This window comes from Pseudomonas sp. NPDC087690 (assembly GCF_044743175.1).
Lineage (GTDB): Bacteria > Pseudomonadota > Gammaproteobacteria > Pseudomonadales > Pseudomonadaceae > Aquipseudomonas.
This window is the reverse complement of record NZ_JBIUVX010000031.1, coordinates 1-55,856: the sequence shown is the minus strand read 5'-3', so window position 1 is coordinate 55,856 and position 55,856 is coordinate 1. Positions and strand designations below refer to the sequence as shown.

Annotated in this window: 59 protein-coding genes (1 of these 59 running past the window's edge); 20 read left to right on the top strand and 39 right to left on the bottom strand. The window is 58.0% G+C overall.

Annotation, left to right across the window (positions count from 1 at the left end; translation table 11 throughout):
- From ACIPIZ_RS22595 to ACIPIZ_RS22535, 13 genes are all read right to left on the bottom strand, one after another.
- Positions 1-978, bottom strand: the 5' portion of a protein-coding gene (locus tag ACIPIZ_RS22595; RefSeq protein WP_401167547.1) for a major capsid protein. It extends 18 nt beyond the left edge of the window; only the first 978 of its 996 coding nucleotides appear in the window; its start codon is at positions 976-978; its stop codon lies off the left edge, out of view.
- 62 nt (positions 979-1,040) lie between these two features.
- A complete protein-coding gene (locus ACIPIZ_RS22590; RefSeq protein WP_401167544.1) occupies positions 1,041-1,385 on the bottom strand; it encodes a head decoration protein in 345 nt (114 codons plus the stop codon).
- A complete protein-coding gene (locus tag ACIPIZ_RS22585) occupies positions 1,382-2,524 on the bottom strand; it encodes a head maturation protease, ClpP-related (RefSeq protein ID WP_401167542.1) in 1,143 nt (380 codons plus the stop codon). The genes ACIPIZ_RS22590 and ACIPIZ_RS22585 overlap by 4 nt, the downstream gene beginning before the upstream one ends.
- A complete protein-coding gene (locus ACIPIZ_RS22580) occupies positions 2,521-4,005 on the bottom strand; it encodes a phage portal protein (RefSeq protein ID WP_401167540.1) in 1,485 nt (494 codons plus the stop codon). Before ACIPIZ_RS22580 ends, ACIPIZ_RS22585 begins: the two co-directional genes overlap by 4 nt.
- The gene (locus tag ACIPIZ_RS22575) at positions 4,005-4,211 is read right to left on the bottom strand and encodes a phage head-tail joining protein (protein ID WP_401167538.1); all 207 of its coding nucleotides are present in this window, start codon (positions 4,209-4,211) and stop codon (positions 4,005-4,007) included. The genes ACIPIZ_RS22580 and ACIPIZ_RS22575 overlap by 1 nt, the downstream gene beginning before the upstream one ends.
- Position 4,212: 1 nt before the next feature.
- A complete protein-coding gene (locus ACIPIZ_RS22570) occupies positions 4,213-6,240 on the bottom strand; it encodes a phage terminase large subunit family protein (protein WP_401167536.1) in 2,028 nt (675 codons plus the stop codon).
- A 4-nt stretch (positions 6,241-6,244) separates the two neighbouring features.
- Entirely contained in the window at positions 6,245-6,847 is a 603-nt protein-coding gene (locus ACIPIZ_RS22565; RefSeq protein ID WP_401167535.1) for a terminase small subunit, read from the bottom strand.
- Between the two features lie 146 nt (positions 6,848-6,993).
- A complete protein-coding gene (locus ACIPIZ_RS22560) occupies positions 6,994-7,338 on the bottom strand; it encodes a phage holin family protein (RefSeq protein ID WP_130909723.1) in 345 nt (114 codons plus the stop codon).
- 528 nt (positions 7,339-7,866) lie between these two features.
- Positions 7,867-8,226, bottom strand: coding sequence for a hypothetical protein (locus ACIPIZ_RS22555; protein WP_401167532.1), 360 nt, complete (start codon positions 8,224-8,226; stop codon positions 7,867-7,869).
- Complete coding sequence (locus tag ACIPIZ_RS22550; RefSeq protein ID WP_401167530.1) at positions 8,219-10,435, bottom strand: VapE domain-containing protein; 2,217 nt, start codon at positions 10,433-10,435, stop codon at positions 8,219-8,221. The genes ACIPIZ_RS22555 and ACIPIZ_RS22550 overlap by 8 nt, the downstream gene beginning before the upstream one ends.
- Positions 10,425-10,655 (bottom strand): TraR/DksA C4-type zinc finger protein, encoded by a 231-nt coding sequence (locus ACIPIZ_RS22545; protein WP_127926420.1) that lies wholly within the window; start codon positions 10,653-10,655, stop codon positions 10,425-10,427. Before ACIPIZ_RS22545 ends, ACIPIZ_RS22550 begins: the two co-directional genes overlap by 11 nt.
- Positions 10,648-11,166 (bottom strand): phage regulatory CII family protein, encoded by a 519-nt coding sequence (locus tag ACIPIZ_RS22540; RefSeq protein ID WP_401167527.1) that lies wholly within the window; start codon positions 11,164-11,166, stop codon positions 10,648-10,650. Before ACIPIZ_RS22540 ends, ACIPIZ_RS22545 begins: the two co-directional genes overlap by 8 nt.
- Positions 11,167-11,503: 337 nt before the next feature.
- Complete coding sequence (locus ACIPIZ_RS22535; protein WP_401167524.1) at positions 11,504-11,764, bottom strand: hypothetical protein; 261 nt, start codon at positions 11,762-11,764, stop codon at positions 11,504-11,506.
- Positions 11,765-11,844: 80 nt separating this feature from the next.
- On the opposite strand from ACIPIZ_RS22535, the gene ACIPIZ_RS22530 reads away from it, so the two are divergent.
- Complete coding sequence (locus ACIPIZ_RS22530; RefSeq protein WP_401167563.1) at positions 11,845-12,576, top strand: LexA family protein; 732 nt, start codon at positions 11,845-11,847, stop codon at positions 12,574-12,576.
- 24 nt (positions 12,577-12,600) lie between these two features.
- On the opposite strand, the gene ACIPIZ_RS22525 is transcribed toward ACIPIZ_RS22530, so the two are convergent.
- Together ACIPIZ_RS22525 and ACIPIZ_RS22520 are read right to left on the bottom strand one after the other, a co-directional pair.
- A complete protein-coding gene (locus ACIPIZ_RS22525; protein ID WP_401167522.1) occupies positions 12,601-12,969 on the bottom strand; it encodes a hypothetical protein in 369 nt (122 codons plus the stop codon).
- Positions 12,966-13,442, bottom strand: a complete 477-nt coding sequence (locus ACIPIZ_RS22520) for a hypothetical protein (protein ID WP_401167519.1) — start codon at positions 13,440-13,442, stop codon at positions 12,966-12,968. Before ACIPIZ_RS22520 ends, ACIPIZ_RS22525 begins: the two co-directional genes overlap by 4 nt.
- A gap of 355 nt (positions 13,443-13,797) precedes the next feature.
- Between ACIPIZ_RS22520 and ACIPIZ_RS22515 the strand changes: the two genes are divergently transcribed.
- The 6 genes from ACIPIZ_RS22515 (at position 13,798) to ACIPIZ_RS22490 (ending at position 16,541) form a co-directional block, all read left to right on the top strand.
- Positions 13,798-14,388 (top strand): hypothetical protein, encoded by a 591-nt coding sequence (locus ACIPIZ_RS22515; RefSeq protein ID WP_401167517.1) that lies wholly within the window; start codon positions 13,798-13,800, stop codon positions 14,386-14,388.
- Between the two features lie 10 nt (positions 14,389-14,398).
- On the top strand, positions 14,399-14,683 hold the full coding sequence (locus ACIPIZ_RS22510) for a phage antirepressor KilAC domain-containing protein (protein ID WP_401167515.1): 285 nt from the start codon (positions 14,399-14,401) through the stop codon (positions 14,681-14,683).
- 158 nt (positions 14,684-14,841) lie between these two features.
- Entirely contained in the window at positions 14,842-15,159 is a 318-nt protein-coding gene (locus ACIPIZ_RS22505) for a pyocin activator PrtN family protein (protein WP_401167512.1), read from the top strand.
- Between the two features lie 58 nt (positions 15,160-15,217).
- Complete coding sequence (locus tag ACIPIZ_RS22500; protein WP_401167510.1) at positions 15,218-15,637, top strand: hypothetical protein; 420 nt, start codon at positions 15,218-15,220, stop codon at positions 15,635-15,637.
- Complete coding sequence (locus tag ACIPIZ_RS22495) at positions 15,634-16,269, top strand: hypothetical protein (protein ID WP_401167507.1); 636 nt, start codon at positions 15,634-15,636, stop codon at positions 16,267-16,269. The genes ACIPIZ_RS22500 and ACIPIZ_RS22495 overlap by 4 nt, the downstream gene beginning before the upstream one ends.
- On the top strand, positions 16,266-16,541 hold the full coding sequence (locus ACIPIZ_RS22490) for a pyocin activator PrtN family protein (protein WP_123451205.1): 276 nt from the start codon (positions 16,266-16,268) through the stop codon (positions 16,539-16,541). The genes ACIPIZ_RS22495 and ACIPIZ_RS22490 overlap by 4 nt, the downstream gene beginning before the upstream one ends.
- A 1-nt stretch (position 16,542) precedes the next feature.
- Here the strand turns inward: ACIPIZ_RS22490 and ACIPIZ_RS22485 are convergent, their stop codons facing one another.
- Entirely contained in the window at positions 16,543-17,667 is a 1,125-nt protein-coding gene (locus ACIPIZ_RS22485) for a site-specific integrase (RefSeq protein WP_401167561.1), read from the bottom strand.
- A gap of 102 nt (positions 17,668-17,769) precedes the next feature.
- On the opposite strand from ACIPIZ_RS22485, the gene dusA reads away from it, so the two are divergent.
- On the top strand, positions 17,770-18,780 hold the full coding sequence (gene dusA / locus ACIPIZ_RS22480; RefSeq protein ID WP_401167504.1) for a tRNA dihydrouridine(20/20a) synthase DusA: 1,011 nt from the start codon (positions 17,770-17,772) through the stop codon (positions 18,778-18,780).
- Between the two features lie 51 nt (positions 18,781-18,831).
- Here dusA and ACIPIZ_RS22475 read toward each other — a convergent pair whose 3' ends face one another.
- Complete coding sequence (locus ACIPIZ_RS22475; protein ID WP_150648565.1) at positions 18,832-19,665, bottom strand: undecaprenyl-diphosphate phosphatase; 834 nt, start codon at positions 19,663-19,665, stop codon at positions 18,832-18,834.
- Positions 19,666-20,253: 588 nt separating this feature from the next.
- Here ACIPIZ_RS22475 and ACIPIZ_RS22470 point away from each other — a divergent pair.
- From ACIPIZ_RS22470 to ACIPIZ_RS22460, 3 genes are all read left to right on the top strand, one after another.
- On the top strand, positions 20,254-20,991 hold the full coding sequence (locus tag ACIPIZ_RS22470; protein WP_105705143.1) for a winged helix-turn-helix domain-containing protein: 738 nt from the start codon (positions 20,254-20,256) through the stop codon (positions 20,989-20,991).
- A 277-nt stretch (positions 20,992-21,268) separates the two neighbouring features.
- Complete coding sequence (locus tag ACIPIZ_RS22465; protein WP_122660470.1) at positions 21,269-21,910, top strand: winged helix-turn-helix domain-containing protein; 642 nt, start codon at positions 21,269-21,271, stop codon at positions 21,908-21,910.
- A gap of 392 nt (positions 21,911-22,302) precedes the next feature.
- On the top strand, positions 22,303-23,697 hold the full coding sequence (locus ACIPIZ_RS22460; RefSeq protein ID WP_401167499.1) for an undecaprenyl-phosphate glucose phosphotransferase: 1,395 nt from the start codon (positions 22,303-22,305) through the stop codon (positions 23,695-23,697).
- Positions 23,698-24,341: 644 nt separating this feature from the next.
- On the opposite strand, the gene ACIPIZ_RS22455 is transcribed toward ACIPIZ_RS22460, so the two are convergent.
- From ACIPIZ_RS22455 to galE, 6 genes are all read right to left on the bottom strand, one after another.
- The gene (locus ACIPIZ_RS22455; protein ID WP_253482553.1) at positions 24,342-26,420 is read right to left on the bottom strand and encodes a YjbH domain-containing protein; all 2,079 of its coding nucleotides are present in this window, start codon (positions 26,418-26,420) and stop codon (positions 24,342-24,344) included.
- Positions 26,417-27,175 carry a capsule biosynthesis GfcC family protein gene (locus ACIPIZ_RS22450; protein WP_105705145.1) on the bottom strand — a complete coding sequence of 253 codons (759 nt, stop codon included), beginning with the start codon at positions 27,173-27,175 and terminating at the stop codon, positions 26,417-26,419. The genes ACIPIZ_RS22455 and ACIPIZ_RS22450 overlap by 4 nt, the downstream gene beginning before the upstream one ends.
- On the bottom strand, positions 27,175-27,840 hold the full coding sequence (locus ACIPIZ_RS22445) for a YjbF family lipoprotein (protein ID WP_105705146.1): 666 nt from the start codon (positions 27,838-27,840) through the stop codon (positions 27,175-27,177). The genes ACIPIZ_RS22450 and ACIPIZ_RS22445 overlap by 1 nt, the downstream gene beginning before the upstream one ends.
- Before the next feature lie 11 nt (positions 27,841-27,851).
- A complete protein-coding gene (locus ACIPIZ_RS22440) occupies positions 27,852-28,913 on the bottom strand; it encodes a polysaccharide biosynthesis/export family protein (protein ID WP_064392780.1) in 1,062 nt (353 codons plus the stop codon).
- 144 nt (positions 28,914-29,057) lie between these two features.
- Positions 29,058-29,294 (bottom strand): hypothetical protein, encoded by a 237-nt coding sequence (locus ACIPIZ_RS22435; RefSeq protein ID WP_007910552.1) that lies wholly within the window; start codon positions 29,292-29,294, stop codon positions 29,058-29,060.
- Positions 29,295-29,525: 231 nt separating this feature from the next.
- Positions 29,526-30,542 carry a UDP-glucose 4-epimerase GalE gene (gene galE / locus ACIPIZ_RS22430; RefSeq protein WP_253482550.1) on the bottom strand — a complete coding sequence of 339 codons (1,017 nt, stop codon included), beginning with the start codon at positions 30,540-30,542 and terminating at the stop codon, positions 29,526-29,528.
- Between the two features lie 391 nt (positions 30,543-30,933).
- Between galE and galU the strand changes: the two genes are divergently transcribed.
- A complete protein-coding gene (gene galU / locus ACIPIZ_RS22425) occupies positions 30,934-31,767 on the top strand; it encodes a UTP--glucose-1-phosphate uridylyltransferase GalU (protein WP_042560129.1) in 834 nt (277 codons plus the stop codon).
- 29 nt (positions 31,768-31,796) lie between these two features.
- A complete protein-coding gene (locus tag ACIPIZ_RS22420; RefSeq protein ID WP_401167495.1) occupies positions 31,797-32,201 on the top strand; it encodes a mannose-1-phosphate guanylyltransferase in 405 nt (134 codons plus the stop codon).
- 142 nt (positions 32,202-32,343) lie between these two features.
- Here the strand turns inward: ACIPIZ_RS22420 and ACIPIZ_RS22415 are convergent, their stop codons facing one another.
- From ACIPIZ_RS22415 to ACIPIZ_RS22380, 8 genes are all read right to left on the bottom strand, one after another.
- Positions 32,344-33,474: an SGNH/GDSL hydrolase family protein gene (locus ACIPIZ_RS22415; RefSeq protein WP_401167492.1), complete on the bottom strand. Its 1,131-nt coding sequence runs from the start codon at positions 33,472-33,474 to the stop codon at positions 32,344-32,346.
- A 186-nt stretch (positions 33,475-33,660) separates the two neighbouring features.
- Positions 33,661-34,707, bottom strand: a complete 1,047-nt coding sequence (locus tag ACIPIZ_RS22410) for an acyltransferase family protein (RefSeq protein ID WP_401167489.1) — start codon at positions 34,705-34,707, stop codon at positions 33,661-33,663.
- Between the two features lie 12 nt (positions 34,708-34,719).
- Positions 34,720-35,823 (bottom strand): hypothetical protein, encoded by a 1,104-nt coding sequence (locus tag ACIPIZ_RS22405; RefSeq protein ID WP_064392790.1) that lies wholly within the window; start codon positions 35,821-35,823, stop codon positions 34,720-34,722.
- Complete coding sequence (locus ACIPIZ_RS22400) at positions 35,814-37,046, bottom strand: phosphoribosylaminoimidazole carboxylase (protein WP_122660477.1); 1,233 nt, start codon at positions 37,044-37,046, stop codon at positions 35,814-35,816. The genes ACIPIZ_RS22405 and ACIPIZ_RS22400 overlap by 10 nt, the downstream gene beginning before the upstream one ends.
- Positions 37,043-38,155 (bottom strand): polysaccharide pyruvyl transferase family protein, encoded by a 1,113-nt coding sequence (locus ACIPIZ_RS22395; RefSeq protein WP_064392793.1) that lies wholly within the window; start codon positions 38,153-38,155, stop codon positions 37,043-37,045. The genes ACIPIZ_RS22400 and ACIPIZ_RS22395 overlap by 4 nt, the downstream gene beginning before the upstream one ends.
- 15 nt (positions 38,156-38,170) lie before the next feature.
- Positions 38,171-39,253, bottom strand: coding sequence for a glycosyltransferase (locus tag ACIPIZ_RS22390; RefSeq protein ID WP_401167485.1), 1,083 nt, complete (start codon positions 39,251-39,253; stop codon positions 38,171-38,173).
- Positions 39,254-39,293: 40 nt separating this feature from the next.
- Positions 39,294-41,522 (bottom strand): polysaccharide biosynthesis tyrosine autokinase, encoded by a 2,229-nt coding sequence (locus ACIPIZ_RS22385; protein WP_122854687.1) that lies wholly within the window; start codon positions 41,520-41,522, stop codon positions 39,294-39,296.
- Positions 41,523-41,561: 39 nt separating this feature from the next.
- Positions 41,562-42,002, bottom strand: coding sequence for a low molecular weight protein-tyrosine-phosphatase (locus ACIPIZ_RS22380; RefSeq protein WP_064392799.1), 441 nt, complete (start codon positions 42,000-42,002; stop codon positions 41,562-41,564).
- Positions 42,003-42,295: 293 nt separating this feature from the next.
- Between ACIPIZ_RS22380 and ACIPIZ_RS22375 the strand changes: the two genes are divergently transcribed.
- Both ACIPIZ_RS22375 and tal read left to right on the top strand, forming a co-directional pair.
- Positions 42,296-43,252 (top strand): cellulase family glycosylhydrolase, encoded by a 957-nt coding sequence (locus tag ACIPIZ_RS22375; RefSeq protein WP_064392800.1) that lies wholly within the window; start codon positions 42,296-42,298, stop codon positions 43,250-43,252.
- A gap of 202 nt (positions 43,253-43,454) precedes the next feature.
- Positions 43,455-44,381: a transaldolase gene (tal, locus tag ACIPIZ_RS22370; protein ID WP_064392803.1), complete on the top strand. Its 927-nt coding sequence runs from the start codon at positions 43,455-43,457 to the stop codon at positions 44,379-44,381.
- Positions 44,382-44,596: 215 nt separating this feature from the next.
- Here tal and rssC read toward each other — a convergent pair whose 3' ends face one another.
- Both rssC and rssB read right to left on the bottom strand, forming a co-directional pair.
- Complete coding sequence (gene rssC / locus ACIPIZ_RS22365) at positions 44,597-45,079, bottom strand: anti-sigma factor antagonist RssC (protein WP_042560140.1); 483 nt, start codon at positions 45,077-45,079, stop codon at positions 44,597-44,599.
- Positions 45,079-46,260 carry a two-component system response regulator RssB gene (gene rssB, locus ACIPIZ_RS22360; RefSeq protein ID WP_064392805.1) on the bottom strand — a complete coding sequence of 394 codons (1,182 nt, stop codon included), beginning with the start codon at positions 46,258-46,260 and terminating at the stop codon, positions 45,079-45,081. Before rssB ends, rssC begins: the two co-directional genes overlap by 1 nt.
- Before the next feature lie 276 nt (positions 46,261-46,536).
- On the opposite strand from rssB, the gene ACIPIZ_RS22355 reads away from it, so the two are divergent.
- Positions 46,537-46,836, top strand: a complete 300-nt coding sequence (locus tag ACIPIZ_RS22355; protein WP_064392807.1) for a PilZ domain-containing protein — start codon at positions 46,537-46,539, stop codon at positions 46,834-46,836.
- Positions 46,837-46,888: 52 nt separating this feature from the next.
- Here the strand turns inward: ACIPIZ_RS22355 and ACIPIZ_RS22350 are convergent, their stop codons facing one another.
- Positions 46,889-47,578 (bottom strand): VacJ family lipoprotein, encoded by a 690-nt coding sequence (locus tag ACIPIZ_RS22350; RefSeq protein ID WP_064392808.1) that lies wholly within the window; start codon positions 47,576-47,578, stop codon positions 46,889-46,891.
- A gap of 198 nt (positions 47,579-47,776) precedes the next feature.
- Between ACIPIZ_RS22350 and ACIPIZ_RS22345 the strand changes: the two genes are divergently transcribed.
- Both ACIPIZ_RS22345 and ACIPIZ_RS22340 read left to right on the top strand, forming a co-directional pair.
- Positions 47,777-48,397: an HAD family phosphatase gene (locus ACIPIZ_RS22345; protein ID WP_401167478.1), complete on the top strand. Its 621-nt coding sequence runs from the start codon at positions 47,777-47,779 to the stop codon at positions 48,395-48,397.
- Positions 48,398-48,505: 108 nt separating this feature from the next.
- A complete protein-coding gene (locus ACIPIZ_RS22340) occupies positions 48,506-48,769 on the top strand; it encodes a DUF4404 family protein (protein WP_105705156.1) in 264 nt (87 codons plus the stop codon).
- 171 nt (positions 48,770-48,940) lie between these two features.
- Here the strand turns inward: ACIPIZ_RS22340 and queF are convergent, their stop codons facing one another.
- On the bottom strand, positions 48,941-49,771 hold the full coding sequence (queF, locus tag ACIPIZ_RS22335) for an NADPH-dependent 7-cyano-7-deazaguanine reductase QueF (RefSeq protein WP_401167474.1): 831 nt from the start codon (positions 49,769-49,771) through the stop codon (positions 48,941-48,943).
- Positions 49,772-49,832: 61 nt separating this feature from the next.
- On the bottom strand, positions 49,833-50,366 hold the full coding sequence (locus ACIPIZ_RS22330; protein WP_064392814.1) for a plastocyanin/azurin family copper-binding protein: 534 nt from the start codon (positions 50,364-50,366) through the stop codon (positions 49,833-49,835).
- Between the two features lie 165 nt (positions 50,367-50,531).
- Here ACIPIZ_RS22330 and ACIPIZ_RS22325 point away from each other — a divergent pair, with 165 nt between their 5' ends.
- Together ACIPIZ_RS22325 and ACIPIZ_RS22320 are read left to right on the top strand one after the other, a co-directional pair.
- Positions 50,532-51,212, top strand: a complete 681-nt coding sequence (locus ACIPIZ_RS22325) for a heavy metal response regulator transcription factor (protein ID WP_401167471.1) — start codon at positions 50,532-50,534, stop codon at positions 51,210-51,212.
- Positions 51,212-52,558 (top strand): heavy metal sensor histidine kinase, encoded by a 1,347-nt coding sequence (locus tag ACIPIZ_RS22320; protein ID WP_401167469.1) that lies wholly within the window; start codon positions 51,212-51,214, stop codon positions 52,556-52,558. The genes ACIPIZ_RS22325 and ACIPIZ_RS22320 overlap by 1 nt, the downstream gene beginning before the upstream one ends.
- A gap of 119 nt (positions 52,559-52,677) precedes the next feature.
- Here ACIPIZ_RS22320 and ACIPIZ_RS22315 read toward each other — a convergent pair whose 3' ends face one another.
- The 3 genes from ACIPIZ_RS22315 to ACIPIZ_RS22305 form a co-directional block, all read right to left on the bottom strand.
- Positions 52,678-53,922, bottom strand: a complete 1,245-nt coding sequence (locus ACIPIZ_RS22315) for a lipoprotein-releasing ABC transporter permease subunit (protein WP_064392818.1) — start codon at positions 53,920-53,922, stop codon at positions 52,678-52,680.
- 63 nt (positions 53,923-53,985) lie between these two features.
- A complete protein-coding gene (gene lolD, locus ACIPIZ_RS22310) occupies positions 53,986-54,684 on the bottom strand; it encodes a lipoprotein-releasing ABC transporter ATP-binding protein LolD (RefSeq protein ID WP_007910506.1) in 699 nt (232 codons plus the stop codon).
- Positions 54,677-55,856, bottom strand: a 1,180-nt coding sequence (locus ACIPIZ_RS22305) for a lipoprotein-releasing ABC transporter permease subunit (protein WP_401167466.1), incomplete at its 5' end; no start/stop codon positions are given. The genes ACIPIZ_RS22305 and lolD, both read right to left, overlap by 8 nt.

The window sequence follows — 55,856 nt, the reverse complement described above, 5'->3', positions numbered from 1 at the left end:
CTGGGCGCGCGGTCGCGTGCAAAGATGCAGCGGGTTCGATTGCGCCTCACCAGCCATGCCTTTGTTGAAAGGCAGGGGCTCGATCATGCTGTAGTACGGAATGCCCTGGGTGTTGACCGTTTCCATGTAGTCAGCCGGCGCAAACACCGAGATGTACAGATCTGGCACGCCTTCAGGGATCAGAAGTGCCTTGTCGTCATGCACGAACGACACGCCGGCCACCTTGCCACGGTAGCGCTCCCAGATAATGCCGCCGAACTCGAAGCTTTCCCGGGCATCGCCCCGCAGCGCGGCCGCTTGCTGACTGTTGAGGTAGGTTTCTTTTACCGAGGGGTGGACGATGAACTTGTTCCAAAAGTTTTTACCGCAGAAGGCGCGCGAGCCAGTACTGGTCACGCTACCCAATGCATCCTCCTGCATATCCAGCGCCTCGCCGCATTGAACCCGCAATTCAGTCTCTGGATCCGCCAGTCCCATGGACATCTTTTGCCGCTTCACACCGAAGCGGTCATAGAGATCCAGCAGTACGGTTTTGCCATCGGCGTCGAGGATCTGGCCATTCAATGCGCCCATGCGCTGGAATTCGTGCGTGGCGTCCAACTGGCGCCGCGCCTTGGCCAACCGCGCATTGACCACGTCTTGCACCGCCTGCAACTCAGTGCGAGTACCGAAGGCGCGGATACCCTGAATCTCATCGGCTTTGATGGTGAAGCGTTCCGGCAGGTGCACGGTGTTGAACGGGATAAGGCTGCGCTTGCTGGCCGCGACCACCAGGCCGGACGTACCACGCTCACCGGCCGGCACCAGTGCCAGGGTGTCGCCGTCCTTCTCGATCTGCACGGTCAGGGTGGTAATGCCTTCCTCGCGAAACAAACCCAGTGCGCTGATGCGCCCTGGCAGGTACGGTTGATCATTGAGTGCAGCGGTCAGCGAATCGACGCTGAATGCTTCGTCGTCAAAAATGGCGATATCGGCCATGGGTACTCTCCAGAAACGAAAAATCCCGCACGCGGCGGGATGCATATAAAAAAAGGATCGACTTAGCGAACGATCACGAAATGAGTGGCGAGTGCTTTCTCGGCGGCCAGATCCAGGCCGGTCAGGTGTGCTTCGCTGACTTCGGCCAACCGCACCACGGCGCGGCCGCGACGCACCACATCCGACTCACCGAGCGGGCCGTAGAGAATGGCGACGGCGTTTTCCGTGCCGTCTTCCGCGGTCGGGTTGTACGGGGCGAACTCACTGGTCGCGGTCACCAGGCCGAGGATCTGACCAGGCTCCAGTGCGTGACCGGCAGCGAGGTTGATGGCTTCTCGCGAGATGGTCCCGGCGCCCTCGGAAAGCAGGAATTCACCTGCGTGCATCGGTTCGCGTTTGATAGTCATGGTCTTACTCCTTTAAAGGCTTGAGATTGAGCGGCCTGACGTGCCGCCCAAATCGACGGCGGATCGGGTTGCTTGGCTTGAATTTTGGGAGCCGGGTCTTCGTTCTGCGGGAGGCTGTTGTCGATCTCAAAGCCCCCGCCTTTCCCGACGACTTTGTCGAAGAGCCGCGCACGCACGGCGCTGGTATCCAGTCCGGCCTGCACAAACTCCACCGCAAACTCTGGTAACCGGGCGGCAACGCAGAGATCGCGGATCGACTTGGCCTGGGTGATCGCAGCCTGCACAGTCGCTTCGTCAACCAGCTTGGTCGCTGCAATCAGCGGTTCGATCAAGTTACTGATACCGGCCTGGGTGCATGACTGGGTGATCAGCAGAGCCAGCGCCGCCGCATCCGCACCAGGCGCCGATGACTCAGGCTGGTCGACCACCGGCTCGGTCGGTTTCGTGGGTTCGTTGAGCAGATCCAGCAGCGCCTGGGGCGTGCGCTGGTATTTCTGCATGACCGTCCCCTGCCCCAGACACGCCTTGATTTGCACACCGTCGCCTACTTCATCGGCCAATCCGAGGGCCACCGCTTCGCGAGCCGTAAGCCAGGTTTCTGCATCGACCAGGCGCCTTAACTCCACCTCGTCGATATCCGGCGCCTTGGCCTTGTAGGCTGTGATAATGAGCTCCAGCGCCTGATCTAACGCGGTCGCTACCTTGCGCATATCCTCGGCATCACCTGAGGCGTAGGTCCACGGGTTGTGGATCATCAGCGCGGCGTTTTCCGCGACTACCACTCGATGAGCGCCACAGACTGCAACGCTCGCGGCACTGGCAGCCAAGGCATCGACGCGGCCGGTACAGCGCTCCCCCAGACGCGACAGGGCGTTATGAATGGCCAGACCGTCGAACAGATCGCCGCCAATGCTGTTGAACGCCACCACAATCGGTGACGTACCGTCATCCAACGCGGCTAGGTCACGTACGAACTGATTGGCCGTGATACCCCAGGTGCCGATCTCACCGTAGACGTACACCTCGATAGTGCGCTGTTCGGCTTCACCGCTGGCCCGTAGGCTGTACCAGTGTTTGTCTCGCACGGGTAGTTGCCCGTCCAGTTTGTTGAAGATTCGAAGAGGGAACGGCGGTTTCATGGTTTCTCCTGATCGTCGTGTTCACTATCAATCTCGACGAGGGTTCGGTAATTGAGGCCCAAGTCGCGGGCACGTTGAGCGTCGGCGGCGTTTTCCGCGTCGACCGTTTCGGAGTCATAACCGGTTCGCAGACACATCTCACTGCGCGAACCGAACCCGGCATTGACCTCAAGCATTCGCGCCTGCACGTCCTGCACCGGCTGGATATAGGCCCAGCCTTGAGGCACCCAGCGCGTGCGCAGAAATTCGCGACGACGCTTGGCGTAGTCCGGCAACTCGATCACGCCGCTCAATACCGCCATGTCGAGCCAAGCAGCGCGGACCGGCCGGCAAAGCTGGTGGATGTAGACGTTGAATTGCAGTTGTTCGAGGCGGCGCCGGAACTCGTTGAGTACGACGCGCAGCGCACGGTCGTTGATGCCTTTCATGTCGCCCGTGAGGATCTCGTAGGGCGTGTCGGTACCCGCTGCCGCTGCCATCAGTTGCTGCCGCATGAAGTCCGGGTAGTTGTTGCCGGCATCCGGTGGTTTGGAGAACTCGACCTCCTCACCCGCGCCCAGCTCCTGCATGGTGCCGGGTTCGAGTGCAACCATAGGTGTGAAGCCGTCGCGGTCAGCGGTGATCAGTTGGCCGGTGACGGGGTCACGTGGCACCTGCCCCATATCCGGCGACGGGCGCTTGATGAAGCCGGCGAACAGATTGGAAACCTCCTGCCGGAACAGCACCGCGTCGTCGTAGTTGTCGAGACTGCGCAGTCGTTTGAGAACCGGTGACATACGCGGCACGCCGCGCAACTGCCCCGGTTCCAGTGGTTCGAAGATGTGCAGCACCTGGCTGGCCGGCACGCGCACCAGTTGGTTGTAACCGCTGTTGATCGACGACGCATCACGCGGGTGCGAGCGGTACATCCAGTAGGCCACGCGCTTGCCGGCCGGGTTGAACTCGATCCCGGCACGGATGATGTTGCCGGTCTTGGTCATCTCGAACTTGTCGTGCGGCACGAACTCTGGTGCCAGGGTCTGCAGCTGCAGCGGCACCACCAGACCATCGTCCAGACTGCGCGGACGCAAGCGCACAAAACATTCACCTGCCGTTTCCACGGTGCGAGCCACCAGCGCCTGCTGCCCGTAAAAGTCGCAGAGACCGTCGGCATCCGACTCATCGGCCCAGTCGTCCCACAATTCCTGCAGCAGGTTGCGCAGGTCTTCGTCTTTTACCTTTGGGCGTGGCGTGATGCCGGTGCCGATCAGGTTGCTGACGCGTTTATTGATGGCGTTGGCCGCATACGGGTCATTGCGCACCGCCGCCCGTGAGCGGGCACGCAGGTTGCGTAGCGCCGGGGTGTTGATGCTGTTGATACCATCGTCGGTCGCGTCCCAGCTAGCAGATCGGCGACCCTCCCCGGCGCCCTCGTAGCTGGCCTTGATGTTCGATGGCAGCAAGAATCCGCTACGGGAAAGCGACGGGAATTGTCGAGCCATCAGATTCCCTTGCCTCCATGACTGAGCCGCACAACCCGCGAGCGTGGGCCGGCAGCGCTGGAGAGCGAACTGCGGATTTCTTCCCGTGCGCGGAGCAGCTCATCAACGTCACGGTATTCCACCGTTCGGTCGCTATAGCGCACGGTCTTTTCGCCACGCGCGATGGCGCGCTCGATGGCGTCGAGGTGTTTCGAGGTAAAGGACATATCAGCGTCTCTTCAGGTAACCGCTGGTGGAACTGCGGCGTTGAGGTGGTGCGGCAGGGGGGCGCGCTGGAGCGACTGGTACAGCAGGTGGTGGTGCGGCTTGAGTCTGTCGCACAGCCGCGGGCGCCGGTGTTTGCTCTGCATCAAGTCGCTCGCCCTTAACAGGCTTGATGCCCAGGGCATCGTCGAACAGACCGGACTGGGCCAGCGCCTGACGCACCCGATCCCAATCGTGTTCCTGATAGCGGTTGATGCCGAGGTAATGCGCCATCGCGAGGCAGTACACCATCAGGTCGAGCGCTTCGTTGCGCTCAGCCTTGCCCTTCACCCATTCGATACGCTTGTGTCCGCGTACGTAGCGGACGACTTTGCGTTCGGCGACGCACTGGGCGAAAAATTCGTCCGGCAGGTCGTTGGCAAAGTGCAGCGATCCCGGACCGTCCGGGAATGGATAGCGGTTGTAGATCCAGTCTTTGGCGGTGTCGGTACCGACGAACCACAACTCGGCACCGTTGCGTTCGGTCTGGCCCTTCCACGTCACGTCGACCATGGACGGGCGCTGTGCAATCACCGGTCGGCCCGGCTTGCTCGCACCCTTGATGGCGAAGATGTTGCGCCAGCGACGAACGCGGCAGAACTGGTAGACCTCATCGGTGTGGTGACCACCCGAGTCGACGCCCACGGCGAGGATCGCCAGACCCACACCACAAGGATGCCGGTAACGAGCCTTGAGTTTCTCGTCCAGCACCGCCCAGGTGCGTTCGTCTGCCGGGTCGCCCCAGATGATCTGGTGGTCAACAACCCAGCGCTCCATGCCGACGCCGAAGCCCATCACCATCAGCTCCAGGCGATTGGCCTGGACGTCGACGGCGCCGGTCAGCATCAAAACTCCGGCAGGCATCGCACCGAGGGTGTACGTTTCCAGCCTCGCCCGAGCGATCAGCACTTCCGCCTTGGTCTGTTCGAGCGCGCTGTCCCAGACCTTAGCCAGACGAGTGTTGTAGAACACCTGCATCAGGCTTGTGTCACCTTGGGCCTGAGCTTTCTTGGCGTCTTCAAACTCCTCGGCAAGGCCGGCCCAATCCATCCAGCCGGTCGGCGAATACAGCGCGTTGAGATGAAAGCCAACAGTTTTGCCGTCGCCACCAGCATGAGCGCGCCACTCGCCTCGGGCGAGCATGTCGCTCTTGTGGTGCTCCTCAATCAGCACGTCGCATTCAGGCGCTGCGCACTCGTAATGCACAGTGCTGAGGTCCTTGCTGTAGTGCAGCCGCTCCCATTCCAACACCTGCATATGACCGCAGGTAGGACATGGCACGTAGTAATAGCGCTGGTCGCTGGACTCAAACAGGTCGGCGATCCGCGAGGCACCTTTGATCGTCGGCGAGCTGGAGAAGTAGATCTTAGCGTTGCGACCGAAGTTGGTCGCACGCGTCTCTGCCAGCTTGATGGGGTCACCTTCCTGGCCGACGTCATTCTCCCAGCGGTCGACTTCGTCGCCGTAGATATAACGCGCCGACAGCTCCGAAAGGTTGGCCGCAGAACCGGCGGTGGTTACGTACAGCGAACCACCCTCAAATTCCTTGGTGTCCATCGTGTTGCGTGCGTCCCGCGATCGGGTAGCCGCGACCCGCTCGCGCAGAACGGGAGTGGCCTTGATGGTCTTGCTGATCCGCCCCGACACACGCTTGGACAGGCCGAGGCTGGGGAGCAGCGCCAGAATGTTCGACGGCGCCATGTGGATCAGACCACCCATCCAGTTCAGGGCGATCTGGGTTTTCATCAACTGCGAGGCCACCATGGTGATCACGCGTCTGCAAGGGTGAGCCGGCGACAGGCAGCGCATTGGCTCGCGGGCATAAGGTGTCCGTGAGGTGCGGTACTGGCCGGGCTCAGGGGCACCGGTGTCACGCGGGATTCGCATGTACTCGTCGGCCCATTCGTCGATCCAGAGATCTGGGTCGGGGCGCAGTCCACGGAAATAGGACTCACGGTACACCTCTGCACCGTCAGGAAATTCCGTGTGCATAGGTTCAGTCCGTTGTCATGGCGTGCTCAAGATCTGCTGAAGAGAGCCGCTCGGCCTCCTCCAGCGTTCGACGGAAGGTGGCGGTCAGGTGTTTTTCGATCAACCAAGGATCGGTCATGGCCGCCAGGTCATGCGACAGTTGCGGTAGCGGACCGAAAAGCTGATCACGCAGCAAACGCCCGGCGTTGTAGGCACCGGTTTCGACCGCCTCCTTGGACACCAACGAGCCTTGGGCTTTGCCCAGCTCGATCTCCGCCAACTTCGCCATGTTGTGTTCGCGCAAAGCGCGAGCCTTTTGGAAGTCCGGTAACTTGCCGTCGCCGGTAAGCACCTGCGGCGGCGCAGCCGTGGAAGTCGGCTCGGTCTGGGTGGACAGTTGTCTGTAAACGTCACGCTGAATCCGGTCCTGCTGGTGTCGTTCGGCGACGGCGACCTTGCTCGGGTCTGCGGTGTCGCGAATTAGCGCTTCGGTGGCATGTACATCAACCTGTTTGCCGTTGGGCGAAAGCACCAAACGGTTGTTGTCTTTCAGCCAGGTGATGTAACTCGGCGACCTGCCGAGCCGGGCCGCGAAGGCACTCTTCGACAGGTAGGCTGGTTCTGTCATGAGCTCTCCTTTTTCAACCTATTTCAATAAATCCTTTCAAGATTTCAATGATTGAAATTTCAGTAAGCTGGGGGCGCTCCCGCTAACACTTTCCCGCGGGTTTCCGACCCCGTACCCTCCGAATAACCTCAGGGTCCCCGGCGGTTTCAAGCTGGCCCGCCGCCATTCGGCGGGACGTCGCACACGCCAAGCCGCTTCGCAGCCCAGCGTTCGTACAAGCCGATGGCAACATCCGCGCCCGCCATCGCGGTGAGGCAGCCCAACGCCCCCGCCGTCCACAGCGACATGCCGGCCGCGATCATCAACATCATCGCCGTCACCCCGCAGACAATGCAGGCACCCGACCGAAGCGCGAGTCTGCGCAACAATGCCCAGCCCCGCGCCCCATCCTTGTCTGCTCGCCACATCTCCCCCGATACGCCACCGACCAGAGCCAGGACGATCACTAACCAGATCGGCATTTCTGCCAGTGCTTGTTGCTCGCTTGTCATCGCCTACCCCATGAACGCAAAAACCCGGCGCAATGGCCGGGTTTGGTGGTGTGGTGCCTGCCGCTCTCTGCGGTCGCACCTATCGAAGATGACTACTTTTTACAGGTCGATTCCGGTGGCAGCAACCCTGCTTTAATGCCACCAGGTGAATAAGTGGGTAACGCAGGGTGAACGCCTAGCGAATGTCGGCGAATACACCACCACGGCATTCTGTTGTTGCGGCGGTGTCCCATACGTCCCACCTTTCAGAATCGAAGTGGGACGCCTGAGAGCGCCTAAATTCGGGGCTTCGCCCCACTGTCCTACTTATCTTTCTTCTTTCTCGTGTAAAGGAAGAAGTTTAAAGAACACACGTTCGCGCGTAAGCGCGTAGTGCTCGCCCGCTACGCTCACACGGGCGGGAGGCACTACTAGGCGGGACGGTGGGACAACCCAACAACGACAAGGCCCGCACCTGTCCCACTGCATCAAAACGCAGCGAGACAAGACGGGCCAGTGGGACAACAACAGCCAGACGAATTCTTGGGGTCACGCAGCCAGCCCCATCATCACGCCGAAGATCTGCAGATGCGCATCATGCAAACGTTGGTAGTACGTGTCGCGGCCACAACCGCAGTGGGCATACCGCAAGCGCATATCCACATCAAGCGTGCAGTAATGCTCCCGCACCACCGTCACCAGCTCCGGCGAGAGGTGCTTGGTCACGATCAGCTCAATGTCCAACGAACTCTCCAGCGGCGCGCGGAAAGCACGTCGCCCCCTGATCAGTTGCCCGTTGCTCTCCATCATCATGGCAACCATATTTCCCCCGGCCAGCCCTCCTTTTGAATGTTCTGAATGCAGCTCCTGCGCCCACAACCGAAGCAGCGAATCGATCTCCTTAATCAAAACAAGGCTCCTCGAACGATTCACGCTGTAACGCCGAGGCACCGCCCCACCCTGCCGGCTTCTTGTAAGCCCAAGGCCGCTGCCCACTCTTCACCAGTGCAGGCAACCGCACGCGCCGCCAACCCAAGCGATGCATGATCGCGCCGACGCGCATCTGCTCCGGCTTACCCCAATGCCCAAAGTCCAACTTGAGCGCACTGGCCAGCACCTCACTGCCGGTGGTGGTTTCGCCAATCTGCGACTCTTCCAACCAGGTCAGAATTGGCCCTTCCCACTCATCCACGACGAAGCGCTCGTCCTGCTCCTCGCCGAACATAGGCGCCTCATCCAGCGTCACCCACCAGAGGTCGCCCGCGTCGTAGCAGAACACAGCCTCGGCCCACAACTGATCACGCATCGAGCGCAACAAATCCAGATCCACCTTGGTACACGCGACAGGCCAGTAACGCCGGTTGCCGGTGGCGTCCTTCAGATACTCGTCTTGGTTGGTTGTACCCACGAAAACACACTGGCGTGGCACGTCCATCGTTCTACGGCCGTAGCTCTCGCGATAAGTGTCAGTGGACGCCGAAAAGAACTGCTTGGCCTTCGTGCTCTCGGCCTTGTTAAAGCTATCCAGCTCGCCCAGCTCGACGATCCACTTGCCCCGGATCGCCTGAAAGCCATCCTTGTCACCGAGCGCAAACGGCGTGTCCATAAACCACTCGCCGCCGAGGATGCTCATCGCCGTCGACTTACCGGCGCCCTGTGCCCCTTCCAGAATCATCACCGAGTCAGCCTTGCAACCCGGCTTCATCACTCGCGCGACGGCCGACAACAACCAACGCTTGCCGACCTTGGAAGAATAGTCAGTAGCCTTAACGCCCATTACCTCCGTCAGCCAGCTTTCAAGACGCGGCACCCGATCCCACTCCAGCTTGCGCAGGTACTGCCTTACTGGATGAAACGCATGGTCATGCGCAACCACACTCACCGCCTCGATCACATGCGAGGCCTTGACCCGCAAGTTGTACTGCTGCGCGAGCCATTTCATCACCCGCACATCATCGATATCCGCCCAATCGCCCGTGCCGCCGCCATACGGGGCAGCGCGCAGTTTCACGATCTTCGAGCTGAAAGCGCTGTAACTGATCACCCCGGCCCAGCGCTCATCGTTGGCCAGAATCAATTCGACGTTCTGCATATGCGCAATCAACGCGCCGCTTTCACTGCGGGCCAGCATGTCCTTCCAGCCACCAGCGGCCGGCGGCTTAACCACCGCCAACACCTGACGACGCACCGCCTCCAAACCTTCCGCGACATGCAGATCGTTGAAGTCGGTCCACTTGGCTCCCCGCTCACCGGAAAAGATCGGTGCAACCACTTGGCCACCGACGATCAGCGCCGCGTTATTGGCCTTCTCTTCGCCGGGGTTCCAGGCATCGCCATTGGGCTTCGTGGTCTTCCAATCATCGTCGCGGCAGATGATCAGCGGGCAGCCGGCAAACCGCTCGCGCATGGCCTTGCAAACCACCAGCAAATTGCCCGCATCAAACGCAATCGCCACGGTGAGTGACGTGGCCATATGCAGACTTGCGCCGGTCGCGTAACCCTCACACACCAGCACCGGCTCACCCGGATCCGGGTGCGGCCCGATCAGATGGAAAGCGCCCTCCTTCGACATGCCGTAAGGCCAATAGGACTTGTCCCGACCGGTGTCCTCTTGCTTGGTCGGGAACACCACCTGCAGTCCGACAATCTCGTCACGCACATTGCTCATCGGCACCAGAAACGCACCGGAGCGCGGCGCATACCGAACGCCGAAGCCGACAATCTGCTTGCGATCCAGATAGTCGCTACGGCCCTTCTCCGGCATGCGCTTGAACATACCGGCCGCTCGCTTGGCCGCACGACGTGCCGCGTTGGCCGATATCTCAGCCGCGCGACGTTTGGCCTCTTCCTGCCGAGCGCGCATAACTTCGCGTTCTTCAGGCGACATCCGTCCAGCCTTGACCTTGATCTTCTGAGACTCGCCCGAACGCCAGTCACCGAACGCACCGAAGATCAGCGTCTCGCCTTTCTCCGTGTGCTGTTCATGAACGACATACCAGCCGTTTTTTTCCTTGCCCTTGTCTTGCGTCGTCTTGCAGCGTGTCAGCTTGCCGAACACCAAAGGCTGCGCAGGCTCAAGGCCATAATCAGCGAATTGCCCCAACACCTCATCGAGCATGACGAGCCTCCATCATTTCCTCAATGGCAAGGCATCCCACGCACTGCGTACAGCCGGGCTGCGCCAAACGGCGAGCCTCCGGGATAGGGTCATCGCACGTTTCGCAAAAGAGAAACGAATGCGCCGCCAAAGCAGGCTTGGCGGCGAGAAGACGTGCAGCCAGCGCTTGATCAACACGCTCCTGCACCAGGTCATTTGCAAAGTCAGCAATGTCAGCCACGATCAACACCCCGCGTCGTCTGGTTGACATACGTGGCGCGGTTGAACAAACCCAACAGCCCCTGAATCCCACGGAACACCTGCAGACGAATCGCGGCCAACTCCTTATCGGAAACAACCCCGTCACCAATGCTCTTGGCCCAGGTATCCGCCAGATCCGCGACCTGCCGGAAGTACTCGGCAATCCCGGTGGTCAGCGTCTCGGGCATGTCGTTGGTGTACGCCTCAGCCAACTCCTGCCAAGTCGTGTCACCGACCAACGCATGCACCGCATCCAGAATGCGACGATCCTTGGTCAGCTCCAGAATCTCACCGAACTCTTGAATGTTCACCGTGTGGCTTGGGTGGGTTGGGGACAGCTTGTGCTGCAGCGTGGTCGCATTGCGGCCGGTGGTGGCGGCGATGGCTGCGGCGCCGCCTGGGTAGTCCCGTGCGGCATGGTAAAGCGCGAGATCGAGCGGCAAAACTTCCCGCTGCGCCCGCTCAACAGAACTCAGAGCGATACGGCTCATGGCATTAATCCTTGTAAGTTGCCAGTGCCGCGCGACATGCAGTGGTGATACATTTGCCGCGTGGCTTGAAAGGGCCCAAACGCCGGCTAGATCTTCGGGATCGACACCGGCACCGTGCCGGGGCGAGCAATCCGTTGCTCACCCCTGGCGCAACAGCTGCCAAATCTGTGGTGGAAGAGGCAGCAACACCAAGGCTTCCGAGCCTTGGAAAAGCGCGATAAAGAGAGGTGGTTGCATGTGGTGTGCCCGCCTATCTTTATCGCGACCCGACAGCGCTGTGGTGGTGCGTGCCGGGAGGAATTGGGCGGCCTTTTAGGCCGCCTTTTTTCTGGAGATGCTATGCAGCAGCCTTCTGCGGCGCAGATACATTCAACAACCACGCGGATTCAAACGGGTTGCCCTTCTGCTTTGCAGCTGTCGCCAAAAGCACAGCATATTCTGTTTCACCGGTGTAGTCGGTTCGCGGCAGGCAGGCTGACTGGCGCCACTTATGCAGTGCCTGATAACTTCTGTCACATACCTTGGCGGCGGCACCGATGCCACCGACAGCTTCAAAAGCGAAAGCAATGGCGTTCGGAAAATCTGTGGGAACCAACATTGGCAATCTCAACTTATCAACCAGAAATTGATATTAAACATCAACTGACTATTTCGCAAGTTCCGTGGCACTCTCAACCTATGGTTGACAAAAATGAACTACGAGCCGCTTTTAGCTCGCGCCTACACGAAGCATTAGACGACGCCGGCGTACGCAGCCGGGGTCGTGGCGTGGACATCCATCGTCAGTTGAAGAGTCTGGGGGTTGATAAGACCACCCAAGCTGTCAGCAAGTGGCTGAATGGAGAATCCATGGCCGAAGCTGATAGCATGGTTGCGCTCTGCACCTGGCTGAAGGTTCGCCGGGAGTGGCTTGAATACGGTGTGCTGCCTAAGGAACAGACCGTTGAAGATAACGTTCGCCAGTTGGTCGTCGGCGGAGAGAGCAACGTCAGCAAAATAAATCAACGCTTTGGAAAGGTCCCGCTGATCTCTTGGGTACAAGCCGGAGCCTGGTGCGAAGCGATTTCGAACGTTGAAGGCCATGACGCAGAATCATGGTTGTCTTGCCCTGTACCAATCAGTAACAACGGATACGCATTGAAAGTCCTCGGCGACTCAATGACGAACCCTGGGCCCGGTCGCAGTTACCCAACGGGCTGCATAATTTTTGTTGACCCAGAGGCTGAAGCTAAGACGGGTGATCGAGTTATCGCTAGAGTCCCGCGCACTAATGAAGCGACATTTAAGATTTTGGTCGAGGATGCTGGGCGGCAGTTTTTGAGACCAATCAATCCGCAATATCCAATCATTGACATTACGGAAGAGACTCATATATGCGGCAAAGTTGTAGGCTCATTCATACCTGAATAACTTTAAAAGACTCTGCAACCCGTATTAGAAATTCACTGAACTTATTATTTCATCTAGAACCTGATCCATACCATATTTCATATCGTTTACAACCCTATAAAGATCCTTAAACGTTTCCAAACTTTCCTTGGTACCGAGGTCCTTTGAATTATAATTAACCATCTCATTAAATTCATGCCAATACTCATCTGGCATACTTGCGAGATCTTCTATTCTTTGTCGCCCCGGGTAAAACATCAATGCATAATGGTCATCATGCCTTTTCAAAATAGACCATTTATATTTTTGATCATACCTAAAAAATATTTCGCCTTCATGTACTCCCTGAAGGACGTCTGTAATTTTGTGCGAGTTTTCAATCATTGCATTTGCGGCAACCACAATCTTACTCATGATCCACTCCCGGCAAGCTCATCAATATTTTGAACGTTTAAGTGCCTAACCTTTTCACGAATCTCGCTGATCAATGCACGCTTTTTTGGTTCTGTAATTGGCGTAATCTTCAAGTCACGATCAATTAAACGTTCAAGCTTTAATATCTGCTTAGACATCAAGCCGCTAATTTTATCATTTCCTCTGATTTGCCCTAATAGATCATGAAATATATTCAATATCGTATCGGTATGCGCAGGATCATTCGCATTGAAATTATTCAACAGCTCAAGCTTTTCTTTAATCTCAGAAAGAGTTAGCTGATGCGAATAATTAAAGAGCAATGAAAACACAGAGGCAATTGCTTTCCGCTTAAAAACGAAAAGATATATCGCAATAATGGAGGCAATTGAGGACGTAAAATTTGCAGCAAAACTTACAAATGAGACGATTCCATCCAATGTCATTTTTTTGATCACCTGAATCCATCTCAATTTAGAAGTCCCTCAACGGATTCTGCTCAAAGCCCATCTGAATATCAACCTCATTCAAAATTTAGTGTCGAGCCCATCCACCTAAAAATGGGCCCAGTACAAACATCAACCAATGGTTGTTGACAAATATCTACCAATGGTTGATATTTTTCTCACTCTCCACCACAGAGCGAGGCAACACCATGCACGCCACAGCAACCCTGCACGTCCATCCAGCCACTGCTAACCCCTTCCATATCTTTGAGATTCGCCGCCTTGCCCGCGAGAGCGGCTGCGCGTTCGCCATCAGCAAACCGAAGCTGACAGTGCGCACCACTCCTGCCCCAGTCAATCCGAACGGCGGAGGGCACGCGGCATGATCAAGTACAAAATCGACAACCGCACCCTCCAGCTGCTCAATGCCCAGGTCAACCTGACCGAAACCTTCAACCACGTCCTGCGGACTGCGCCTAGGCGCGAGTGCCTGGCGTTTCGCCTCAAGGTTGAACGTGGTATCTCAGAAAGCACCTTCGTCGTGGAACTGGGCAGCGAACGCCACACGCTGACCCTGTCGAACGAAAAGAAGATGCACCTCAAGCTGGCCGACTTCATCGAAGAGATCGCCAACGGCCCGTTCGATGCAAGCAACACCAGCGATCTGGTTCACCGCACGCACGCCAGCCGTGAATACGGCCGCTTTGAAATATCGGACAAGCAGCGAGTTTTTGAGCTGGTGCGCACCGGCGGCGTGCTGAGCCTCGACATGGGCTTCGACTACCCACTCCGGGTTGCGCTGCACCGCACTCAATCGCGCTCAGGCGTCACCACCATCCTGAGCATCGGTAACAAAAGCCCGCACACCCGGTGCTTCACCGTGTACGGCAGCGATGTCGAGATCTACGGCAAGATCAGCGAATCCATCAACCACCTCGCTGCTGCGGCCACCCCAGCCGCGCACGCGGCATGAGGAGGACGCCATGGAACACACCCTCGCCCAAGCCGCAGCCCAACTCGGCACGACCCGCCCCAAGCTGATTGCACGCATGCGTGAAAAAGGTCTGCTCAACAAGCGGAACCTACCGACCTACCCCACCCGTGATCGCGATTACCTGCGAATCAAGGACGGCCAGTGGTACCACGATCAGCTCGGCATGCAGTACAGCCAATCGACCCGGATCAAACAGCCCGGTATCCGTTGGCTGGCTGAACAGTTGGGAATCGACCTACCCGCCATTCCGGCAGACAGCCGTGACGTGGCCTAGGGAATACGCCCGCCAGATCATCGCCATGCGGACACGAGAGGAGCGAAACGCCGCGCTCCTCGAAGTGCCCGAACATCTGCGCGAGCTGACCAGAACGCATTGCCTGAACGCCTGGAACCACCCGGCCAGAAAACAACGCAAGGAGGCCCAACAAAGCCATGAGTAACACAGCACAAAACCCGCTCCGCTTACACCCGGCACCGGAGTCAGCCACCGTCGAACTGCTTTACCGCATCTTCGGCGACGTCCTGATCCCGCTGGACAAAGTGCGCGAGCAGTACTTCCGCAACCTCAACGAGCAATCGTTCGTGGCCGAGATCAGCAGCGGCCGCATCCAGCTCCCCATCACCACGCTGGACACCAGCCGCAAGGCACCGAAGTACGCACACATCCGACACGTCGCCTCACTGATCGACATCCGCGCCTACAAGGCCGACGAAGACATGCAGCGACACCAGGACGACACCAACGAGTAACACCCACCAACCGAACGGCTGCCACCACCAGCCTGTGACATCACCAGGAGCACACCACATGACCGCAATTCAGATCTGCGCACTCATCGCTCTGATCATTCTGGCCGGGCTATTAGTATGGGCCGGCTACTTCATGGGCCATAGCGACGGCATGTCCGCTGGCATGAAGGAAAGCGACGAGATCCAGCGTGCCGAAAGCGCAAAGACGGTTCGCGAATTAAGGGCATCTCTCGACTTCATCAAAGCCGACCACACCCGGTTGTCGCAACACTGCAAACGTCTACAGATAGTGATGGCATTCGGAGGCCCCGAGCGCTTAGCACTTCTGGAAATCGCCGAGAAACTTCGCATTGCCGCCGACACATTCAGTGCATTCCGCACAGGCAAAAAACTGGAGCGCGACACTCGCGCGCTGCGCGACCGAGCTCTCGACATGGCTGAGCAACTGGCTCCCTTTGATGTGGGAGACGCCGCATGAACGAGATCCTTACCCACTCCAACATCCACCGCGACACGGCATACGCCTCACCAGCGCCGGACGAACCAACGCGCAATCGAACCGCGGAGAAAAGCGGCATGCAAATGGACCAGCACAACACCCAATCCACGACCGCTTTGCTCTGCGAAGAAGTGAGCGTCGACACGCTAGAAACAAACAGCCTCTGCTGCGAAGCAGCAGGCATTATTGCTCCTCTAAGCAGCACCACCGAGGCGCTTCCCCCCCACGAAAAGCTGCGCGAGGCAGCCACACCCAATGCAACGCTAATCGCTCAGAATCGCCCGCCCGCGCAGCCTGCTGTGGGGTATACGCACCCTGAATGCATTCTCGAAAGACCGCCAAGGCTAGTCGTCGAAGTAGTTCAGATCGACGAGCGAGTCGAGTTCGAGAAAGAGTTTCCAATACCTGAAGGCCTGCAGTACTGCAGAAAGCGCGTGACGTACATCAGGACACCAGGAGCGAGTAAGTCTGACACGTTCGCCCGCGAGCATTACGCCTATAAAGCGGGTTTCGCAGCATGGATGCGTCGGGCGTGGAAGCAGGCAGCGCCGGAATGGCTGAAACTCAGCAGAGAACAACAGGATCAACCCGCAGTCCAGGAGGAAAAATGAACACTGCTTTCATTCTGATGGCTCAGTACAACGGCCAGGCGATCATCCCACTGGACATGGTTTGCAAGGACTACTTTACGCACCTAACCACCGATATGTTTCAGCGCAAGGTCATGGCCGGGCAGATCAAAATCCCGATCACGCGGATGGAGCCGAGCCAAAAAAGCGCAAAGGGTATTCACATTACTGATCTGGCGGCTTATTTAGATCTGCAACGGGAGGCTGCGGTGAAAGAATTTAACCAGCTTAACGGATACCGCCGAGCGAGCTGATTCACTGCTTACCCCAGGCGCCAAGCTTCACGGGCGCCTGGATAACCTTCTCTAACCACGGCCATCCGGCATAGTGGTCCCCCCTCCCTCGCAGATGGGTATATCGACGTAACGAGTTCCAGTCACGATGCCCGGAAACACTGGCTACTCGCGGAATATCCCAATCCATTTCGAACAAACGGCTCACACCATCGTGTCGCAGATCGTGGAAGTGGAGATCTTCAATTTCCAGAAACTTGCATGCCTTCGCCCAAGCCGTGGAGATCGATGACGAGTTGTACGGGAAAATCTCCGCACGCTCTTTTGGCATGCTCTGCAGAATGCTCCATGCTTCATCTGGAAGGTGGCACCAAACGTCATTGCCAATCTTCTGCCCTGGGTTCTTCATGTCGCGCACCAGCACCCGCTGACCCGTTTCATCGACGTCTTCCCATCGGATTCGGCTGATCTCATCCTGTCGACGCGTGGAGAACACCGCGAAGCCAATAACCTTAAGCATGTTGATCGAACTGGGTCGACGTTGCTGCATGCCAGTGAAATGCTCGAGCAACTTATCCAGTTCCTCCTTGGTCGGCCGTCGGTCGCGTTCTCGGCTCTTCATGTTGTAGCCCAACTTCCGAAGCACCTTCCGAGCGTCCGCCATCGCGTGGGGGTCTACCTCATACCCCCAAGCAGGTCGCGCGATCGAAAGGACAGCCCCAAGGTGCGCCAGATCGTTGCCTGCAGTCTGCGGCTGAACACCACCGCCCTCCTTGCTCATTCGCCAAAGCGCAAAGTCCACCAACCGCTGACTATTGATATCTGAGTCCACGGTCTGACCAAAGTGCGATGCTGCAATAGCATTGAGGGTGGCTTCCTTGGTCTTTCCCAGCGGCCGGACCTTCTCCATTTCGGCCAGATATTGTTTGATCATGTCCTCTACGTTGACGCCCTTGCGGTTCGCGCGCTCAATCGCACCAGGCTGATCTAGCTCAGCCTCACGTCGCCGCACCCACGCTTGTGCCGCCTGTTTCCGGGCGAAGGTCTGGCTCTCTTGGTAGACTTGCGCTCCATCGCGAAACAGGCGTATCTGTGCCGTGTAACTGACTGAGCCATCGGTGCGTTTTCGTGCTCTGATCGTTGCCATAGTCGACTGGTACAATTCCGAAAGTGATTGGTACATTGTACCAGCGACATCGAAAAAACGCCTGAAAACGCCTAAAAACACGCTATAAATACGTTGAGCCAAATGGTACAAAATACCCACTCCAGCCCAGTAAACTCAAGCCCTGCGCTGTCTCGGCGGTTCTCCGTTGCGCCCATGATGGATTGGACTGACCGCCATTGCCGTTTCTTCCTACGCCTCCTGTCGAAGAACGCCTTGCTCTACACCGAAATGGTCACCACCGGCGCGCTCCTGAACGGCGATCACGAACGCTTCCTCCGTCACAACGAAGCCGAGCACCCTCTCGCGTTGCAGTTGGGCGGTAGCGTTCCGTTGGATCTCGCAGCCTGCGCCCGCATGGCCCAAGAGCACGGTTACGACGAGGTAAACCTGAACGTCGGCTGCCCAAGCGATCGTGTGCAAAACAACATGATCGGCGCGTGCCTGATGGGTCACCCGCAACTGGTGGCGGATTGCGTGAAGGCGATGCAAGACGCGGTGTCGATTCCAGTGACGGTAAAGCACCGCATCGGCATCAACGGTCGGGACAGTTACGCGGAGTTGTGTGATTTCGTCGGCACTGTCCGCGATGCCGGGTGCACGAGTTTTACCGTGCATGCGCGGATTGCGATTCTGGAGGGGTTGTCGCCGAAGGAGAATCGTGACATTCCGCCGTTGCGCTATGACGTGGCGGCGCAGCTGAAGGCGGATTTTCCGGAGTTGGAGATTGTGCTGAATGGCGGGATCAAGACGATGGAGGCCTGCCATGAGCATTTGCAGACTTTTGATGGGGTGATGTTGGGGCGTGAGGCTTATCACAATCCGTATTTGCTGGCGGAGGTGGATCAGCAGTTGTTCGGCAGTTCGGCGCCGGTGATCAGTCGGGCTGAGGCGTTGGCGCAGTTGCGTCCTTATATAGCCGAGCATTTGCTGGCGGGTGGTGCGATGCATCACATCACGCGGCATGTGCTGGGCCTGGGTACGGGGTTCCCGGGGGCTCGGAAATTCCGTCAGTTGTTGTCGGTGGATATTCACAAGGCCAAGGATCCGCTGGCGTTGCTGGATCAGGCTGCCGAGTTGCTTGAAGGGCGTTAATCCTCTCCTCTTACACTGCGCCAGGCGGATTGCTCCGCCTGGCGTCAGCATTCAGGCGGCCGCTGCTGCGGTCCAGTTGACCCAGCCAAACAGCCACGTTGCCAGAATCAACAAACCAAACGCGATCCGATACCACGCGAACGCGGCATAACTGTGGTTGGCAATAAACTTCAGCAACCCACGCACGGCGATCATCGCGAAGATAAATGCGGTGACGAAGCCGAGGGCGAAGACTGGCAGGTCGTTGGGTTGGAACAGGTCGCGGTACTTGTAGCCGGAGTAGACGGCGGCGCCGACCATGGTGGGCATGGCGAGGAAGAACGAGAATTCGGTGGCGGCTTTACGCGACAGGCCGAACAGCAGGCCGCCGATGATGGTCGAGCCGGAGCGCGAGGTGCCGGGAATCATCGCCAGGCATTGTACGAATCCGACTTTCAGTGCGTGAGACCAGCGCATGTCGTCGACGTGTTCGACGCTGATCACATGGCTGCGCTGTTCGGCCCACAGCATGATGATGCCGCCGACGACCAGGGCCACCGCGACGGTGATCGGGTTGAACAGGTATTCGTGGATCGCGTCGGCGAACAGCACGCCCAAGACCACGGCGGGCAGGAAGGCGATCAGCAAGTTGAGGGTGAAGCGTTGTGCATTGCGTTGAGTTGGCAGGCCTTTGATGATTTCAAAGATCTTCGGTCGAAACTCCCAGACGACGGCAAGGATGGCACCCAGTTGAATAATGATGTTGAAGGCCATGGCGCGTTCACCGCCGAATTCCAGCAAGTCGGCGACGATGATCTGGTGGCCGGTACTCGAGATCGGCAAGAACTCGGTCAGGCCTTCTACCGCACCTAATATCAACACCTGGAAAAGGGTCCAGAAATCCATTAATCCTCCGTCAGAGCGCTCTTGATGAGCGACCGGGTAATAACACTCAGGGGTTGAGTATCTGAAGTTACACAATTGGCGTATATGAAGATCAAAAGATCGCAGCCTTCGGCAGCTCCTACATTTGTAATGCATTCTCCTGTAGGAGTTGCCGAAGGTTCGGGCCGCGATCGGACGATCTTTTGATCACAAAGAATAGGTCTTATGAATTGTCACACTCAAGCCATGTTAGTAATCGTCGGCTGACGAACTACGCAGAAAATATTTAGGCCTTTTTGCAGAAAAAAGTTGCCCTGGCAATAAAGTGTGATCAATATCACATTATCCAGAGATGGCCAGACAGTGGCAATTGGACATGGACAAAGCCATCGCAATAAGCTCAAAATAGTGGCACCATTGCATATCGCCACCATCTAAGCAGTAGTTCACCCCTCCGAGAAAATCAACTAAAAGCTTGAAAAGCTTAATTATTGTTAGAAAACTCGCGAGACACGTCTAAAATCCGCGCAAATGTTACCAATTGTCAGTCACAGATGAGAACCGGTGCTTTAACATCCCGATGTCAGCACTAATTCGAGTCAATGCACGATGCTCTCAGGGAACTTAGCGACTAGAAGCCCGCGCCCGACAAATGACGAACCTGGTGTTCTCACTCTGGGTCGTACCCGTGGCGTGGCTGAACATTTTAGAGCGCTGGTCGCCAAGCATGTGCACACTGAGATGGCACTTGAGGCTAGTTCCTACACTAGCTCATATCAGCTGAATGAATATTGCGGCTCTTATCGGGCCATCTTTCTGGTCATCGACAACCCACAGGCGCTGGAAGACAATCTGGCGTTGGTGCAGAACCTGCGCAACGGTAACTTGAAACCGATCATTTGCGCGGTCATCACCGGTCGTGGTGCATTCAACAAGATCAAATACTATCTTGCCGGCGCGGACGCGTGTATCAAACTTAATACCGTTGCCGATGACGGTGCCGATTTGCTGAGTGAGTTCTTCAGCAGTGAAGAGTGGCAGCGCGATATCAACCTCACGCTTGATCCGACGCGTATCTGCCTGATGGACACCGGCAAGAAACTCGACATCTCGTTTGCCGAGATGAAGATCCTCGAAGCCTTTGCGCAAACCAGTAATCACATACTCAGCCATGATGAAATCGCCAGCATCATGGGCCTGAATACCAATTTCTACGACCCTCGAGCGCTGGAAAAATCGATCAGCCGCTTGCGTGGAAAAATCAAGGACATGTATGGTACAAACGCGATTCAGAGCATTCGCGGCTATGGCTATCGCCTGCTGCGGGGTCTGATATCGACTGCCTGACTCAAGGGCAGCCACCCTTTTGCATGCGTACGAAGGATCGTCTAATGCAACCATATCGTTCTATCTGCATCTCACGCCTATTAGAAATCAAGCAATTGAATGAGCGCGGCAACACGACCCATAACAATAAAACTCCATAACATAGCAGCAGTTCGAGTGGAATTTATCGAGGCCATTCTTGGGCCCAGACCCTGCCTATCGATTACTTCCGAGGAAGTCATTGCTCGCCTGCCGATTTATCTTTTAGCCAATTTTGGTGTGTATTTAGGAGAGAGACATGGAAACTAGTACAACCCTCCCAAGGAAATATTTTGTTGTCGTGACTCACAGCACAACGTCGCAACGTGAACTGGAAAGCATGTTGTCCAGCGAACGCTTCAATTCGTTTGGCAACTCTGAAGGTGTTGCATCGCCCTCCTCCGCGCCAATGGTGATGGAGTTCACATATCCAAGCGTCAGTCGAAAGAATGTTGCTCGCAGTATTGAGCATGATACCCAGCGAATCCTAGCGACTCTTGAGTCCGAATGGCTGGCTGCGCAAACCGCCAATCCTTTTCAAAGCATCCCGGCACTGACTGGCGAAAGCAGCAATATGCCACCAGTCATTGAAGGCGATCTGCCTTGCAGCGAAACCTGGCATCTCGACAATGATCAAGGTGCATTGGTCAAAGACGGTATCGAGATCAGTCTGACTGGTCTGGAAACAGCTTTGGTGAGGAAAATGCTCAATCATGAAGAGCGCGTTGTCAGCCGAGACGAGTTGATCCTCAGTATCGGTCGAGAGCCCGAGCAATATCGCGGTCTGGAAATGTGCCTGAGTCGCCTTCAAGACAAATTCAAAAGCGCCAGTAATGGTGAGCGCCTGTTTCGTGCTGTAAGAAATCGCGGTTACTGCCTCATTCAGGAAATCGTTGCGTAAACACGCAGCCGATTCCGCGAACAAAACAAACAGATACAAGTGCGATTACAAAAACAACAAGAGCACTCTGTTTGGCTTCATCTTCCTCCCTGAATTAACAATTCCCTGCCTCCACCCTCCAACAGTAACAAATACAACATCATTTATTCACCCCCCGCTCTGCGACCTTTTCTAACACTGCTCTATTTAATTATTAAAAAGTTGGCACTGTGCCATCTTGTTAGAACTCGTCAGACACCATTCCAGCCAATAACTTAGTCTATTGACTGACGACAGTTCGGCATATCGATGTTGTTACCTCAGGACACTCGTTAAAACAAAAACAATAAGTCTGCATAACAACTCGGATTTCAACTGTTGAAACCTGAATGGACGTCTTTTGGGGATACCGTATGGATCTTTCTCTAAGTATCAATCGAAGCACAGGCCTCAAGGGACTGACCTTTTGGGGCCAATGGGCGCTGGCGCAGGGCTTTGTCGTGACGCTGCTGTTCATCCTCGCCGAGCATCACACCGGGACGGTCGCGTTCTACTACCGAATGTGCGCCACTCTTGCGGTATTGGCCTCGGTGCCGGCGTATACGTTCAGCGGTGTTTATCGCAAACGCGATAACTACCTGACCGGTCTGGGTCGGCTGTTCATGGGTTGGTCGATGACCATGGCCGCGCTGGCTTGCATTGCGTTTGTTTGCCAGGCCGATGAGCTGTTTTCGCGGCAGGTGATTCTGAGCTGGGCGGTGTATGGCTTCCTCGGTCAGGCATTTCTCTATGCGCCGTTGCATGCGTTTTCCAAGTACTACCAGCGCTCGCGCAAAAGTGAACACAAGACGCTGATCGTTGGCACGGGCGACCTGGCGCTGGGTCTGGCGAAGAAGCTCAGTCAGCTGGAGAATCTGCCGTTGGTAGGTTTGGTCAGCAACGGTGATGTGTCGGCGCTGGGTAAAGATGCACCGCGTGTGGTCGGCGCTCAGGAAGACTTGCTGAAGCTGATTGAAGCCCATGACATCCGTCGTTTGTACATCACCCTGCCGCTGTGCGAAGCCGCGAAAATCGAAGCGATTTATGGCGATTTGCTGGGTGCCAGCGTCGACGTGGTCTGGGTGCCGGATCTGAACGCACTGACGCTGCTCAATCACTCGGTGAAAGTCGTGGACGGCCTGCCGGCGATTTACCTCAACGAGAGTCCGCTGACCAGCCGCCCTACTGCGGCTTTGAGCAAGAGTCTGGTTGAGAAAACCGTGGCGTTTCTGGCGATCATTGCGCTGAGTCCGATCCTGCTGATCATCGCCCTCGCGGTGAAGATCAACTCGCCGGGGCCGGTGTTCTTCAAGCAGGATCGCCACGGCTGGAACGGCAAGGTAATCAAGGTCTGGAAGTTCCGCTCGATGCGTGTTCACGATGACCGTGACGTGAAACAGGCCAGCCGCAATGACTCGCGCATCACCGCAGTCGGTCGCTTTATTCGCCGCACTTCGCTGGATGAATTGCCGCAACTGTTCAACGTGCTGCAGGGACACATGGCACTGGTTGGCCCGCGTCCGCACGCGGTTGCGCACAACCATTTCTACTCGGGAAAAATCCTCGCCTACATGGCGCGCCACCGGATTAAACCGGGGATCACCGGGCTGGCTCAAATCAGCGGCTGCCGTGGTGAGACGGACACGCTCGACAAGATGCAGAAGCGTGTGGAGATTGACCTGCAGTACATCAACAGCTGGTCGTTGTGGCTGGATCTGAAGATCCTGGTGAAGACGCCGTTTACGTTGCTGTCGAAGGACATTTACTGAGGTTCAGCGCTGCACACCGCAAGGGGACGAAAGTCCCCTTTTTTGTGCCTGGGATTTGAGGATGGAATCGGATCTTGGATGGATGCAAAAACTGTGGGAGCGAGCCTGCTCGCGAAAGCAGCGGGTCAGGTAATGATGATGCGGACTGTGCCGACGCCTTCGCGAGCAAGCTCGCTCCCACAGGGATTTGTGTTTGGCTCAAGCCTTGTGGCTAGACACATAACCTGTGGGAGCTGCGGTGCGACGATTCGACTTGCCAGCGATGGCGGTGGGTCAGCCAATATCAATATTGAATGTGCCGACCTCATCGCTGGCAAGCCAGCTCCCACAGGGATTCGGGATTGGCTCGGGATTTGTGGCGTGACAAATAACCAATGTAGGAGTGAGCCTGCTCGCGATGACGGTGTGTCAGGCAACAGGGATTGTCGACTGGTTTGACGCTATCGCGAGCAGGCGAAGGCCTACAGGGGATTTGTGTTTGGCTCAAGCCTTGTGGCTAGACACATAACCTGTGGGAGCTGCGGTGCGACGATTCGACTTGCCAGCGATGGCGGCGGGTCAGCCAATATCAATATTGAATGTGCCGACCTCATCGCTGGCAAGCCAGCTCCCACAGGTTTCAGAGGTGCTTCGGAGATCTGCGCTTACTCCGTAATCTTCTCGAAATTGCGATAGAACATGTCCCCTTCCCGGCTATCGGTCATCGAGTGCAGCTGGAAGCTGCGGTTCAAACGTGCACCACCGTCACGGGTCAGCGGTGCCCACACCAGGTTGGCGCGGCGCATGGTCGACATGCTCATCATTTCGTCGAACGGGATGGACAGGTAGAGGCCTTTGTCGAAACTACCCTCGCCATACTCGGCGCTGCTCGCCGTGGTGATCGTCGCCCAGGCACCAAAGCGCACACCATTGGAAAACTCGCGCGAGATGTCCAGCGTGCCGCCCCAATCCCCGGCCAGGTATCGCCCGACGCTCACCGCCGCCAGCGTATCGAACGGCAGATCCGTATAACCAGTGATGTGCCCGGTCACCACCGAGTAATCGCGCAGCGCAAAGCCCTGATCGAAATCCCGCTGACGCACCCAGTTGATATCCGCCCCCACCGACCAGCGCTCACCGGTCGGACGGAACAGCACTTCACCGCCCACACCGGCAAACATCGACTCCAGATAACCGCCATACACCATGCCATACAGGTCTTTATCCAATTGCTCGGCATGGCTGACCTGGAACAACGGCATGGTCGTGTTGGAGGTGGTCAGGTACTGACGCAAATCCGTGCGCACACGGGGCAAACCGCTCGGTGCGTCGTAGACGAATTTGTCGAAGTTGTTGACCAGGTTGGTGCTGAGCAAACCGTTCCACCAGGTGTTTCGATTGAAGCGGTACTCGGCGTCGGCATCGGCGGTGAATTGATAGAGCAAACCATCCGGACCACCGACGTTCTGCTTGAAGCCCAGGCCCACGCCATAACTGAAATGCTGCGGTGCTTCGGTGTAGAGGGTTTTCTCGTTGTGCGGCATCGCCGGGTTGATTTCGGTGGTGCGGTGCAGCGATACCAGCGGCTCTTCGTTGTTGATCACTTCACGGAAGGTCTGGCGCGGCACGCTGGTTTCTTCCACCGGCAAGTCGTAGCGCTTGTTGACCACGGTGAACCAGTCGATGTCGTCGTTGACGCTGTTATCCAGCACCCGGCTCGCCCGCCCGACAGCCTTGGGCGAATGGAAGTAACGCTGCTGCTCGCCGTAGACGATCAACTCGGAATCGCGCTGGGTAATGCGCTCGACTTTGTAGCCGGCATTCTGCTGCAGGCGCTGCGAAACGTTGGCCCAATCGACCTGATCCATCGCCGTGGTCGGTGCCTTCGCCGGCAGCGGTTCAGGGGTCGGGTCGTAAGTCTTGGCCGGCGCTTTGCGGCTGACGAAATTGGTGTGGAAGGTCACGCCGAACATCGCCGTATTGCCACGCTCCCACGCAGCGCTGAGGTCGATCGAATCGGTGACTTTGAACACCGCGCCAAGGTTGATCGGCGAGTCTTGCTTGATGATGTTGTCCTTCGGTTCGTTCTTGTAATCGTTGCCTTCGTATTCGAGTTTCAGGCTGAGGCGATCCCACGGCGTCTGGTAACTCACGCCGCCGAAAAACGAAGGTCGGCCACGAAAATACGAACCCGAATTGACGTCACCGGTGCCTTCCAGCTCTGGCCGGGTGTCGAAGCGATCGCTGACATAGCCCAGCGGGTTATCGATGTCGCCGCGATTGCCGAGATACCCCCAGGCAATCCCGGCGCTGAAATCGAAATTGTCATAGCGCTTGTTGGCGACGAAAAATTCACTGGAGAACAAACCCGTACCGCCGATGTCTCGGAAACCCAGCGCCACATCGGGCAGCCAGTGACTCTCCTGCCACAGCCGGACTTTGACGTCGACCGCCTTATCCTTATAGCTTTGGCTGCCGCTGAGGGCCTCCGAGCCGTACGGCCGGTTGGTGATCGCGGTGTAGCGAAACGAGCCTTCGAGCCAGTCCAGCGGTTGCAACGAAACGCTGTAGCGGCTGTACGGTTCGGTGCGGTTGGCGTTGACGCTCAACTCGCCGGCCGGCGCCATACGCGCGGTCGGCGTCTGCAACAGACCGGTGCCACCGAAGTCATTCTGGGTGATGCGCGGCTCGGCATGGGCCAGACCGCAGGGCAATAACAACACAGCTGCAAAACGTAACTTCAACGAACCACCTCGGCCAGCTGCGTGGCAATAAATTCGGCCAACTGCTGATTCAGTTCAGGTAGAGGCGGATCCAGATCATCATTTTTCAGCGGCACCAGAATCTTGCTGCCGGCCACGGGAAAGTGCCCGGACTCGCGATTCCAGTGGGCGATGCCGACCCGCTGCGAGGCGCCGTTGGGCTGAATCAGCCACAGATAATCGGCCTCGGCGTCGCTGAGAATCGAGCAGCCTTGCAGGTACTCACGAGCCTCCTGCAACGGCTGATACGGCAAGTGGCACGGCTCGGCGACGGCGCCCAGCACTTGCACTTCGTCGACGCGCTTCGGATAGACCAGGCGATCGCCATCGTCGAGACGAATGTTGCGTGCGAAGCCGACTTCCAACGCCACCGGATCGAGATCGGCGATCTGCCGCCCGGTTACCGGCATCTGCCGCACTTCCTCGGCCATGCGCTGCGCCAACGCCGCACGACTCGGCCGGTCGAAAAGCATCGACATGCGCTGCAGCACATCCAGATCAAACAGCACGCCGACCTTCAGCCGTGTCTGCTCCTCAATCAGCGACTGACGCAGCAATCCGCCCGCCAGCCAATAGCCTTCGGCATTCGGCACGGCTTCGCCGATCACATCGAGCAGGCGCCCGCCGGGTGGCAGCGGGACCGGCCCGGGGTTGGCGACATCGCCCGACACCGTGACCGCCGCCTGACTGACACTGGCGAGCAACATCAGGCCCGCCGATAACATCCTCAGGCGCATCACGGCAGGTGCCTGCGATCAGGCGTCAGCTGCACGACCTTGACGCGCAACTGCGACGTCAGTTGCTGCTCGCTCTGCAAGATGAAACCGTCGCGCGGGTCGACCCAGTAATGATTGGTCGCGCTCAGACCGATGGCCGGCGCGTCAATCTGTTCATCGACACGCAGCACGGTGTATTCCTTGTCGAGAATCTGCAGGGTTTGCTCGGAGCGGCGCGAGAAGCGGCTGTTGACGATCACCCCAACTTCCTGGCCCTTGTAGAGGTCGATCCAGCGCCGCGTGGTGAAACCGTCCGCCACGTGATGCAGACCTTGTTTGAACGGCGAATCGTCGGACAGCCGTGTGCCATCGAGATCGCCTTCCAGGCCCAGGCCGACGCTGCGCACGGCGAGGCCATCGCGCAGCAACAGCACCTGTTTGCCGGACGCGACCCAGAACTGCAAGTCTTCACGCTCGCGCATCAGCGCCAACACCCCGGAGCCGGACGGCGTGGTCAGTTTCAGTTGCGGATAGTTGACCGCAGCCACTTCGGCGGCCGTCACGTCCACTTCGTCGGGGCCGACGACCGCAGCCTTGAGGTTGTTCAGCGAAGCGCTCATCAAAGGGTTACAGCCACACAGCAACGAGGCCGCCATCAGGCACAGGCCAACTTTCAGAATGTTCAAAGTCGGCGACCTTATTTGCTGTTGTTACTGTATTCGCTCCAGTTCTTCGCAGCGGAAGCGCCAGTACCGACAATCGATGCCGACGGCACCAATTGACTGATCAGACGGTTCCAGCGAGTCACGTTGGCAGGCCCGACATACACCACGTCCTGCGGGCGAACTTGGAAGTGCGAAGCGAGCGCCATGGCGGTCGGCGACTCGGCTTCGAGCTGATAGATCTTGGCCGGCTCAACGTCGAGATTTTCCACGCCACGAATGACGTACACCGCGTTGCCATTGGAGGTGGTCTGGGCCAGGCCGCCGACCGAACCGAGCACGTCGGTGAGGTTCATGGTTGCGGTCTTGAAGCTCAATGCGCGTGGCTGATTGACCTCGCCCATCACGTAGATGCGCTTGTTGTCGTTGTACGGCAGATACAGCTGATCGCCGCCCTTGAGGTAGACGTTCTGCAACTCGGAATCCTGTTGATTGAGCGAGTCGAGATTCAGCGGATAGGTGCGGCCCTTGCGCGTCAGCAGCAGCCCGGACAAATCGGCATTGTTGGTGTCGATACCGGCCGAGCCGAGGGCTTCGACCACGCTCAGCGGGTTGGTGGAAATCGCTTGCGGCCCGGCCTTGGTCACCGCACCGGTGACCACGACTTTCTGGCTGGCGAAACGCAACACCGCGACATCCACCTGCGGCTCGGCGATGAACGCCGACAGCCGCTGTTCGATATCCGAGCGCAGTTGCTGGATGGTCCGGCCGGCGGCCTGGACTTCCTTGATGAACGGGTAATACAGCGTGCCGTCGGAGCGCACCAGTCGGCCGTTGGCATCAATCTGTTGTTGCGCGCCGGACGGGGCCGTCAGCTCCGGGTGGTCCCACACCGTGATGTACAGGACATCGTTGTTGCCGATGCGGTACTCGGCCGGGGTCGCCAACAGCTCCGCCGGCAGCGACTCACGCTTTTGCGTGGCGCGGTTCATGGCAATCAGCTTGGGGGTGATCGGAATCAGCTCAACCCGGCTGCTTTCGCTGGCGCCCTGACGGGTGATGTCACTGGTGCTCAGGTATTGACCGGGGGAAAACATGCAACCTTGCAAAGCGAGACTTGCCAACATTAAAAGATAAACACTACGAGTCATAATGGCACTACGCTATTCAAGGGCGAATCCAAAAAGAAAGTCACCCGACTTGCGTCGGGCGACCTTGTACTGCACTAACAAATGTTCCTGTTAGTTATGCGTGCCGGTTGTACCGGTGGTACCTGTGGTACCGGTAGTACCGCCGTTGGCACTGCCACCGCTGTTGGACGCCGCTACTGCACTGGCAACCATTGCAGTACTGGCTGCCGGCGCTTGAGAAGCCGCCACATTGCCACCTACATTGGTTACCGCCGTCAGCGGTGCTTCAGCTGCGGCAGCCCAGTTGCTCAACATCGTCAACAGGGCAACTGCCATCACTTTCTTCATAACAACTCCTTTCTAACATTCGACCTGTTAAAAAACCGGTCTGAGTCAGAGTTGGTAGCGTTCAAGTCCGCAAAAAACGCGAACATGATCCGTCGTTCTTTCACAGTCTTACCCAACTGATAAAAGTCGAACGGCAGGTTTATATCTACGGACTTGCAAAAGGCATTGCCAGTGTAATTTCCCGACGTTATCTAACAACCTGACTGAAAATAACATCGAACTAAATGGCCATCATCGCAAGTAGCCTTTGGGATGATTCGATTGCCAGCGCCATGTATCGGCGACCATGTCCTGCAAGTTGCGCGTGGCTTTCCAGCCCAACTCTTTTTCAGCCTTGGAAGCGTCGGCCCAACTCTCGGCGATATCACCGCTGCGACGTGGCATCATGCGATACGGCACCGCTTGCCCGCACGCCTGTTCAAAAGCCTGCAGCACTTGCAGCACGCTGTAACCATCGCCGGTGCCGAGGTTCCAGGTATGAATGCCGCTGCGATCCGAGATCGACTGCAACGCCTTCAAGTGCCCATCCGCCAGATCGACCACGTGGATGTAATCACGCACGCCAGTGCCGTCGATGGTTGGGTAATCATTACCGAAGATCGACAACTCCGGCAGGCTGCCGACCGCGACCTGACTGATGTAAGGCACCAGATTATTGGGGATGCCATTGGGGTCTTCGCCCATGTGGCCGCTGTCGTGCGCGCCGATCGGGTTGAAATAACGCAGCAGCGCGATGCTCCAGCGCGGCTCGGCCTGAGCCAGATCGCGCAGGACATTCTCGACGATCAACTTGGACTGGCCGTAGGGATTGGTCGGTGTGCCCGTGGGGAAATCCTCACGAATCGGCATCTGTTCCGGCTCGCCATACACCGTGGCCGACGAACTGAACACCAGGCGAAACACCCCCGCCGCTGCCATCGCCTGGCACAGATTGATGCTGCCACCGACATTGGTCTCGTAGTAATCAAGCGGCTTGCGCACGCTCTCGCCGACCGCCTTCAGCCCGGCGAAATGCAACACGGCGTCGATGGTGTGCTCGCGGAAAATCCGGTCAAGCAGTGCCCGGTCACAGACATCGCCGCGGATCATCCAGGCACTCTTGCCGCAGATGCCTTCAATGGCGTGCAGGGCCGCTTCGCTGCTGTTGCAGAGATTATCCAGCACAACAACTTCATAACCTGCTTCAAGCAGCGCGAGTGTGGTGTGCGAGCCGATATAACCGGTGCCACCCGTTACCAGAATCTTCATAGCGCGGTCCGTCTGTGGATAAGTGCCCCGTGGTGTGTCAAGCCTCTTGCATGGGATATGTGTCGTAATCCACACAAATAAGGCGACAACAACCTCAAACAAATTTAGTTCAACGACTGGCAATAAATATTTTTGCAGGTCAAACTGTATTGCCGGGTACTTATTAGCACTCCCTGCGCACTAACCACTATCAACGCTTACCGACTAAAAATAACTAACAGCGCACTAACCGACATCTCATAACATTGCCATGTTTTAACAGCTCTGCACATTGCCATGAATAACCTGACTCAGGTATTAAATCACTCGTTCAATAATTATTGAAACTTGCACGCCCTCTATTAGTGCGCGCATCCGTCGCCTGTGTTCCATGACTGTCCAGGATACTTTTATGATTCGTAAATGTTTGTTCCCCGCTGCCGGCTATGGCACGCGTTTCTTGCCGGCCACTAAAGCCATGCCGAAAGAGATGCTGCCGATCGTCAACAAGCCGTTGATCGAATATGCCGTTGAGGAAGCGCGGGACGCCGGTCTGCAACACATGGCCATCGTCACCGGTCGCGGCAAGCGTGCGCTGGAAGACCATTTCGATATCAGCTACGAACTCGAACACCAGATTCGCGGCACCGAGAAAGAGAAGTTTCTTGCCGGCACCCGTGAACTGATCGACACCTGCACCTTCTCCTACACCCGTCAGGTGGAAATGAAAGGCCTGGGCCACGCGATTCTCAGTGGCCGCCCATTGATCGGCGACGAGCCGTTCGCTGTGGTGCTGGCCGATGACCTGTGCCTGAACCTGGAAGGTGACGGCGTACTCACGCAGATGATCCAGCTGTACAAGAAATTCCGCTGCTCGATCGTCGCCATCCAGGAAGTCCCGGCTGACCAGACGCACAAGTACGGGGTGATCGCCGGCGAGCTGATTTCCGACGGCATCTACCGGGTCAACAACATGGTGGAAAAACCGGCACCGCAAGACGCGCCGTCGAACCTGGCGATCATCGGTCGCTACATCCTCACGCCGGATATTTTCGACCTGATCGCCGACACCCAACCGGGCAAGGGCGGCGAAATCCAGATCACCGACGCGCTGATGAAACAGGCGCAGAACGGTTGCGTGCTGGCCTACAAGTTCAAAGGCCTGCGCTTCGACTGCGGCGACGCAGAAGGTTATTTGCAGGCGACCAACTTCTGCTACGAAAACGTCTATCTCAAGGGCCGCTGAGACGGCTCCCCCCACCCAACGAGGCCACCATGAACATTGCACAACATTCCGTAGAGGTTGAACGCGAGGTGGGTAACCTCGGGGTGATGAGCTGGTTGTCCCGCCATCAGCCGTTGCCCAGCGCCAACGAAACCTGGCTGGGCACGATTCTGCTGGTGGAGCGGATTGGCGTGTTTCCCGCCTCCGGGGATATCCGCCGGCCGCTGCGCGATCCATATCCGCTGCTCGCGCATTTGAAAAAGCTGTATGGCGAGCAGGCGCTGGAAATGGATGACCGTGATGGGCTGAAGGTGATCTTTGGTGACTGGCGTTTTCGCGTGCGGATTTGCTGCAACGACCCGGCGATCATCATCAATGTTGAGACCCGGTGCGATACGCGGTTGATGCCGCAGAAGATTGCCGAGTTGCTCGAGCAAGTCGACGCCTTCGAATAACTCCCCTCACCTTATCGTTCCCACGCTCTGCGTGGGAATGCATCCAGTGACGCTCTGCGTCACACAGCGAGGGGACGCGGAGCGTCCCGGGCGGCATTCCCACGCGGAGCGTGGGAACGATCACCGCTCTGGGGTTTTCGTGTTATTTAGGGGAGGCGTCGCAACGGTCCTTGGCGCCCGTGATCCAGCCATAAAAGTAATCGGCAATCACCTTCCCGCCCGTGGCCGGCACCGGGTGAATCTTGTCCGGGCCAATCATCGCCGCCGCGTAACGTTTGACGTCAGAGCCAAACGCACACTGAAGATTGGCATACCCCAGATGCTGCTCGCGTGCCCACGGCTCCAGCACCTGCGCATACGCCGACATCGGGTAAGCGCTGGAGCGCGTGGTGTCCTGGCGCATGATCAGGTTGATGCTTGCCGCCGGTTGAATCTCGCGCAGCATGCCCACCAGACCCTGAACGTTCTGCAGGTACTGCGCCGGCTTCACGCCGAAGCCCTGATCGTTGCCACCGAGCATGATCAGATAAACATCCGCAGGAATCTTCGATACCGCGGCTTTCCACTGCACCTGCCACTGCGGGTCTTGGTGATAGAAGTCCGCAGAGGCCGCACCGGAGGCCGCGAGTTTCGAAACCCGAACGCCTTTCTGATCGTTGCTCATCCATAAGCCGAACAACGTCGGCGAGCCCCTCACAACTTCCAGTTTGAAGGACCAGTCTTTCGCCGCCGAGAGGCCTGTCAGTGGCACTTCCTGAACGCCCGAACCCTCAAGCTTCAACGGTTGCCAGTCTTGCCCGGGCGCCCAGCGGTAGCGGATCTCGCTGGATTCGCCGTTGCCCAGATAAAGCAATTTCGCCTGAGTGACAGCAGTATCGATGCGCGGCGTCGCAGTCGCATCCACTTGCAACCATGCACCGGGCCGGCCTGTCACCGTGCGACTGTCCGGACTCGCCTGGCCCAGGTCTGACACTTTCCAGTCACCGCCAAAGTACTTTTCACTGCTGCGGGTGTATTTGAAATGCGTGCCGCCCAGCGCCGCGCCGTGATTGAAGCCGACATAACCGGGCCCGGCAAAACCGACCTCCCCGGCCACGCGCTGCACCAGTTTGTTCAGATAGAAATCCTGCCCGGCGCTGTAGCTGTCGCCAATCACCGAGACCGACAACACGTTGCCGGCCTTGCCTTCGCGCCACTGCGCAAAACGCTCACGGGCATCGCCCACCTGAACCACCGACGCTGCGACGGGTTGTGCGTCATCTACTGCCAACATGCAAAATTTCCTTCAGTCTGGAATGGCCCACTGAATACCGGGATGTACACAGATCAACTGTAGGAGCGAGCCTGCTCGCGATAGCGGTGGGTCAGGTAATGAAATGCTGACTGACAGACCGCTATCGCGAGCAGGCTCACTCCTACAGGGATTGTGTTCGACAAAGATCCGCTGCTCGCGAAGCTCTTAGCTGCTTTGGGTTTGCACCACCGGGGTAACGGGCACCAACGGTTTCTTCTTCGCCGCCCGCTCACCAAGAAACAACACCGAGGTGAAATTGAACCGACTGAAAACCATCGACAACACCACCGGCCCAAGCAAGCCACAACTCAAGCCGCCCAGCACCAGCAAGCTCTCATCCTTCACCCCCAACCGCCCCAGCACAAACCGCGACGTCGCCGCGAACAGCACATGAAACAGGAAGATCGCATAGGAATAACCACCCAGCCACGTCAGCGCTTTCGAGCGCACATCACTCGACAGCAACGCGATGCAAGACACGCAACCCACGGTCAATCCGATCAGGCTACGGCGATCAACAATCAACTCGCGATCAATCGCCGCCACGTACAGCAACGTCAACGAGATCAGCACAAATACCAACGGCCCGATCACCTTGAAGCGCTGCTTCAGCGCATCGACGTTCTCTTGACCAATCATCCCCGCGACAAAAAACGGCAACAGATAAATCGCGCCGTTGATCCCGAACGCATCGAACTTGAACGGCGGCAACAGAAACAACACTGCCGCAAACGCAAATAGCCCATACAACCGCGTCGCCGAACGCAACATCCCGCGCCACTCCAGCAGCCCGACGAACATGAAAATGATGAACACCGCCTGCAAGAACCAGAAGTGGTTGATCGGCACCCAGAACGACAACAACGCGTCGAGCACGCTTACGTCCTTGTTCACCCCCGGCCCCACCGCTTGCAGCACCGAGAACGGCACACCGACGCAAAACAGCGGCACGATCAAGCGACGTACCTTGCCGCTGAAGAACGCGGAAAAGTCATTGCCGCGAATTTTATAAATGGAATAGATGTACCCGGAGATAAAGGTGAACAGCGGCATGCGCACGTACACCATCGAATCGGCGATCACCCGGAACGGCGAGCCGATATCGATCTTCAACCCACCGCCCAACGGCCCGATGACGTGATAGAGCACCAGCAGCAGGCACGCCAGGCCACGCAGGGTTTCAATCTCCAGGGACTTTTTCTTGCTCGACATAAAGCACCCGCCTCAATTCAGAATTCGTGATTCAACCTGCACCGGTTTGTTCGCCCGCAGCATCAAGCCCAGCCCCACGAACAACACCGGCACCACCATCGAGAAGTGCCGGGCGAAAGAGCCGAAGTCCGGTTCGAACAACCCTTGCACCAGCAGAAACGCCAGCGGAATCGCGATCAGTTCCTTGGGTTTGGTCTGGATCGGCGCGCCTTTGTAGTCGGTCGAGGTGATGACTTTGAACAGCAGCAACGCGGTCATGATCATTAACGCCACGAAGATCACCTGACCGGGGCCGGACAGCAGAATCAGCTCCACCGGGAACGACAAGCGGAAGAAGATGATCATCGAGTCCAGCGCCTGCGAAACGAAGTCGCTACCGGTTAGCCAAGAGACGATCAAGGATTTGGAGCCCTCCTCCCCCGCCGTGCGCAGTTCGTTGTTGCTGGCGCGGATCGACGACACGGGGAAGCCCAACGCCACCTGGATCGCCATGGCCACGGCCAGGTAAAACAGGAACAGCATCAGAAAGAACGTCGTGCGCGACACATACTTTTTCATCACGCAGACACCGATCCACGACAGCGAAAACAGAATCCAGTAAGGCCGGATCAGCACGCCGTAGATCACCGCCGAGAGGAAAAAACCGCCGCGATATTTGCGCGTCAACGAACTGAGCAAAATGCTCAACACCGCCACCGACACGATGATTTCCTTGGTCAGGTTCTCCAGGAAAAACGAGCGCACGATGCCCCACAGACACAAGGTGCCGAAGATCGCCAACGGCATGCGCCGAAACACCACCACCGGAATCGCCGTGAGGAAAAAGTTGCAGAACATGCCGTAGGCCCAGGCATTGGTCAGGTTGATCCCGGTGGGCCGCAGCAGGAACGCCGAACACTCGTAGGACGAGCGATCCGGCGAGAACGGGTTCCAGAAATTGCAGTTGTCGGCACGGGCGTAAGACGACCACAAGGTCATCGCATCCGGGCCGGGATCACGGGGGATCAGCAGCGGCATCGCCACCGACAGAAACAGCCCGGTGAAGAGGATCAGGAACGACACATACGAATCGAGTCGCTTGCCACGAAACTCGATGCACGGCAGTTTCAGGCCCATGACAACGCAGCCTTTTTCGCAGCGGTTGCGCGGGTCAGCACGGCAATCACCACGAGCTGCACGATGATCGCGAAGACGTTGCCCCACGCCGCGCCATAAATCGAATAGTGCTTGATCAACAGATAGCTGACCGGCACCGAAATCAACAAACAAATGGCCGCGCTAGCCAGTGACACCCGACTGTTTTTCGAGGCAATCAAACCGCCCCAGACAATGTCGCCAATTGCGCGCAAGGCGAAGGAAAAAATCAGCACACCGAGAATGGCGTTGTCCGGACGCGGAACACTGGTTGCGACGTAATCGAGCACCACGTTGAAGAACAGATAGATCGCCACCGCCACCGCCGCCGACACCACCAGCGAGCGCATCACCCACTTGTTGACGAATAACTGCTTGACCGTGAACGCCTGCTGATCAGCTTGAAAACGCTTGGCCAGCACCGGAATCCCGACCACCGCCACCACCGCGTACGACAGCGCTTGCAAAGTGTTCGCCGCCGACCATGCGTACACGTATTTACCGAGGCTGGCGTAGGGTTCCAGGTCGATGATCAGAAAGCGCTCGGCGTACTGACTCAACGCGATCAGCCCGGTGCCGAGGTAGAACGGTAAGCCGGCCTTCCACACAGTGCCCGTCGCCAACGTGCCGCTTTCGCGGCCCTTGTGCACGTTCACCACAATCAGGTAACCGGCAATGATCACCAGCACATTGGCGGCGACCCACAGCCACAACACGCTGGCGATGCCCGACACCCAGCCGAGCATCATCCCGCCCACCGCCAGCACCGCCCACAGGCCGGTCTTGATGAAAAACAGCAGCGCGCCGGCGGTAGCTTTCTGCGCGGAAAACACGAACGAGTTGATCTCGAACGACAGGTGCTCAGTGAGCAACACCAAAGTCACGCAGAGGATCAGCATGGCCGTCGCTTCAACCTGCTGGAACAGTGAATAAATCAGCACTGTCACCACCGACAGCAGCAATCCCACCGCCAGATACAGCAGCAGGACTTTGTCGACCACCCGGCGCGAACTGCCGCCGACGCTGATCAGCCGATTGATCTCGGAACTGAAACCGACGCTGTAGAACTTCGAGGCGATCAACGAGGCCGCGACCACCACGCCGTAAAAGCCCAGCGCCTCATAACCGAGGTAATGGGTGATCGCCAACACCAGCAAAAACTTCGCGCCTAACGCTCCGCCGCGAAGCAGCAGCCGAAATATCATCGAACGACACCCTTGATGATCTCGTCCATGGCCACGGTTTTCGCTTCGATTTCCCGGCAGGTGTCGGTCAGGCGTTTGCCGAAATTCGACAGCGCGTTGGGCGCATATACCGTGTCGATGATCTTATCGACATCGATGTCGCCGCCATTGATCACCCAGTCCTCGACGCCCATGTCCTGATAGGCGCCAAAGCCTTTGCGCTCGTAGCTGATGTGGTACGCCGGCACGCCGGAAAGCAGCGATTCGATGGCGCCGTGCAAGCGCACGGAAATCACCAGGTCCGGTTGATACTTGGCAATCGTCGCTTTCAACGACAGCAGGTCTTCAGTGATGCCCAACTCGCGATAGAACGCGCCGTCATCGTTGCCGCGCACCGCGCTCTGCACCGCGCAGACCACTTTGCTTTTTTGCTTCAGGCGCTGCAGCAGCAACTTCAGGTTGGCAACGTAAGCGACTTTCTTGTCTTTGCTCCACTCCGGCGGCTTGCGCAGCACCACGCAAACCGTGGCCGGCGAAGCGGCGCAGCGGGTGAATTTTGGCTGCAGGAGGATCTTGCTCGCCAGCGACTGCACCGCCAGATCCGGTGCGCGATAGACATTTTCGCAGGCGTCGAAAATCGCCGAGGAACGGTTGTCTCGCACGAACACCGCATCAGCGCTGGCGTAGTGCTCGACAATCTTGCTGCTCTCGCCATGGAACGGGCCGATGCTTTGCGGCAAGTACACCGACGGCACTTTGCTGAGGATCGCGGTTTCCAGTTGTTTGGCGTGGCCGAGTTTCAACTTGACGTGTTCGAAGGCACTTTTCGAGCGCATATAGCCGCCACCGACGCCGACGATCAGATCGGTTTTTTTCAACAGATCCGCCAGCCCGGCGTAGGACTGGTTGAGAAACACCGCTTGTTTGACCCGCCCAAGGCCCTTGGCCGCCATCACCGGCGCATCGAAACGCGGGTGCGGCAAGTAGCTGAAAGAGTCCGGGTCGGAAGCCACCACACTGATCGCGGTGTCTTCGCCAAAGTTGCGCTGCACCAGGGCGATGGCCAGATCGACGAGCAGGCCGTCACCGGAGTTGGACGCACTGTAGCCATGCAAAATCGTTACGTTCATATGCTTGAGTTCTACTTAAAAAGTGGGAGCGCGATACAGGTCGTAGGTCTGGCGAATCATCAGCGCAGCGCTGAAACGCTCGCGGACGATGCTGCGCCCTTCGTTGCCGAGGTCGAGCAGGCGCGGCTTCTGGATTTTTTTCAGCACGTCGGCCAGCGCCTGGTGATCACCGGACGGGAAGACGTAGCCGGACACCTCGTTGGTGACCAACTCGGGCAGCGAGGTGCAGTTGCTGGCAATCACCGGCAAGCCCATGGCCATGCCTTCCAGCGGCACCATGGCAAACCCTTCCCAACGACTCGGCACGATCAGCGCATCGGATTGTTGATACAGCGCCTGCACTTCGCTCGGGGTGACCCACGGCAGGTACTCGACGCCGTCCATTGGCGGGCACTCGACCGCGTCCTCGTTGACGGCGCTGCCGACAACAGTCAGCTTCATGTCGCTGCGCTGAACCTTGGCGTAGGCCTTGAGCAGCACGTCGAAGCCTTTCTGATAATCGAGCCGACCGACGAACAGCAGATGAATCGGCGCAGGGCTGTCAGCCTTCGGCGCGTCATCGCGGTGATGAATGCCGTTATAGATGAGCTTCATGCGCTTGCGCTCGATGCCAAAACGCGCGGCTTTGTCGAGTTCGTACTGGCTGACGCAAATGATCACGTCGGTGACTTTCTGCAGCACTCGCTCGATCCACGCATAGACTTTCTGCTTGATCGGCGAGCTTTCCATCAAGAACGAAAACGCATGCGGGCAGTAAACGATTTTCGGCTTGCGCCACGGTCGCAACAGCACGCACACGCAACGGCCGATGACCCCGGAAAAGGTGCTGTGCAAATGCACCACATCGGGTTTTTCCTTGAGCATCACCTGCGTCAGGCGCCAGGCGAAACGCAGCAACGACGGCACGTTGCGCCCGGTGCGAGGGAAGGTGCGGATCTGTTGCGCGCCAATGCCGTGCAACTCTTCGGCCTGATCCTCCGGCACCAGATACACCAGTTCGTAGTTCGCCGCATCGCCTTCCGGTGAAGCCGAAATCGTACGGATAACGGTCGCGACGCCACCTTTGATCGTCTCTGCCACGTGCAGTATTTTCTTCACAAATCACCCACTTCAAACAGGAAAAAACAGTCGCTGACAGTCAGGATTTGTCGGACGCGTATTCGTAGTTGTAATAGCCGTAACCGCCGTTGCCGTAGTAGCTGGCCGCACGCTTCTCGACGCCGTTGAACACCGCGCCTTTCAACTCGATGCCGTTCTGCGCGAAGCGGCGAATGGTCAGTTCGATCTCCTTGGCCGGGTTCACCCCGAAGCGCGTGACGATCAGGCTGATCCCGGCTTCACGGCCAACGATGGCCGCATCGGTCACCGCCAACAGCGGCGGCGTATCGATGATCACCAGGTCGTAGCGCTCACTCAGTTCGGCGAGCAAATCGCGGAAGTTGGCGTGCATCAACAGCTCGGAAGGATTCGGCGGCACCTGGCCGCGACTGATGAAGTGCAGGTTGTCGATTTCGACTTTGTTGATCGCCTGATCGATGCTGCAGCGCTTGACCAGCAGGTCGGACAAGCCGTTGGTGATCGGCGTGTTGAGGGTTTTATGCAGGTGGCCTTTGCGCATGTCGGCATCAATCAGCACCACGCGCTGACCGCTCAACGCCATGACCGCGGCGAGGTTGGACGAGACAAAGGTCTTGCCGACTTGCGGGCTCGGCCCGGAAATCATGATGCGGTTGTTGGTCGAATCGAGCCCAGCGAAATGCAGGCAGGTGCGCAGGCTGCGGATCGACTCGATCGACAGATCCGTGGGGTTACGCAGGGCCAGCAAGTACGCCGGCTTATCGACGCCGTCGCGGGCGCGACCTTTTTTGTTGTCTTCTTCATCTTGCAAGGCGCTGTACGGAATCGACGCATACACCGGCAAGCCGAGTTGTTCGATGGCTTCCGGGCCTTCAAGGCCACGGCTCAGGGATTTGCGCAGCAGCACCAGCGCCACGCCGACGAAGGCACCGAGGAAGGTGGCGATCAGCACGATCAAAGCCTTCTTCGGTTTGACCGGACTGGTGAGGTCGACATCCGCCGCATCGACCAAACGCACATTACCCACGGCGCCGGCGCGGACGATGTCCAGCTCCTGGGATTTGTTCAGCAACTGCGTGTAGATCTGCGAGGCGACTTCGACATCGCGGGTCAGGTTGAGCAATTCCTGTTGTGTGGCGGGCAGATCGCCGACCTTGCCTTCCAGCGACTTCTGTTGCTGGGTCAGTTCGCCGATCTGGCTCATCAACGCGCGATAGGCCGGGTGCTGTTTGGTGAACTTGCGATCCATCTCCGCCTGCTGCATTTTCAGCTCGGAAATCCGTGTTTCCAGCGCCACCGACTGGCCGAGCACCGATTGCGTTTCCAGGGAGATGTTCACGGTTTTGCCGTGGGTCTGGTAGGCGTTCAGCGCATCGCTGGCCTTGGCCAGATCACGTTTGACCTGCGGCAACTGGCTTTGCAGGAAAGCCAGACTCTGCGCCGCTTCCGCCGAGGTGCGACGCACGTTCTGATCGACATAAAGTGCGGCGATCTTGTTGAGAATCTTCACCGCTTCAGCGGCGTCGCTGCTGGCCAGCGCCAGTTTGATAATCCCCGATTCCTTGCCCTGCTCGGAGATGTCCAGCGCGTCCTGATAACCCTGAATGGTCACGATCCGTGGGTTGCGCACCACTTCGAAACGGGTGCCGGGGTTGGCCTGCAATTGGGTGATCTGCCCTTCTATGCCGTCTTGTGCGAAGGCTTCACCGGCGACGCCGTCGACCAGCAGGTTGTCGTTGTCATCGAGCAACTGGAAGTGCTTCTGTTCACCCGCGATCAGGGTGAGTTTCTTGCCCAGCAGTTCTTTCGGCAGGTTCAGTCGGGCAAACTCCAGACGCTCACCGCCCCAGGCGTAACTGTTCAAGCCGAAACGCGGCGCGGCGACGCTGGTCTCGGTTTCACCGCGATAACGCCGGGCGAGAAAACCGCCAATCATCGGGAAGGTGTTGGGGGTGACATCGATGTCCAGGCGCAGGTCGTCGACGGTTTTGCCGATCACCGCGCGGGATTTGATGATGCCGATTTCGGTCACCGACGGCGATTGCCCACCGAGCATGCTGTTGAGGTCGGAGAAACCGAGCATGTCGTTCTTTTTCGGTTCGACCTGCACCAGCGCGTTCGCCAGGTACACGGGCGTGGCCAACACCGCGTAGGCCACACCGGTGACCATAAAGGCTCCGGTCAGTGCGCCGATCAACCATTTCTGGTCGATCAAACTGCCGAATATACCGAGCAGATCAATACTGTCTTGATCATTGTCGCGGGTGCCGATTACGGACGGTAACTGCATAAGTCTGTTCTTACCATTCATTGATCTGAAGAATATTCATCAACGCGCGAGGCGTTGTGCCCATGAGCTGACAGCATCTTCAATCAATGCATGGGCATGAATAAAAGCGGCCTTGCCTTGACGATACGGATCTTGTATTTCGCGCTCGCTCTGCCACTTGCCGAGCAGAAACACTTTGCCTCTGGCGTGAGAGGCAATGTTCAGCACTTGATTTACATGCTGCTTTTCCATCACCAGAATCAAATCCGATTCATTGACGATGTCGGCTGTGAGTTGCCGCGCCTTGAACGTTTCGGCACTGTGCCCGTGATCTTCGAGGACCTGCCGGGCCGACGCCTCGACACCTTCGCCGACCCGTGCGGCAAGGCCTGCGGACGTCACGGTAATCGCCGAGGAGGCCAACGCATTGCGCAATAACAGCTCTGCCGTCGGACTTCTGCATATATTGCCAACGCAGACGACTAGGATCTTTCTGAACAAGGTTTTACTTTCCTGTGTAATGTCAAACGGCCAACATCCAGAGAGCATTTGAGTGAACCCTCAAGAACTTCCTGCACTCAGAAATAGATTCGCCCTGTTAGTACCGAAGCATTAAGTACCACAGCGTTTAAAAGCACCCCAACCACAATTAACGGACTAAAAATAACTGTGATTTTCGGCTGTTTGATTTCCGACAAAAAATAACATTCGCGCACTAAGTGCCATCATCTTGTTCGAAAACGGGGTAACGAGATCAATATTCGTAGTTGTCACTTCTCTTCGGGAGAGCAGACATGAAATCAGCACATCTCAAACGACTCGGCGCGCTGGCGCTGATGACACTGGGTGCAACGACTCAACTTCACGCCAGTGAAACGTTCCCCAATCTCCCTGCGAAGAACATCGGCGTTCAGGTGAAGATTCAGAACTTCTCCGCCGCCGATGCTGCGCAGATCAAAACGGCTGGCTTCGGCTTTGTACGCTTCGGTGTGTGGAGCGACAGCCTGACGGCCAAGGCTTATCAGCAACAAGTCAGTGACGCTTTTGCCGCGGCCAGGTCGGCGGGCCTGCCGGTTCTGCTGACGGTTCGCGCCATCAAACCGTTGCCCGCCGGGTCTGCTGCCGATCTGGCGACGGCTGGTGAAGGCTTTGCCAAAGCAGTGACAGGGTTGCAACAGTCGTACAGCGCGCAACTGGTGGCGATCGAACTATGGAATGAACCCGATCTGGAAACCTATTGGCCGACGGGCAAGTTCGACACCACGTTTGTGCCGTTCATGAGCGCGGTGTGCAAGACGCTGCAAGGACAACCGTCATCGACGCCGGTGGTCGGTTACGGCTTCGCCCGGCCACCCAGCGCAGGTTCGGCCTCCACCGTGGCACTGAGCCGTATCGTCAGCGAATACCCGAAATGCCTGAATGCCGTGTCCTATCACCCGTATGGCATGACGGCCACGCAGATCAGCAATGCGCAGGCATTCATTCAGCAGAACTTTCATCTGCCGGGGGTCATCAGTGAATGGGGCATCTCGGCACTCGCGTCCAATGGCGGTGCCGAAGGTCAGGCGAGCAAGATCAACGCGTTTATCGGCGATGTTAAAAAACTCAACATCCCGCTGACGTCCATCTATGAATGGAAGAACAGCGCTTCGGGCAGCAATGAACGCGAGAAGAACTTCGGCCTGCTGACGTCCGATGGGCAACCCAAACCGGCGCGAATGTCGGTCGAAACCCTGCTGAACGCCCAATAGCGCTTGTGCAACCGATCTGTACGCAGTTCGGTTGCTTTGAACCTGTTGGTCGTTTTGGCATCGTATTCATCGATAGCGCGCCCCGCCTTTCAAACAATTGTTTTCAGGTTGTTGCCGCAGGGGCCATCGATACACGCACACGCCCTTGAGTGACCGCCAACGCTCGGGTAATGTCATCAGACCCATAGGATAGAGCACGCCCATGACTTCCAAGCTGGAACAACTCAAACAGTTCACCACCGTTGTTGCCGACACTGGCGACTTCGAAGCGATCTCCCGGGTCAAGCCGGTAGACGCCACCACCAACCCTTCCCTGCTACTCAAAGCCGCGGCGATTCCGGCCTATGCCGAGCTGCTGAATGCTTGCGTCAGCGACTGCAAGGGCGATGTCGGCCTGGCCAGCGACCGTTTCGGCGTCGCGGTAGGTCAGGAAATTCTAAAAGTGATTCCGGGCCGTATCTCCACTGAAGTGGATGCGCGCCTGTCGTTCGACAAGGATGCCGTGCTGAAACGCGCGCATCGCCTGATCGAGCTGTACGACAAGGCCGGCATTGGCCGTGATCGCGTACTGATCAAGATCGCCTCCACCTGGGAAGGCATCCGCGCCGCCGAAGTGCTGGAGAAGGAAGGCATCCAGACCAACCTGACCCTGCTGTTCTCCTTCGCCCAGGCCGCTGCATGCGCCGATGCCGGCGTGTTCCTGATTTCGCCGTTCGTGGGCCGCATCTATGACTGGTACAAGAAGGCCAACGGCAACGACTACACCGGCGCCGATGACCCGGGCGTGCAGTCGGTGACGCGCATCTACAACTACTACAAAGCCAATGACTACAAGACTGTGGTCATGGGCGCGAGCTTCCGCAACCTCAACCAGATCGAGCAACTGGCCGGTTGCGACCGCCTGACCATCAGCCCGGACCTGATCGACAAGCTGGCAGCCGATACCGGCAAGCTGGAACGCAAACTGGCGCCGGGACATGCCGGTGAAGCGCGTCTGAGCCTCAACGAGGCGCAATTCCGCTGGTTGTCCAACGAAGACGCGATGGCCACCGAGAAGCTGGCTGAGGGCATTCGTCAGTTCGCTCGCGACCAGGAGAAGCTTGAGGCGCTGTTGCAGGCCAAGCTGTGATTTGAGTTGGTGAAATGCAAAAAGGGCGAACCTGTGAGGGTTCGCCCTTTTTAGTGGCGGCTGGAAATATTCGGCGTTCTTGCGGAAGCTATCGCGAGCAGGCTCACTCCTACAGGGGATCTGTGGAGTGATTGCGATTGTGTGTTGAATGAAGAACCCTGTAGGAGTGAGCCTGCTCGCGATAGGGCCAGCAGCCCCTACGCCATTTCAGGCCATTAATGTCTTTCGAGGGCATTCACCAGGTCATGGAACGCCTCACGATTGGAATCGTTCAGGCCCATGAGGATCTTGTGCGCTTCGAGCACCTTGATCCGCACCACTTCTTCCGACTGGTCCTGATCCGGCAGGTCGTCCAGGCACTCGGGGCATGGCACCGGGTGATTGACGATGTTGAACACCTGCTCGAAACCCATCGATTGCAGCAGACGGGTGATGTCATCGTGGGTGGTGACGACGGTCGGCAACAGCCCGACCTTCTGCCGCGACAGGATTGACAGTTTGGCCAACAGACCCAATGTCGTGCTGTCGATGCTGCGGGTTTCGGTCAAATCGATCACGATCGCGTTGAAATTCAGCGCGGTGAAGATTTTCTCAATAGTCGCATCCAACGCCGAACACAGGGTCAGGCGAACTTCACCGACGAACTTCAGGACGAAGGTGCCGTCCTGCTCGGCGAACTGGATTCTACCGGTACTCATTAAAGATTCCTGCTCAACACCAACAGGGCGATATCATCCGGCATCTCCCCTAGCGTGGCCAATCCAAACACTTGCCGCAGACCATCCAGGCTGCCGCCCGCCGACTTCACCCGTTGAGGCAAAGCGGCTTCTTTTTCTTTGAGCGTAGGTTCTGGCAAAAGATCCAGAATGCCATCGGACATCAGCGTCAGGCTGAACGTCGGCGGCAGCTCAAGCACGTGATCTTCGTAGGTGGCTTCATTGAAGAGCCCCACCGGCAGACCACGTCCTTCCAGATAACGAACACTGTCAGGCGTGTACAACACAGGCAACGGCAGATGGCCGCCGATGCTATAGGTCAACAAACCGGTCTCCTCGTCGATGACTCCACCGACCATTGTGACGTGTTTACCCAGCTTACAACTGATCAGCCCCCGGTTGATATGACCAAGGACTTCCGAAGGCTTGAATTCCGGCAATGTGCCGTTGCGCTTGGATTCAAACAGCAAGCGCGTGGTCATGAACTTCAGCAGTACGGTGACGAAGGCTGAAGAGGCGCCATGCCCGGATACATCCGCCAGGTAGAATGCGACCCGGCGCTCGTCGACACGGAAGTAGTCGACAAAATCACCCGACAGGTACAACGACGGGATGATCTGGTGGGCAAACTTGAACTCGTCGATGCTCCACGGACTTTCCGGCAGCATGTTCATTTGCACCTGGCGACCGGCGTTCTGGTCTTCCTGGAGCAGGTTCAGGCTGGCCTCAAGCTCGCGGTTGGCCTTTTCCAGCTTCTCGCGGTAGCGCTGGTTCTCCAGCAGCAGACGCGCACGATCCAGGGCCCGGCGCACAGAGTGCTCGAGCACAGCCAGATCTTCGAGAGGCTTGATCAGATAATCCGCTGCGCCCAGGCGCAGGGCTTCGACCGCGTCGTTCATCACCCCGGCACCCGAGACCACGATCACCGGCGTTTGCGGTGAGAGCTCGGTGACCTGACGGATGAGTTCGAGACCGCCCATCTGCGGCATGCGCAGATCGCAGATGACCAGGTCGGGCGTGTCTTGCTCGAATACCTGAAGACCCTGTTGGCCGTTGCTGGCCTGCAGGACGCTGAAACCACTGTCTTCCAAATAGGCCGCGAGGCTCGCGCGCACTACTTCGTCATCATCGATTATCAGCAGCGTGGCACTGGTTTTTGGCATGTGGGCAAACGGCGCCAGAATTAGGTTGGCGTAGTTGGCGGAGCTTAATGGCCCTGCACTGACTACTGGATTCGCTTTCTAGCCTCTCTGCTGCACCGCTTTCGGGCATAGGCCTTGAACGCGGTTGCACCAGAGGTGCCCTTCTAAGGCGCAGACGGTACTCCCATCCGCAGAGCGTTTCAAGCATGCGCCGATGGTCGCTTGACGACTTTACTTGTCAAATCACCGAGAGTTATAAGAACAGCTCAAACCGTAACCCAATGGAAGGACGAACCTATGAGTCAAACCAGTCGGGACTACAGCGAAAAGCGCGATTTCATCCGCATGCGGGTCGATGCCGATGTCGTGTTGATTCATGAAGGAGATGAAGTTTCAGGCGTTTGCATCGACCTCTCCAGCAGCGGCATGCAGGTCGAAGCGCCGCAGCTCTTTGCGGTCGGCGACCGATTGAGCGTACGCATCGACTCCGATCACGCGGCACTCAGCGGCCTTGAAGCTGACACCGAAGTGGTCTGGGTCCGGGCACAGGACGGCGGCGGCCAGAAGCTCGGCCTGATCATTGTAAAGATGAAATAGCTACACACAAAAAAGGCGACCCGAAGGTCGCCTTTCTTTTTACCGGTCGAGATTAAAAATCGTCTTCGACCTGGCCATCCTTCACCTTGAACTCGCGGTTCTGCAGGTAAGCATTGCGGATGAAGGTGTACTTGTCGCCGCTGATCAGCTTCTCGCTCGACAGCAGGCTGGCGCGGGTGTCGACGATGTTCAGACCGAAGATCGAGTTACGCGTAGGTACGTGGTCGATGTAGCGGTACATGCCGGTGTAGCTGTCGACGTATTTCGACGGCGCATCACGCAGAGTGCTCGGGCCCATCAGCGGCAGCATCACGTACGGACCGCTGCCCACACCCCAGTAGCCCAGAGTCTGGCCGAAGTCTTCGTCGCTGCGATTCAGGCCCATCTTGGTGCCGACGTCGAAGAAGCCGAGCAGACCGAAGGTGGTGTTGAAGATCAGACGTGCGGTGTCGACGCCAGCAGCAGCCGGTTTACCCTGCAAAACGTTGTTCGCCAGGTTGGTGACGTCACCAACGTTGCGGAACATGTTGTGAATGCCGTCTTCCAGAAACTGCGGAGTAACGAACTCGTAACCCTGCGCAAGAGGCTTCAGCGCGTAAGTGTCAACGAAGTCGTTGAACTGGAAAATCGGGCGGTTGACGCTTTCCCAAGGGTCTTCTTCTGTTGCCGCCTGAGTGGCGAACGGCGCCAGCAACAGGCCGGCACATACACTTAGCTGAGCGAGCGGATAGCTCCAGCGCATAGAAAAACTCCTTGGATTTGTACTGTCGCGGACATCGGGGCCCGGGCATTAAGGTCGCTAGTATAAGCGTAAACGCCGGTTTGGACAGTCGGCCAATTGTGCAAAGTTGTAGGACGCTTCCCACGCCGCGCTTCACATAGCCGTCACGCTACTGTCACCTGCAATGACTAGCCTTATCGGTATTTCAGGGACGCTGCCATGACTCACGCCGAAACCTTGCCCCTCACTGCGTCCAGCCTGACCGCCGTACTGTTTGGACTCAGCGGTTGTCTGGTGGATTTCGGTGCTCGCGCTCGTCTAAATACCGTCGCCCGGCCCGAATATGCCGAGGCCACGCCGGGCGCGCTCGACAGTCTGCACAGTTTGCAGCGCCAGCAGATTCCCTGCGCCTGGCTGGATGAACTGCCCCCTGCCCTCGCCCAATCGTTGTCCGCCTTACTGCCGGCATCGATCAAACCTGCGCAACATTCGGCAACACTCAATCCGTGGCCTGCGCCGAATGCCTGCTGGCAAGCCCTGATGGAGTTGAACGTCGCCAGTCTGGACGGCTGCGTATTGGTCAGCGGTGAGCCGCGGCTGTTGCAGGCTGGCCTGAATGCCGGGCTGTGGACCATCGGCCTGGCCTCCTGCGGCTCGCTGTGTGGCCTGGCGCCAGGTGAATGGCAAGCCTTGAGCCAGAAAGAACGCGAACACCTGCGTGGCAAGGCCACCGTGCAACTCTTCGGGCTGGGCGTGCATTCGGTGATCGATCATCTGGGCGAACTCGACACTTGCCTGGCGGATATCAGCTTGCGCCGGTTCAAAGGCGAAAAGCCCTGATCGGGATCATGCAGGTTTGCCGGGAGTGGATTAATCTAAAGGTCAGCCATAGACCTTTGGCGCGCGGCTGCGGTCAATGCCAGTGCCTATTGATAAAAGGAAACCACCATGCCCGCCCAAGAACTGCAAAAACAGCTCGATACCCTGCGCGAGCAGCTGGAGCAGAATCCGCCGCTGTCGGAAGTCGAACGTGAAGACCTGCATGCGCTGATGGCGCAGATTGAATCCGAAATTCAACTGGAGACTGCCACACAAGACGCCAGCATCGCTGACGGCGTCAATCTGGCGGTTGATCGCTTTGAACTCGAACACCCGGCCATTGCCGGCACCTTGCGCAACATCGTCAACGCGCTGGGCAGCATGGGGATCTGACTCCCCCCGAAACGCAAAAAGCCCTGCCATCACTGGCAGGGCTTTTTCATTTCAACTTTGGCAATGCATTCCCCGTAGGAGTGAGCCTGCTCGCGATAGCGGTGTGTCAGTTAACATCATCGTCTGCTGACACACCGCTATCGCGAGCAGGCTCACTCCTACAGTTGATCTTTATTGACGCACGAGCCGGTGGTTCGGCAGCTGTACGCTTTCGGTGCTGCGATACGGGTTGATATCCAGGCCACCGCGACGCACGTAACGGGCAAACACCGTGAGTTTCTCAGGTTTCAACAAGCGCTGCAGATCGAGGAAAATCCGCTCCACACAGTGCTCATGGAAGTCCGAGTGCTGGCGGAAGCTGACGATGTATTCGAGCAGACTCGCATGATCAAGCGCCGAACCACGGTACTCCACCACAACGCTGCCCCAGTCCGGCTGACTGGTGACCGGGCAGTTGGATTTGAGCAGATGGCTATACACCGTCTCCTCGACAACCCGCGAATCATCGCAACGCAGCAATTCCGGGCGCGGATGTTCATAGTTGCTGACGCTGATATCCAGATCGTCGATGCATACGCCCGGCAACGCCACAACGCCTTCCGCTTCAACGTCCTTCAGGCTGCGAACGCGCACCCCCACCGGTTTGCCGGCGGCGGCCGACAAATCCTTGATCAGGGTCGCTTCCAGGGACGCCACGTCGGCAAACGCCGTCTGGTTCAGCGAGTTCAGATACAACTTGAACGACTTCGACTCGATGATATTCGGCGAATCCGCCGGGATGCTGAATTCGCCGATCGCCACCACCGGTTTACCCGACGGCAGCAGCCACGACAACTCGAAGCAGTTCCAGAAATCCACACCTTTATACGGCAGGGTTTCGGCGGTCAGGCCCAGCTCGGCCCATTTCGCGGTGCGCGGAATCGGGAACAGCAGGGACGGCGTGTAAGTGGCGATGTATTCGCTGGATTTGCCCAGCGGCGAATGTTCGGCTGCGGGATGCATGGCGGAAACCTGACTGAATAATCAGCGGATTCTACCAGCCTTTGCCCGCGCCTTTGAGTGCTTACTGACTGACCGTCAGTTTGCCGACCATACCCGCCTGATAATGCCCGGGAATATTGCAGGCAAATTCCAGACTGGTGGCCTTACTGAAGGTCCAGGTCAGCTCGGCGGTTTTACCTGGCTCGACCAACACGCTGTTCGGATCATCGTGCTTCATGCCATGGCCCATCGCTGCGTGATCCATGCCGGCCATATCGTGGGACATTTCCTTCATGCCGGTAGGCGTAAGCATGCCGCTTTGCTGCATCTGCAACATTTCCTGCTGGTGTTTGGCGTGCATCGCCGCGTCACCGAGGTTGAATTCGTGCAGCAGCTGGCCTTTATTCACCAAGACAAAACGAACGGTCTCACCGGCCTTGATCTGAATGGCCTTGGGATCGAAGGACATATCGTTTAGCACCACTTCAATGCTGCGTGTGGCTTGGGCGGCAGGCGCTGGCTGGCCGAAATCGTAGGTGTGCGCTGGCGCGGCCCACACTGGCGAGCTCAGCGCCAACAGACAGGCAGCCAACGTCAAGGATTGGCGTAAAAACATGGTCGTTCTCCAACAAGATAAGGTTCAGCTTATGGGAAACTTTAGCCGGCCTGCGCTGGCATCTACCTGACAGGCAGATTACAACTTTGTCAGGTTGGCGTTTGTCGCCTGCGCTCACGGTATAAAGCTTTCGTTTCTACACCCCCGAACAAACCCGAGTCGCCCATGAAACTGTTGATCGTCGAAGACCAAGCGAAAACCGGCCAATACCTGCGCCAGGGCCTGACCGAGGCCGGGTTCAACACCGAACTGGTGGCCGACGGCAACAGCGGTCAGCAATTGGCGCTGAGCGGCGATTATGCGCTGCTGATCCTCGACGTGATGCTGCCCGGGCGCAGTGGCTGGCAGATTCTGCAAGCGGTGCGCAGCGCCGGGCTGGATACGCCGGTACTTTTTCTCACGGCCAAAGACGCCGTGGAAGACAGGGTTCATGGCCTCGAAATCGGTGCCGACGACTATCTGGTCAAGCCCTTCGCTTTCTCCGAACTGCTGGCGCGGGTGCGCAGCCTGCTGCGTCGTGGCAGCGCTACAACCCAGGAAACCAGTCTGCAACTGGCCGATCTGCGCCTGGATCTGATTCGCCGTCGGGTCGAACGCAGTGGCCAACGCATTGATCTCACCGCCAAGGAATTCGCGCTATTGGAAATGCTTCTGCGCCGTCAGGGTGAGGTGCTGCCGAAATCGCTGATCGCCTCACAGGTCTGGGACATGAATTTCGACAGCGACACCAATGTCATTGAAGTGGCGATCCGCCGTTTGCGCCTGAAGATCGACGACGAATTCCCCAACAAACTGATCCACACCGTGCGCGGCATGGGTTACGTGCTCGAAGAGCGTGGCGCCTGATGCGTCGGCTGTCATTGAGCTCGCGCCTGGCCTTGTTGTTCGCCGCTTGCACCGCTGTGGTTTCACTGTTCGCCGGGGTGCTGTTCAACCGCGCCAGCGAAGCGCACTTCATTGAACTCGACCAGCAACAACTGGACGGCAAGCTGATCGGCCTGCGCCGCGCGCTGCAGGATCTTCAGCCTGCTCAGCGTGAAGCGCGACTGGCGGATGAGCTGAGTCGTCAGGCCGATCTGTCGCTGCGCATTACCGGCACTGACGGCCAGCGCTGGTATGACAGTTCGACGCAAACCCCCAAGGATTTGCCGCAACAATCCGGCCTGTCGACCATAAGCCATGACGGCACCGATTACCGCGTGCTCAACGCCCCGCTCTACCCGGACAAAGCCGATTCCCCGCAACTGACCTTGCTGCTGGACATCACCCATCACCAGCATTTCCTGCAACGCATGCAGCATCTGATCTGGCTGACGGTCGGGCTGTCAGCGCTGGCCACCGCTTTGCTCGGTGCCTGGGCCGCACGCAGCGGCTTGCGGCCATTGCGGCGTATGAGCGCGGTTGCCCGTGGGATTTCCGCACAATCGCTCAACGCCCGACTGCCGGAAGCGCAAATGCCGCCCGAGCTTGCGGAAATGGCCCACAGCTTCAACGCCATGCTCGCACGCCTCGACGACTCGTTTCAGCGGCTCTCGGCGTTTTCTGCCGACATCGCCCATGAACTGCGCACGCCGCTGTCGAACCTGCTGACTCACACTCAGGTCACCCTCACCCGCCCACGGCCGATCGAAGATTATCGCGAAGCCCTGCACAGCAACCTCGAAGAGCTGCAATGGATGGCGCAACTGGTCAACGACATGTTGTACCTGGCCAAGGCCGATCACGGTTTGCTGATGCCCAAGCGTGAACCGCTGGAGCTGGCGGATGAAACGGATGTGCTTTTGGAGTTTTTTGCGCCGCTGGCGGAGGACGCCGGGGTCAAGCTGACGCGCGAGGGCCATGCGCGGATCGAGGGTGATCGCAGCATGTTGCGCCGGGCCTTGTCGAATTTGCTGGATAACGCGCTGCGCTTTACCCCCGCTGAGGGCTACGTGAGTTTGCGGATCGTTGATCAAGCGAGCGCTGTGCGTATTTCAGTCGAAAACAGTGGCGAGGGGATTTCAGCGCAGTTGCTACCACGCTTGTTCGACCGCTTTTATCGGGCCGATCCGGCGCGGCAGGAAGGCAGCAGTGAGCATGCGGGGTTGGGGTTGGCGATTACTCAATCCATCATCCGCGCCCATGGTGGGCAGATTCATTGCGAATCGGAGGCGGGCTGGACGCGGTTTGTGATTGAGTTGCCTCGAACCTGATCGTTCCCACGCTCTGCGTGGGAATGCAGCCCGGGACGCTCCGCGTCCCATCCTAAGCCGAACGCGGAGCGTCCGTTGAGGCATTCCCACGCAGAGCGTGGGAACGAGCATGGAGTCGCTTACGAATATCTCAACGCGTGAGCCGGCTCGATCTTCGCCGCCCGCCAGGCCGGATACACCGTCGCCAAAAAGCTCAGAATAAAGCCCGCCGAGCAGATCAACAGCACGTCCCCACCCTGCAATTCCGACGGCAGATTGCTGACGAAATACACATCGGAACTGAAGATGTGCTGCCCGCTGACTCGCTCGATCCAGCCCACGATCTGACTGACATTCAGCGCGGCGATCACGCCCAACACGCCGCCAATGATCGTGCCGACAATACCGATCACCGTGCCCTGGACCATGAAGATCGCCATGATCTGCCGAGGCGTGGCACCGATGGTACGCAGGATCGCGATGTCAGCGCCCTTGTCGTTCACTACCATGATCAGGGTCGCGATGATGTTGAACGCCGCCACCGCGACGATCATCAGCAACAGCAGGCCGATCATGGTTTTTTCCATCTTCATTGCGCTGAACAGGCTGCCCTGGGTGTGGGTCCAGTCGTCAGCCTTGAAATCGGCGCCCAGACCGGCGGCGATGTCCGAGGAGACTTTCGGCGCCGCGTACAGATCTTTGACCGCCAGACGCACACTCTGCACCTGATTCGGCTGCCAATGCTGCATGGTCGCGGCGTCGGCGACGTGGATCAGGCCCATCGAGCCGTCCAGCTCAGCGCCAACCTTGAACACGCCCACTACGTTCAGACGCTGCATGCGCGGCGTGATGCCGCCCGGGGCGGTGCTGACTTCCGGGACGATCAGGGTGATCTTGTCGCCGACGTTGAGGCGGAAACGTCGCGCGGTGATTTCACCAATCACCACGCCGAACTCGCCCGGTTTCAAGGCATCCAGACGACCCTGCACAATGTGCTGGGCAACGATGGAGACCTTGCCTTCCTGCGCCGGATCGACGCCGCTGATCTGGATCGGCTGCATCAAGCCCTTGTAAGAGAGCATGCCTTCCATCTCGGTGAACGGCACGGCGGCGGTCACTTCTGGATTTTTCATCGCGGCGGCGGCCACCGGCTGCCAGTCATCGATCGGCTTGACGCCAACGATGGTTGCGTGCGGCACCATGCCGAGGATGCGCGAACTCATTTCGCGCTGGAAGCCGTTCATTACCGACAACACCACGATCATCGCCAGCACGCCAAGGGCGAGGCCGATCATCGAGGTCATCGAAATGAACGAAACGAAGCGATTGCGGCGCTTGGCGCGGGTATAGCGCGTGCCGATAAAGATCGATAACGGTCTGAACATTCGCTGGGGCACCGTATAAAAATAAAAGACCCGACACCTTTGCAGGTGTCGGGTTTCAGCCAATCAGATAGGCGTGAGGCAACCTTCTTGCAGGTGCAGTACACGATCCATCTGGCGGGCCAGGTTCATGTCGTGGGTCACCACCAGGAACGCCGTGCGCATCGAGGTGCTGAGTTCCAGCATCAAATCCTGAATGCCCTGGGCGGTGTGGGAGTCGAGGTTGCCGGTTGGCTCGTCGAGCATCACCAGGCCTGGCTTGTTGACCAAGGCGCGGGCAATCGCCACACGTTGACGCTCGCCACCGGACAGTTCCGCCGGTTTGTGCTCCAGACGATGGCCGAGGCCGACGCGTTCCAGCAATGCCGTGGCGCGCTGACGGGCTTCCGGGATCGGCGTCTTGCCGATCAGCAGCGGCATGCAGACGTTTTCCAGCGCGGTGAATTCCGGCAGCAAGTGGTGGAACTGGTAAACGAAACCGAGCGCACGGTTACGCAGCAGGCCACGCTTCTTCTCGCTCAGCGCCGACAGTTCTTCACCGTCGAGCCAGACGCTGCCCTTGGTTGGCGTATCGAGGCCGCCGAGCAGGTTGAGCAAAGTACTTTTGCCCGAACCCGAGGTGCCGACGATCGCCACACGTTCGCCAGGGTGCAACTCCAGTTGCAGGCCAGCCAGTACTTCTACCGATTCCGGGCCTTCTTCATAGGATTTGCCCAGGTTGCGGCAGCTCAGGATTGCTTGTTCACTCATGCCCGACTCACTCATAACGTAGCGCCTCCGCCGGCTGGGTGCGCGCGGCACGCCAGGCTGGATACAGGGTGGCGAGGAAACTCAGGACCAACGCAGCAGCGCAGACCATGATCACATCCTGGCTCTGCACCTGCGACGGAAGATAATCAATGAAATACACGTCAGCATTAAGGAATTTGTGGCCGATCAGGCCTTCCAGTGCCGAGATCGCAGCGCTGACATTAAGCGCCGCAAAAATGCCGACTACCGCACCAATCGCCGTGCCGACCACACCGATCACCGTGCCTTGCACCATGAACGTGCGCATGATCGTGCCCGGCGTCGCGCCCAAGGTGCGCAGAATGGCGATGTCGCCCTTCTTGTCGTTGACCACCATCACCAGCGTGGAAATGATGTTGAACGCAGCCACGGCAACGATCAGCAACAACAGCAGGCCGATCATGGCTTTTTCCATGCGGATCGCCTGATACAGATTGCCGTGGGTGCGCGTCCAGTCGCGGGCGTAGTAATGGTCTTCGCCGAGTTGCTGGGCGATGTTCCATGCAACGCGCGGTGCCTGGAACAAGTCGTCGAACTTCAGGCGGATGCCCTGTACCTGATCAGGCTTCCAGCGGTGCATCTTCGCCAGATCCTGCAGGTTGGTGACGCCCAGATAGCCATCGAGTTCGCCAGCGCCGACATGGAAAATGCCGACCACGGTGAAGCGCTTCATGCGCGGGAACATGCCGGCCGGGGTCAGGCTGACCTCCGGTGCGACGAAGGTGACCTTGTCACCAATGCCGACGCCGAGCTTGGTCGCCGCCTTATCGCCAATGACGATGCCGAAGCTGCCCGGCGTCAGATCGTCGAGTTTGCCCTGCTTCATGAAGTTGTCGATGATCGACACGTTGCGCTCCAGCGCCGGGTCGATGGCATTGAGCAACACCTTGGACACCTGACCGTTATTGGTCAGCAGGCCCTGCATCTGGGTGAACGGCGCAACCGCCGTCACCTGCGGGTTCTGCTTGACCGTGGTGGCCAGGCTTTGCCAATCGTTGATCGGTTCAGTGGATTCAATGGTCGCGTGGGGCACCATGCCCAGCACGCGGGTGCGCATCTCATGATCGAAGCCATTCATCACCGACAGCACGACGATCATCACGACCACGCCAAGGGCGAGCCCGATCATCGAAGTCAGGGAAATGAAT

Bases quoted from the DNA above. Each gene is read 5' to 3' on its own strand.
- ACIPIZ_RS22590 (WP_401167544.1), bottom strand. From the start codon at position 1,385: ATGACTATCAAACGCGAACCGATGCACGCAGGTGAATTCCTGCTTTCC.
- ACIPIZ_RS22585 (WP_401167542.1), bottom strand. From the start codon at position 2,524: ATGAAACCGCCGTTCCCTCTTCGAATCTTCAACAAACTGGACGGGCAA.
- ACIPIZ_RS22580 (WP_401167540.1), bottom strand. From the start codon at position 4,005: ATGGCTCGACAATTCCCGTCGCTTTCCCGTAGCGGATTCTTGCTGCCA.
- ACIPIZ_RS22575 (WP_401167538.1), bottom strand. From the start codon at position 4,211: ATGTCCTTTACCTCGAAACACCTCGACGCCATCGAGCGCGCCATCGCG.
- ACIPIZ_RS22570 (WP_401167536.1), bottom strand. From the start codon at position 6,240: ATGCACACGGAATTTCCTGACGGTGCAGAGGTGTACCGTGAGTCCTAT.
- ACIPIZ_RS22565 (WP_401167535.1), bottom strand. From the start codon at position 6,847: ATGACAGAACCAGCCTACCTGTCGAAGAGTGCCTTCGCGGCCCGGCTC.
- ACIPIZ_RS22560 (WP_130909723.1), bottom strand. From the start codon at position 7,338: ATGACAAGCGAGCAACAAGCACTGGCAGAAATGCCGATCTGGTTAGTG.
- ACIPIZ_RS22550 (WP_401167530.1), bottom strand. From the start codon at position 10,435: ATGCTCGATGAGGTGTTGGGGCAATTCGCTGATTATGGCCTTGAGCCT.
- ACIPIZ_RS22540 (WP_401167527.1), bottom strand. From the start codon at position 11,166: ATGAGCCGTATCGCTCTGAGTTCTGTTGAGCGGGCGCAGCGGGAAGTT.
- ACIPIZ_RS22535 (WP_401167524.1), bottom strand. From the start codon at position 11,764: ATGTTGGTTCCCACAGATTTTCCGAACGCCATTGCTTTCGCTTTTGAA.
- ACIPIZ_RS22530 (WP_401167563.1), top strand. From the start codon at position 11,845: ATGGTTGACAAAAATGAACTACGAGCCGCTTTTAGCTCGCGCCTACAC.
- ACIPIZ_RS22525 (WP_401167522.1), bottom strand. From the start codon at position 12,969: ATGAGTAAGATTGTGGTTGCCGCAAATGCAATGATTGAAAACTCGCAC.
- ACIPIZ_RS22515 (WP_401167517.1), top strand. From the start codon at position 13,798: ATGATCAAGTACAAAATCGACAACCGCACCCTCCAGCTGCTCAATGCC.
- ACIPIZ_RS22510 (WP_401167515.1), top strand. From the start codon at position 14,399: ATGGAACACACCCTCGCCCAAGCCGCAGCCCAACTCGGCACGACCCGC.
- ACIPIZ_RS22505 (WP_401167512.1), top strand. From the start codon at position 14,842: ATGAGTAACACAGCACAAAACCCGCTCCGCTTACACCCGGCACCGGAG.
- ACIPIZ_RS22500 (WP_401167510.1), top strand. From the start codon at position 15,218: ATGACCGCAATTCAGATCTGCGCACTCATCGCTCTGATCATTCTGGCC.
- ACIPIZ_RS22495 (WP_401167507.1), top strand. From the start codon at position 15,634: ATGAACGAGATCCTTACCCACTCCAACATCCACCGCGACACGGCATAC.
- ACIPIZ_RS22490 (WP_123451205.1), top strand. From the start codon at position 16,266: ATGAACACTGCTTTCATTCTGATGGCTCAGTACAACGGCCAGGCGATC.
- ACIPIZ_RS22485 (WP_401167561.1), bottom strand. From the start codon at position 17,667: ATGGCAACGATCAGAGCACGAAAACGCACCGATGGCTCAGTCAGTTAC.
- dusA (WP_401167504.1), top strand. From the start codon at position 17,770: ATGGTACAAAATACCCACTCCAGCCCAGTAAACTCAAGCCCTGCGCTG.
- ACIPIZ_RS22475 (WP_150648565.1), bottom strand. From the start codon at position 19,665: ATGGATTTCTGGACCCTTTTCCAGGTGTTGATATTAGGTGCGGTAGAA.
- ACIPIZ_RS22470 (WP_105705143.1), top strand. From the start codon at position 20,254: ATGCTCTCAGGGAACTTAGCGACTAGAAGCCCGCGCCCGACAAATGAC.
- ACIPIZ_RS22465 (WP_122660470.1), top strand. From the start codon at position 21,269: ATGGAAACTAGTACAACCCTCCCAAGGAAATATTTTGTTGTCGTGACT.
- ACIPIZ_RS22460 (WP_401167499.1), top strand. From the start codon at position 22,303: ATGGATCTTTCTCTAAGTATCAATCGAAGCACAGGCCTCAAGGGACTG.
- ACIPIZ_RS22450 (WP_105705145.1), bottom strand. From the start codon at position 27,175: ATGCGCCTGAGGATGTTATCGGCGGGCCTGATGTTGCTCGCCAGTGTC.
- ACIPIZ_RS22440 (WP_064392780.1), bottom strand. From the start codon at position 28,913: ATGTTTTCCCCCGGTCAATACCTGAGCACCAGTGACATCACCCGTCAG.
- ACIPIZ_RS22435 (WP_007910552.1), bottom strand. From the start codon at position 29,294: ATGAAGAAAGTGATGGCAGTTGCCCTGTTGACGATGTTGAGCAACTGG.
- galE (WP_253482550.1), bottom strand. From the start codon at position 30,542: ATGAAGATTCTGGTAACGGGTGGCACCGGTTATATCGGCTCGCACACC.
- galU (WP_042560129.1), top strand. From the start codon at position 30,934: ATGATTCGTAAATGTTTGTTCCCCGCTGCCGGCTATGGCACGCGTTTC.
- ACIPIZ_RS22420 (WP_401167495.1), top strand. From the start codon at position 31,797: ATGAACATTGCACAACATTCCGTAGAGGTTGAACGCGAGGTGGGTAAC.
- ACIPIZ_RS22415 (WP_401167492.1), bottom strand. From the start codon at position 33,474: ATGTTGGCAGTAGATGACGCACAACCCGTCGCAGCGTCGGTGGTTCAG.
- ACIPIZ_RS22410 (WP_401167489.1), bottom strand. From the start codon at position 34,707: ATGTCGAGCAAGAAAAAGTCCCTGGAGATTGAAACCCTGCGTGGCCTG.
- ACIPIZ_RS22405 (WP_064392790.1), bottom strand. From the start codon at position 35,823: ATGGGCCTGAAACTGCCGTGCATCGAGTTTCGTGGCAAGCGACTCGAT.
- ACIPIZ_RS22400 (WP_122660477.1), bottom strand. From the start codon at position 37,046: ATGATATTTCGGCTGCTGCTTCGCGGCGGAGCGTTAGGCGCGAAGTTT.
- ACIPIZ_RS22395 (WP_064392793.1), bottom strand. From the start codon at position 38,155: ATGAACGTAACGATTTTGCATGGCTACAGTGCGTCCAACTCCGGTGAC.
- ACIPIZ_RS22385 (WP_122854687.1), bottom strand. From the start codon at position 41,522: ATGCAGTTACCGTCCGTAATCGGCACCCGCGACAATGATCAAGACAGT.
- ACIPIZ_RS22375 (WP_064392800.1), top strand. From the start codon at position 42,296: ATGAAATCAGCACATCTCAAACGACTCGGCGCGCTGGCGCTGATGACA.
- tal (WP_064392803.1), top strand. From the start codon at position 43,455: ATGACTTCCAAGCTGGAACAACTCAAACAGTTCACCACCGTTGTTGCC.
- rssC (WP_042560140.1), bottom strand. From the start codon at position 45,079: ATGAGTACCGGTAGAATCCAGTTCGCCGAGCAGGACGGCACCTTCGTC.
- rssB (WP_064392805.1), bottom strand. From the start codon at position 46,260: ATGCCAAAAACCAGTGCCACGCTGCTGATAATCGATGATGACGAAGTA.
- ACIPIZ_RS22355 (WP_064392807.1), top strand. From the start codon at position 46,537: ATGAGTCAAACCAGTCGGGACTACAGCGAAAAGCGCGATTTCATCCGC.
- ACIPIZ_RS22350 (WP_064392808.1), bottom strand. From the start codon at position 47,578: ATGCGCTGGAGCTATCCGCTCGCTCAGCTAAGTGTATGTGCCGGCCTG.
- ACIPIZ_RS22345 (WP_401167478.1), top strand. From the start codon at position 47,777: ATGACTCACGCCGAAACCTTGCCCCTCACTGCGTCCAGCCTGACCGCC.
- ACIPIZ_RS22340 (WP_105705156.1), top strand. From the start codon at position 48,506: ATGCCCGCCCAAGAACTGCAAAAACAGCTCGATACCCTGCGCGAGCAG.
- queF (WP_401167474.1), bottom strand. From the start codon at position 49,771: ATGCATCCCGCAGCCGAACATTCGCCGCTGGGCAAATCCAGCGAATAC.
- ACIPIZ_RS22330 (WP_064392814.1), bottom strand. From the start codon at position 50,366: ATGTTTTTACGCCAATCCTTGACGTTGGCTGCCTGTCTGTTGGCGCTG.
- ACIPIZ_RS22325 (WP_401167471.1), top strand. From the start codon at position 50,532: ATGAAACTGTTGATCGTCGAAGACCAAGCGAAAACCGGCCAATACCTG.
- ACIPIZ_RS22320 (WP_401167469.1), top strand. From the start codon at position 51,212: ATGCGTCGGCTGTCATTGAGCTCGCGCCTGGCCTTGTTGTTCGCCGCT.
- ACIPIZ_RS22315 (WP_064392818.1), bottom strand. From the start codon at position 53,922: ATGTTCAGACCGTTATCGATCTTTATCGGCACGCGCTATACCCGCGCC.
- lolD (WP_007910506.1), bottom strand. From the start codon at position 54,684: ATGAGTGAGTCGGGCATGAGTGAACAAGCAATCCTGAGCTGCCGCAAC.